The sequence below is a fragment of the Paenibacillus sepulcri genome, assembly GCF_042647105.1.
Lineage (GTDB): Bacteria > Bacillota > Bacilli > Paenibacillales > Paenibacillaceae > Paenibacillus_Z > Paenibacillus_Z sepulcri.
In genome coordinates, this window is the sequence record NZ_JBHRUP010000001.1 from 519,042 (window position 1) to 576,712 (window position 57,671).

Annotated in this window: 50 protein-coding genes and 1 other annotated feature (2 of these 51 cut by a window edge); of the genes, 9 read left to right on the forward strand and 41 right to left on the reverse strand. The window is 51.8% G+C overall.

Annotation, left to right across the window (positions count from 1 at the left end):
* The 4 genes in view from recG to ACFOLF_RS02295 are tightly spaced (at most 55 nt apart) and all read right to left on the reverse strand, a layout consistent with a single transcriptional unit that may run on beyond the window.
* Positions 1-146: the start of an ATP-dependent DNA helicase RecG gene (gene recG / locus ACFOLF_RS02280; protein WP_210047095.1), read on the reverse strand. Its footprint begins 1,903 nt before the window's first position; only the first 146 of its 2,049 coding nucleotides appear in the window; the start codon lies at positions 144-146; the stop codon falls past the left edge of the window.
* Between the two features lie 10 nt (positions 147-156).
* Positions 157-1,011 carry a DegV family protein gene (locus ACFOLF_RS02285; RefSeq protein WP_210047082.1) on the reverse strand — a complete coding sequence of 285 codons (855 nt, stop codon included), beginning with the start codon at positions 1,009-1,011 and terminating at the stop codon, positions 157-159.
* A gap of 15 nt (positions 1,012-1,026) precedes the next feature.
* Entirely contained in the window at positions 1,027-2,799 is a 1,773-nt protein-coding gene (locus ACFOLF_RS02290; protein ID WP_210047094.1) for a DAK2 domain-containing protein, read from the reverse strand.
* A 55-nt stretch (positions 2,800-2,854) separates the two neighbouring features.
* Entirely contained in the window at positions 2,855-3,214 is a 360-nt protein-coding gene (locus ACFOLF_RS02295; RefSeq protein WP_210047081.1) for an Asp23/Gls24 family envelope stress response protein, read from the reverse strand.
* A gap of 290 nt (positions 3,215-3,504) precedes the next feature.
* Here ACFOLF_RS02295 and rpmB point away from each other — a divergent pair, with 290 nt between their 5' ends.
* On the forward strand, positions 3,505-3,693 hold the full coding sequence (gene rpmB / locus ACFOLF_RS02300) for a 50S ribosomal protein L28 (RefSeq protein ID WP_210047080.1): 189 nt from the start codon (positions 3,505-3,507) through the stop codon (positions 3,691-3,693).
* 335 nt (positions 3,694-4,028) lie between these two features.
* Here the strand turns inward: rpmB and spoVM are convergent, their stop codons facing one another.
* The 19 genes from spoVM to ACFOLF_RS02395 all read right to left on the reverse strand — a co-directional run bounded on the left by spoVM (position 4,029) and on the right by ACFOLF_RS02395 (position 27,104).
* Entirely contained in the window at positions 4,029-4,109 is an 81-nt protein-coding gene (gene spoVM / locus ACFOLF_RS02305) for a stage V sporulation protein SpoVM (protein ID WP_010345573.1), read from the reverse strand.
* A 269-nt stretch (positions 4,110-4,378) separates the two neighbouring features.
* The gene (locus tag ACFOLF_RS02310; protein ID WP_210047079.1) at positions 4,379-4,645 is read right to left on the reverse strand and encodes a hypothetical protein; all 267 of its coding nucleotides are present in this window, start codon (positions 4,643-4,645) and stop codon (positions 4,379-4,381) included.
* 14 nt (positions 4,646-4,659) lie between these two features.
* Complete coding sequence (rpe, locus tag ACFOLF_RS02315; protein WP_210047078.1) at positions 4,660-5,304, reverse strand: ribulose-phosphate 3-epimerase; 645 nt, start codon at positions 5,302-5,304, stop codon at positions 4,660-4,662.
* Positions 5,305-5,306: 2 nt separating this feature from the next.
* Entirely contained in the window at positions 5,307-6,266 is a 960-nt protein-coding gene (gene rsgA / locus ACFOLF_RS02320; protein WP_210047077.1) for a ribosome small subunit-dependent GTPase A, read from the reverse strand.
* Positions 6,226-8,352, reverse strand: coding sequence for a Stk1 family PASTA domain-containing Ser/Thr kinase (gene pknB / locus ACFOLF_RS02325; RefSeq protein ID WP_210047076.1), 2,127 nt, complete (start codon positions 8,350-8,352; stop codon positions 6,226-6,228). Before pknB ends, rsgA begins: the two co-directional genes overlap by 41 nt.
* Before the next feature lie 5 nt (positions 8,353-8,357).
* A complete protein-coding gene (locus tag ACFOLF_RS02330; RefSeq protein ID WP_210047075.1) occupies positions 8,358-9,113 on the reverse strand; it encodes a Stp1/IreP family PP2C-type Ser/Thr phosphatase in 756 nt (251 codons plus the stop codon).
* A gap of 4 nt (positions 9,114-9,117) precedes the next feature.
* Positions 9,118-10,164 (reverse strand): 23S rRNA (adenine(2503)-C(2))-methyltransferase RlmN, encoded by a 1,047-nt coding sequence (rlmN, locus tag ACFOLF_RS02335; protein WP_210047093.1) that lies wholly within the window; start codon positions 10,162-10,164, stop codon positions 9,118-9,120.
* A 253-nt stretch (positions 10,165-10,417) separates the two neighbouring features.
* The gene (gene rsmB, locus ACFOLF_RS02340) at positions 10,418-11,863 is read right to left on the reverse strand and encodes a 16S rRNA (cytosine(967)-C(5))-methyltransferase RsmB (protein WP_210047092.1); all 1,446 of its coding nucleotides are present in this window, start codon (positions 11,861-11,863) and stop codon (positions 10,418-10,420) included.
* Positions 11,864-11,943: 80 nt separating this feature from the next.
* Positions 11,944-12,891: a methionyl-tRNA formyltransferase gene (gene fmt, locus ACFOLF_RS02345; RefSeq protein ID WP_210047074.1), complete on the reverse strand. Its 948-nt coding sequence runs from the start codon at positions 12,889-12,891 to the stop codon at positions 11,944-11,946.
* A 4-nt stretch (positions 12,892-12,895) separates the two neighbouring features.
* The gene (gene def / locus ACFOLF_RS02350; RefSeq protein WP_210047073.1) at positions 12,896-13,384 is read right to left on the reverse strand and encodes a peptide deformylase; all 489 of its coding nucleotides are present in this window, start codon (positions 13,382-13,384) and stop codon (positions 12,896-12,898) included.
* Positions 13,385-13,647: 263 nt separating this feature from the next.
* Positions 13,648-16,236, reverse strand: a complete 2,589-nt coding sequence (gene priA / locus ACFOLF_RS02355) for a primosomal protein N' (RefSeq protein ID WP_210047072.1) — start codon at positions 16,234-16,236, stop codon at positions 13,648-13,650.
* Complete coding sequence (gene coaBC / locus ACFOLF_RS02360) at positions 16,233-17,444, reverse strand: bifunctional phosphopantothenoylcysteine decarboxylase/phosphopantothenate--cysteine ligase CoaBC (protein WP_210047071.1); 1,212 nt, start codon at positions 17,442-17,444, stop codon at positions 16,233-16,235. Before coaBC ends, priA begins: the two co-directional genes overlap by 4 nt.
* A gap of 322 nt (positions 17,445-17,766) precedes the next feature.
* Positions 17,767-17,973: a DNA-directed RNA polymerase subunit omega gene (gene rpoZ / locus ACFOLF_RS02365; RefSeq protein ID WP_210047070.1), complete on the reverse strand. Its 207-nt coding sequence runs from the start codon at positions 17,971-17,973 to the stop codon at positions 17,767-17,769.
* Between the two features lie 19 nt (positions 17,974-17,992).
* Positions 17,993-18,610 (reverse strand): guanylate kinase, encoded by a 618-nt coding sequence (gene gmk, locus ACFOLF_RS02370; RefSeq protein WP_210047069.1) that lies wholly within the window; start codon positions 18,608-18,610, stop codon positions 17,993-17,995.
* Positions 18,611-18,624: 14 nt separating this feature from the next.
* Positions 18,625-18,885 carry an extracellular matrix/biofilm regulator RemA gene (gene remA, locus ACFOLF_RS02375; RefSeq protein ID WP_020615370.1) on the reverse strand — a complete coding sequence of 87 codons (261 nt, stop codon included), beginning with the start codon at positions 18,883-18,885 and terminating at the stop codon, positions 18,625-18,627.
* Positions 18,886-19,255: 370 nt separating this feature from the next.
* On the reverse strand, positions 19,256-21,136 hold the full coding sequence (locus ACFOLF_RS02380; RefSeq protein ID WP_210047068.1) for a bifunctional homocysteine S-methyltransferase/methylenetetrahydrofolate reductase: 1,881 nt from the start codon (positions 21,134-21,136) through the stop codon (positions 19,256-19,258).
* A 24-nt stretch (positions 21,137-21,160) separates the two neighbouring features.
* On the reverse strand, positions 21,161-21,991 hold the full coding sequence (gene dapF, locus ACFOLF_RS02385; RefSeq protein ID WP_210047067.1) for a diaminopimelate epimerase: 831 nt from the start codon (positions 21,989-21,991) through the stop codon (positions 21,161-21,163).
* Between the two features lie 991 nt (positions 21,992-22,982).
* Positions 22,983-24,122, reverse strand: coding sequence for a serine hydrolase domain-containing protein (locus ACFOLF_RS02390; RefSeq protein ID WP_210039988.1), 1,140 nt, complete (start codon positions 24,120-24,122; stop codon positions 22,983-22,985).
* 186 nt (positions 24,123-24,308) lie between these two features.
* Positions 24,309-27,104: a calcium-translocating P-type ATPase, SERCA-type gene (locus ACFOLF_RS02395; protein ID WP_210039987.1), complete on the reverse strand. Its 2,796-nt coding sequence runs from the start codon at positions 27,102-27,104 to the stop codon at positions 24,309-24,311.
* A 157-nt stretch (positions 27,105-27,261) separates the two neighbouring features.
* Here ACFOLF_RS02395 and ACFOLF_RS02400 point away from each other — a divergent pair, with 157 nt between their 5' ends.
* Complete coding sequence (locus ACFOLF_RS02400; RefSeq protein WP_210039986.1) at positions 27,262-29,070, forward strand: Rqc2 family fibronectin-binding protein; 1,809 nt, start codon at positions 27,262-27,264, stop codon at positions 29,068-29,070.
* Between the two features lie 64 nt (positions 29,071-29,134).
* On the opposite strand, the gene ACFOLF_RS02405 is transcribed toward ACFOLF_RS02400, so the two are convergent.
* From ACFOLF_RS02405 to ACFOLF_RS02450, 10 genes are all read right to left on the reverse strand, one after another.
* Positions 29,135-29,989 (reverse strand): PHP domain-containing protein, encoded by an 855-nt coding sequence (locus ACFOLF_RS02405; protein ID WP_210039985.1) that lies wholly within the window; start codon positions 29,987-29,989, stop codon positions 29,135-29,137.
* The gene (locus tag ACFOLF_RS02410; RefSeq protein WP_210039984.1) at positions 29,980-30,891 is read right to left on the reverse strand and encodes a selenium metabolism-associated LysR family transcriptional regulator; all 912 of its coding nucleotides are present in this window, start codon (positions 30,889-30,891) and stop codon (positions 29,980-29,982) included. Before ACFOLF_RS02410 ends, ACFOLF_RS02405 begins: the two co-directional genes overlap by 10 nt.
* Positions 30,892-31,042: 151 nt before the next feature.
* Positions 31,043-31,480, reverse strand: coding sequence for a hypothetical protein (locus ACFOLF_RS02415; protein WP_188992175.1), 438 nt, complete (start codon positions 31,478-31,480; stop codon positions 31,043-31,045).
* Positions 31,481-31,665: 185 nt separating this feature from the next.
* Positions 31,666-31,929, reverse strand: a complete 264-nt coding sequence (locus tag ACFOLF_RS02420) for a YlbG family protein (RefSeq protein WP_210039983.1) — start codon at positions 31,927-31,929, stop codon at positions 31,666-31,668.
* A gap of 24 nt (positions 31,930-31,953) precedes the next feature.
* Positions 31,954-32,415 (reverse strand): YlbF family regulator, encoded by a 462-nt coding sequence (locus tag ACFOLF_RS02425; protein WP_210040027.1) that lies wholly within the window; start codon positions 32,413-32,415, stop codon positions 31,954-31,956.
* A 161-nt stretch (positions 32,416-32,576) separates the two neighbouring features.
* Positions 32,577-34,337 carry a hypothetical protein gene (locus ACFOLF_RS02430; RefSeq protein WP_210039982.1) on the reverse strand — a complete coding sequence of 587 codons (1,761 nt, stop codon included), beginning with the start codon at positions 34,335-34,337 and terminating at the stop codon, positions 32,577-32,579.
* Positions 34,330-36,060 (reverse strand): DNA repair helicase XPB, encoded by a 1,731-nt coding sequence (locus ACFOLF_RS02435; RefSeq protein WP_379113365.1) that lies wholly within the window; start codon positions 36,058-36,060, stop codon positions 34,330-34,332. Before ACFOLF_RS02435 ends, ACFOLF_RS02430 begins: the two co-directional genes overlap by 8 nt.
* 105 nt (positions 36,061-36,165) lie before the next feature.
* Positions 36,166-37,986, reverse strand: a complete 1,821-nt coding sequence (locus ACFOLF_RS02440) for an FtsX-like permease family protein (RefSeq protein ID WP_210039980.1) — start codon at positions 37,984-37,986, stop codon at positions 36,166-36,168.
* Positions 37,987-38,001: 15 nt separating this feature from the next.
* Entirely contained in the window at positions 38,002-38,766 is a 765-nt protein-coding gene (locus ACFOLF_RS02445; protein ID WP_210040026.1) for an ABC transporter ATP-binding protein, read from the reverse strand.
* 162 nt (positions 38,767-38,928) lie between these two features.
* Positions 38,929-40,128 (reverse strand): M20 metallopeptidase family protein, encoded by a 1,200-nt coding sequence (locus ACFOLF_RS02450; protein WP_210039979.1) that lies wholly within the window; start codon positions 40,126-40,128, stop codon positions 38,929-38,931.
* A 232-nt stretch (positions 40,129-40,360) separates the two neighbouring features.
* Between ACFOLF_RS02450 and ACFOLF_RS02455 the strand changes: the two genes are divergently transcribed.
* Both ACFOLF_RS02455 and ftsW read left to right on the forward strand, forming a co-directional pair.
* A complete protein-coding gene (locus ACFOLF_RS02455) occupies positions 40,361-40,705 on the forward strand; it encodes a YugN family protein (protein ID WP_210039978.1) in 345 nt (114 codons plus the stop codon).
* Positions 40,706-40,721: 16 nt separating this feature from the next.
* On the forward strand, positions 40,722-41,891 hold the full coding sequence (gene ftsW, locus ACFOLF_RS02460) for a putative lipid II flippase FtsW (protein ID WP_210039977.1): 1,170 nt from the start codon (positions 40,722-40,724) through the stop codon (positions 41,889-41,891).
* A 155-nt stretch (positions 41,892-42,046) separates the two neighbouring features.
* Here the strand turns inward: ftsW and ACFOLF_RS02465 are convergent, their stop codons facing one another.
* The gene (locus ACFOLF_RS02465) at positions 42,047-42,430 is read right to left on the reverse strand and encodes an Asp23/Gls24 family envelope stress response protein (protein ID WP_210039976.1); all 384 of its coding nucleotides are present in this window, start codon (positions 42,428-42,430) and stop codon (positions 42,047-42,049) included.
* A gap of 176 nt (positions 42,431-42,606) precedes the next feature.
* Here ACFOLF_RS02465 and cax point away from each other — a divergent pair, with 176 nt between their 5' ends.
* A complete protein-coding gene (gene cax / locus ACFOLF_RS02470) occupies positions 42,607-43,668 on the forward strand; it encodes a calcium/proton exchanger (protein ID WP_379113349.1) in 1,062 nt (353 codons plus the stop codon).
* A gap of 145 nt (positions 43,669-43,813) precedes the next feature.
* Here cax and ACFOLF_RS02475 read toward each other — a convergent pair whose 3' ends face one another.
* The 5 genes from ACFOLF_RS02475 to ACFOLF_RS02495 all read right to left on the reverse strand — a co-directional run bounded on the left by ACFOLF_RS02475 (position 43,814) and on the right by ACFOLF_RS02495 (position 48,559).
* Positions 43,814-44,101, reverse strand: coding sequence for a YlaN family protein (locus tag ACFOLF_RS02475; protein ID WP_188992183.1), 288 nt, complete (start codon positions 44,099-44,101; stop codon positions 43,814-43,816).
* Positions 44,102-44,238: 137 nt separating this feature from the next.
* The gene (locus tag ACFOLF_RS02480) at positions 44,239-44,535 is read right to left on the reverse strand and encodes an HPr family phosphocarrier protein (protein ID WP_210040025.1); all 297 of its coding nucleotides are present in this window, start codon (positions 44,533-44,535) and stop codon (positions 44,239-44,241) included.
* Between the two features lie 34 nt (positions 44,536-44,569).
* Positions 44,570-45,685 (reverse strand): aminopeptidase, encoded by a 1,116-nt coding sequence (locus ACFOLF_RS02485; RefSeq protein WP_210039974.1) that lies wholly within the window; start codon positions 45,683-45,685, stop codon positions 44,570-44,572.
* Positions 45,686-45,753: 68 nt separating this feature from the next.
* Positions 45,754-46,488, reverse strand: a complete 735-nt coding sequence (locus tag ACFOLF_RS02490; RefSeq protein WP_210039973.1) for a hypothetical protein — start codon at positions 46,486-46,488, stop codon at positions 45,754-45,756.
* Positions 46,489-46,636: 148 nt separating this feature from the next.
* Positions 46,637-48,559, reverse strand: a complete 1,923-nt coding sequence (locus tag ACFOLF_RS02495) for a sensor domain-containing diguanylate cyclase (protein ID WP_210040024.1) — start codon at positions 48,557-48,559, stop codon at positions 46,637-46,639.
* 369 nt (positions 48,560-48,928) lie between these two features.
* Between ACFOLF_RS02495 and rpsD the strand changes: the two genes are divergently transcribed.
* Positions 48,929-49,528: a 30S ribosomal protein S4 gene (rpsD, locus tag ACFOLF_RS02500; RefSeq protein WP_210039972.1), complete on the forward strand. Its 600-nt coding sequence runs from the start codon at positions 48,929-48,931 to the stop codon at positions 49,526-49,528.
* 143 nt (positions 49,529-49,671) lie between these two features.
* On the opposite strand, the gene tyrS is transcribed toward rpsD, so the two are convergent.
* Positions 49,672-50,925, reverse strand: a complete 1,254-nt coding sequence (gene tyrS, locus ACFOLF_RS02505) for a tyrosine--tRNA ligase (RefSeq protein WP_210040023.1) — start codon at positions 50,923-50,925, stop codon at positions 49,672-49,674.
* A gap of 51 nt (positions 50,926-50,976) precedes the next feature.
* Positions 50,977-51,256 (reverse strand) — a binding site (T-box leader).
* 256 nt (positions 51,257-51,512) lie between these two features.
* Between tyrS and ACFOLF_RS02510 the strand changes: the two genes are divergently transcribed.
* A complete protein-coding gene (locus ACFOLF_RS02510; protein ID WP_210039971.1) occupies positions 51,513-54,656 on the forward strand; it encodes a transglycosylase domain-containing protein in 3,144 nt (1,047 codons plus the stop codon).
* A 177-nt stretch (positions 54,657-54,833) separates the two neighbouring features.
* Here ACFOLF_RS02510 and acsA read toward each other — a convergent pair whose 3' ends face one another.
* Complete coding sequence (acsA, locus tag ACFOLF_RS02515; protein ID WP_210039970.1) at positions 54,834-56,558, reverse strand: acetate--CoA ligase; 1,725 nt, start codon at positions 56,556-56,558, stop codon at positions 54,834-54,836.
* A 217-nt stretch (positions 56,559-56,775) separates the two neighbouring features.
* Here acsA and ACFOLF_RS02520 point away from each other — a divergent pair, with 217 nt between their 5' ends.
* Both ACFOLF_RS02520 and ACFOLF_RS02525 read left to right on the forward strand, forming a co-directional pair.
* The gene (locus tag ACFOLF_RS02520) at positions 56,776-57,408 is read left to right on the forward strand and encodes a GNAT family N-acetyltransferase (RefSeq protein WP_379113347.1); all 633 of its coding nucleotides are present in this window, start codon (positions 56,776-56,778) and stop codon (positions 57,406-57,408) included.
* Positions 57,409-57,433: 25 nt separating this feature from the next.
* Positions 57,434-57,671, forward strand: partial view of an acetoin utilization protein AcuC gene (locus ACFOLF_RS02525; RefSeq protein ID WP_210039969.1) — the start only. Its footprint extends 941 nt past the window's final position; the window shows 238 of its 1,179 coding nt (coding positions 1-238); it begins with the start codon at positions 57,434-57,436; its stop codon lies beyond the right edge, outside the window.

Here is a 57,671-nt window from a genome sequence, read left to right on the forward strand (position 1 = left end):
AGTCCTTTGATCCGGTAGTCCTCATACCGGAAAGGGAAATAATCCAACAAGTCGGCAATCGTATGGACGCCAAAGGCGTGAAGCTCCTGTTCCTTTTGAGCGCTCACGCCTTTGGCCTGCCGAACCGCTATCTGATCAAGCCTCATCATACTATTTTCACACCCGATTTATGAATAATGCGGCGGTACCAGGACCGACATGCGTTCCAATGACGGCGCCGATCTCCGTTTGCTTGATATTGCGCACATTCAATTGTGCCTGGGCAAGCGCTGCAAGCTCCAGTGCGTTATCGCTTTTGTAGGCCCAGGCGACCATGATTTCAATGGGATCATTACCGAAATCCTGTTTGAACAGATCGATGACCCGCTGCATCGCTTTTTTTTGTCCCCGGACCTTATCGATCGCAGTCACTTCACCGCTATCATCCAGAGACAGGATCGGCTTCACATTCAAGATCGACCCGAACAGCGCTGCCGCTTTACCGATTCTGCCGCCTCTTTTGAGATATTCCAGCGTATCCACCAGAAAATATAATCTCCGGTCTTTGGCCAGACGGTCAATTTCCGCCAGAATTTCTTCCTTGGAGCTCCCCGCCGCCGCCATTTCCGCCGCTTTTACGACAAGCATTCCAAATCCGTAGGAGGCTGACTTGGAGTCGATTACTGTGATATCGCCTTCCTCTTCGAGCAAGGAGGCCCCCAAAGAAGCGGATTGATAAGTTCCGCTGACCGCGGATGACAAATGAATGGAAATAACCGATACGCCAGGCGTCTGCTTGGTCAAGCGGCTGTAAACCTCCATAAACTCAACAGGCGAAGGCTGTGAAGTTGTGGGCAAGGACTGTGAAGCCGCCATTTTCTCATAAAATTCATTATTTCCGATCGAGACGGCATCCTGATAGGTCTGCTCTCCGAACATGACCTTCAGCGGCACCATATCGATGCCAAGCTGCTCCCGAACCCGCCTGGGAATATCCGACGTGCTGTCTGTCACAATTTTGACCGTGCCCATATCCAGTTCTACCCCCTACTCAACTGCAAATAGATAAGGATAAAGCGGTTGTCCGCCCTCATGCACCTCAAGCTCGGCATCCGGATAGGTTTCCCGCACCCAAGTTTCCAGTTCCGAAGTCTCTGCTTTGTCAGCCGGCTCTCCCGTCAATACCGTGATCAGCTCACCGCCGTTCTCCAGCATCAGCGTCAGAAGCTCCCTGCAGGTCAACTGCAGGCTGGGTGTGGCGCTGACAATCGCTTTTTCGAAAATACCCAAATAGTCTCCTTCGCGTATTTCGATGCCGTCAATGGTCGTATCCCTGATGGAATGCGTGACTTGTCCCGAGCGCACCTGAAGGGCGGCCTCCGCCATCGCTTCCCCGTTCACAGCGGCAGAATGCTCATCACGGAAAGCCAGCATAGCTGCAAGACCCTGCAGAATCGTTCTCGTCGGCACGACCGTCACATTTCTTCCGGATAGCTCCGCCGCCTGCTCCGCTGCCAGAATGACATTCCCGTTATTGGGCAGCAGATAAATTTGGTCTGCGGACAGCGACTCGATCGCTTTTACAAAATCCTCCGTCGAAGGATTCATGGTTTGTCCGCCTGACAACACGATATCGACATTGTTTTCGAGGAAAATCGAATTGATCCCTTCACCCATGGCAACGGCGATAATTCCGTACGGAGCCCATTCATGAGCCTGCTCAACAGGTACGGAATCAGCAGGCGCGCCGGTCAAGACCTCGGGAACGGCAAGTCCAAGCGCTGCATCCTCTACGCTTATGGACTCGCTCACCCCCGCTCTCTGCCAGGCCTCTTCATGAATCTCTGCGGTTTCACCGGCCTTCATCAGCTCCCGGTGCTGCTCGCGCATATTGAGAATATGAATATCCGTAAGCTCGCCGTAGGGTAGAGCATAATTGAGCACATCTCCGGGCCTGCGCGTGTGCACGTGGACCTTGATCACCTCGTCATCGGTGATGACCAGGAGAGAGTCGCCGTCCCGGGAAAGCAGTCGCTTGAACGCGGTCTCGTCGAATCGCCGCACACCAGGTCCGGCAAGCTTGCGGTTGATGAAAAATTCCATATCGTATAAGAATTCAATGGTTTCCGTTGATAGACGCGACTGGGCGCTTGCCGGCTGCTGCTTCTGCAATACCGGCGCCGCGGGCCGCTGTACTTCGTAATAATCAGACCGGATTCTTTGAAAATCATTATCCTTCGTTTGTTCAGCCAATGCATCCAAAAATCCTTCATAAATATAAACAAGTCCCTGTCCGCCCGAATCCACGACGCCTACCTGCTTTAGCACAGGCAGCTGATCCGGCGTACGCGACAGCGCCTCGTCAGCTTTGCTATGAAGCTCGCGGATCAGATCAATCATATCGTTTGAACGCCTGGCGTAGGCAACCGCATGCTTCGCCGCTTCTTTCGCAACGGTCAGGATCGTTCCTTCTACCGGCTTTGCCACAGCGCGATAGGCCATATCTACACCGCTTTGCAGAGCTGCGGCGAACTGCACGGTGTTCACCTCTTCAAGAGCCGATACGCTCTTCGCAAAACCACGAAACAACTGCGATAGAATAACGCCGGAATTGCCCCTGGCGCCCATAAGCAGCCCTTTGGAAAGCGCTTCCGCAACTTTGCCCACAGCCGGAGAAGGTTTATTTTGTAGTTCATTCGTTCCGGAGGTCATCGTTAAATTCATATTGGTGCCGGTATCTCCATCGGGTACCGGAAACACATTTAACGCGTTTACACGTTCCACGTTCCGCTGCAGAAATGCTGCTCCGCTGAGTACCATTCCCGAAAAGTCAGACCCGTTAATCAAGCGTTTATTCAAGTGCCCTAGCCCCTTCCTACCGAGATACACGTACGCCCTGGACAAAAATATGTACGTAGTCCACTTCCAGACCAACCACTTCGTTGAGCACATATTTTACTTTTGACTGGATGTTGTGTGCGACTTCCGAAATTTTTGTTCCGTAGCTCACAATGATGTATAAGTCGATATGTACGCGTTCGTTCTCCCGGCGGACTTCGACGCCGCGGGACAGATTATCCCTGCCGAGCAATTCGGTGATCCCATCCTTAAGCTGTTTGCGCGAAGCCATGCCAACCAGTCCATAACACTCCAACGCCGCCGAGCCGGCAAGCACAGAGATTACATGATCGGTTATGAAAACTTTCCCTACTTCCGAGTTAAGCTCAAGTGGCATGGAAAATCACTCCTTCTTTAACTATTATGGACTAAACAACATTGTACTATAAATAACGACGTTTTAGAAGTATAGACCCCATTTTACGTCAATTTTCTGCTAATTGCTCCGTCTCCCGAAAGAAAATCCCCTGGGCAGGTGCTTGATGGATACTGGAGGATATGCTATTATATTTAAGTGTGTTTATTTGCAAGGAGCTAATTAATTCTTCTTGTGAACAAAAGCTTAATTGTATTCTTTGAATTGTAATTCAAACAGGATCGCAAAAAATCCTGAGGAGGTGTATTTTCATGTCACGCAAATGTTTTATTACGGGCAAAAGCCCAGGAACGGGTAATCACGTTTCTCACGCCAATAATAAAAACCGCCGCACTTGGGGCGTCAACGTTCAAAAGGTTCGCATTCTTGTTGACGGCAAGCCAAAACGCGTTTATGTCAGCACTCGCGCTCTGAAAGCCGGTAAAGTAACCCGCGTATAATCGCCAAGAAGAAATAGGTGACGCCGTCCTCTGGCGGCGGAATCAGCTTTCTTCCCTCTGAAATATAAGCAAAGCGTGGAGTACGTTAACCTTTCTCATATTTCATGGAAAAGCACCCGAATCCGTTCAGGTGCTTTTTTTGTATTCCAACAGCTATGAACTTACGGTTGCTTCCAGAAGCTGCGCGACGCACAGCAAGTCGAGCCCCGGTATTCAATTCAATCCTGGTATCTCTACACAGAAAACAGCCGTCCGTGGCACGGCCGGCCTATGCTTCCTGCGCGCTACCCGCGCACGCAAGTCCTTGCAGCGCGCTCTGCATAAGACCAGCGGGGCTAGTTTTTCTGGAACGTATTTAAGATCGCTTTGACGAATCCACCTAAAAATTTCGGCAGCTTGATTGTGTAAAATTTCATGCTCCACCCCTCCTCCAAAGCTTACAACAACAATTGCGAGTTCCTGCTGCTGTGGAAACCTGACGCACATCGTGAACCGTCCTTATCCTAGAGAAAGCCGCAGTTAACCTGTTCTCGAAAAACAGCTCTCTTCGCCTTCCCATACGCTGGGACATTACGACATAAAAAAAAGGCTACAAGAACGTTCGTTCATGTAACCATCCTATGCAATTCCGGATTGTCCTATTCCAACTTGGGGCTCCTCATGTTGTGAGCTGCCCCTTCACCTGTTAAGGTTGAATAGGATTAGCTTTCATGTAGCTTACCATGGCAATGATGATGACAAACAAGAAGAAAAAGAACACCGCAAGCAGGATAAAAATAATGCGTGACCCGATTTTTGGGAATTTGCGAAAAAATAATACTCCGATCACCAGCGCAAGCAGAGAGAATACGATATTGATTCCCGACTTGAAGGTGGAAAATAAACCAAGCATCAGGCCTGCTCCCAGGCTGTATATAAAGATCAGCAGGCCGTTTTTTATCCGCTCTCCCATGGATCCTGGCCCTCCTAGCGCAACGCGGCTATGGCAGCCGCGCGGTCTTTCTGTGAGAACACGCTGCTTCCGGCTACCAGTACGTTGGCACCGGCTTCCTGGACGAGCGGCGATGTCTGTGCGTTTATTCCTCCGTCAACCTGCACATGAACGTCATGCAGGCCCCGGGCCAGCAGCATCGCTTGCAGCGCTCTGAGCTTGGTTACAGATTGCGGGATAAATGCCTGTCCGCCAAAACCGGGATTAACGGTCATAATCAGCACCAAATCCAGGTCTTCGAGCAGGTTCTCCAGCACATTAACGGGGGTAGAGGGGTTAAGTGCGACCCCGGCAGGCAAGCCCGCTTCTTTAATCATATGCACGACCCTGTGCAAATGAACACACGCCTCCGCATGAATCGTAATTCGATCAGCCCCTGCCTGTACAAAGTCGGAAATATATCTCTCCGGCTGTTCAATCATCAGATGGACATCAAACGGCAGCTTTGTATATGGACGCACAGCGCTTATGACAACCGGCCCGAATGTGAGATTCGGGACAAAATGTCCGTCCATCACATCAATATGAATCCAATCCGCGCCGGCCTGCTCCAGTTCTTTGATATCTTCTCCCAATGTCGCAAAGTTTGCCGACAGAATCGATGGTGCAATAAGCGACATGTTTAATACCTCCGCTTTCTCTCTTTCATTTCATTCATGAAATGCTCGTAATTTTTATGTCTGGAAGGGGCAATTTCGCCGGCCTCCAGCGCCTCCAGAACGGCGCAGTCAGGCTCATGAAGATGCGTGCAGCCGCGGAATTTGCAGGAAGGCGCAAGCTTGCGCATTTCCCGAAAGCAATCTCCCAGCTCATCAATGCCAAGCTCCGTAAAATCCAGCTGGCTAAACCCCGGTGTATCTGCCACATAACCTCTTCCTGTATGGATCAGCTCGACCTGGCGGGTTGTATGCTTGCCTCTTCCCAGCCTGGCGCTGATTGCATTGGTTTCAAGCGATAGGCCTGGAACCAGCGCGTTCAGCAAAGAGGATTTGCCGACACCGGATTGACCGGCGAATACGGCGATATGACCGTGCAGCCGTTCCATCATTTCAGAGGTTCCTTCGCCAAGCCTCGAACTTGTGGTGATTACATCATATCCGATCGGTTTGTATATTCGAAGCACCTCATCCATGGATTGACGCGCCTGCTCCGTTTCCTCGCCTTCCACGGTCAAATCCTGCTTGCTGAGGCAGAGCATGGCCTCAATTCCGGCATGCTCAATGTGGACAAGAAATTTATCGAGCAGCTGCAGATTAAGAGCTGGCTCTGTAACGGAAAAAACCAGGACAGCAAGATCGACATTTGCCACCGGAGGACGCGCAAGCTCCGAACTCCGGGGCAGGATCGTATCGACCGTTCCTTCGCCATTCTCCGTCCGCTCATAGAGCACCATGTCGCCGACAAGCGGCGATTCACCGCGCTTCTTGAAGATGCCGCGGGCACGACATTGAATCGGTTTTGTCCCCGCGGCATCCTCTTCAGGAAGTACATAATAATAGCCGCTAAGCGCTTTTACAATCCGACCGACATGTTCTTCCCGCTTACTGGGGCTGGTCTGTTGTGTTCGTGCTTTGGTTGCCATTTATGTCAGTCTCCTCGTTTTGGTCCGGTTGATCCACAGGCGGATCTTCCGGTGGCGGTGCCATTCCAGGTATGGTATCCGGCGTAGAATCCGCCCCCGCCTTCACTTCTTCATAGGTGCGGGCAAAAGTATCGGCAAACTGCCCGTCCCGAAATACCGAAACCATCGCTTCCGTATTCGGATCCAGTACAACTTTTACATTGAAGGTCTCAGTGTCATTAATGGTTTTCTTGCCCCACTCGATATTTTCCCCGCGCGCATCGGTATATGTAATGCGCACTTCACTAGGCTGTCCTGCAATTGCTGGCGAAACCGTAATATTGAATGTGTATTCGAGTGCATCCTCAGGGTATCCGGAGCTGATCGTCAGCGTGATTTCATCACCTTTGGATACAGGCGCATCCGGTTCAAACGGATACTGGGTGAGAACCGTTCCTTCTTCTTTATAGCTGCCCTCGCGGACGATATCCTTAGCTTTGACTACCAGACCTTTTGCTTCCAGCGCTGCTATTGCGTCTTTCTCGCTTTTGCCCACTACATCAATCATGGGGAAGGTCTCCTTGCCCTTGCTGACCTTGAAGGCAAAGGTAGCTTTCTTCGGATCGAACTGCTGGCCCGCTGCCGGCGTCTGTTCGGTGACCGTGCCGGTTGCCTGGTCGCTGAATACATCTTCTTTGCTGATCCGCTCCTCAGAAACACCCAGTGCGATGAGCGAATCCACCACCTCTGTATAGGTCTTTCCTGAGTAATCCTCTACGCCTTCAAGCTTAGGTCCCTTGCTCACATACAGCTTGATGAAGGAGCCTACCTTAACCCTCTGGTTGACTTTGGACTGTTCGTAGACCGTTCCTTCCGGGATATCCGCCTTTTCCATGTATACGGTGGGCTCTTCGACCTTCAGGCCAACCTGCTCGAGATTCTGGCGCGCTTCCGCCTCTGTCTTGCTGATCACATAAGGCACGTCCACTTCATCGATATCGAACCAGCTCAGCACCGTTCTCGCGCCCCAGAAAACAAGCGCAATGACAATCAACGTTACAAATACTGTAATGACAGGCTTGACCCATCTGCGCCTGCGTTTGCTTTCAACAAGTCCTGTGGAATCCCAGCGGTTCTCCTCCGTATCGGTCGATACCGCCTTGTCGCCACGCCCATTCCCTCCAGTCGACGCCAGCGTATCGATAATGCTGCCGCGAATAGCCGGCATCACGCGCGTTTCTTCAAAATCCGAACCGCTGACAAAAGTGATCTTAGGCTCCTTCAGACGCTCGGGCTGCAGACAGGTTTCCAGATCGCGCAGCATCTCGTCTGCCGAATTATAGCGTTCACTCGGATTTTTACGCATCGCCCGTAAAATCACATTCTCAACACTTTGCGGGATATACGGATTGACCACCCTCGGCTCTTCGAATGTCTCCTGCAGATGCTTGAGCGCGACGCTGATCGGGCTCTCGCCAAGAAATGGCAGCTTGCCGGTCAGCATCTGATACAGCACAATACCCAGTGAATACAGATCCGACTTTTCTCCGGTGCTTATGCCTTTGGCATGTTCGGGGGAGAAATAATGCACCGAGCCCAGCACCGAGCCCGTTTGTGTAATCGTGGAGGAAGTAACAGCACGGGCGATGCCGAAATCGGTAACTTTCACACGTCCGTTCTTGCCTATTAATATATTATGAGGCTTGATGTCCCGATGAATAATTTGGTTATGATGGGCATGCTCCAGCGCATCGCATATCTGAATGGCTATGCGAACCGCTTCTTCGGGCTGCAGCGGCGCCCGCTCCTGAATAATTTCGTTCAGGTTGTGACCTTCAACATATTCCATGACAATATAATGGGTTTCGTCCTCTTGCCCTACATCGTAAATGCTCACCACGTTGGGATGAGACAAGGCTCCTGCGGATTGGGCTTCCCGGCGGAACCGGCGGATAAACTCCTCGTCGTGCACAAACTGCTGCCTTAAAATTTTGACGGCAACTTTGCGGTTAAGCAAAATATCATGGGCTTTATATACGAGAGCCATTCCCCCGCCGCCAATGCGGGTAATGATCTCGTATCGACCGCCTAATTCATGTCCAATCATGTCGGTCACTCCTCTTGCTCTGTGTCTTCGGCATGATGCAGCAGGACGACCGTGATATTATCGTCCCCGCCGGCCAGCAGCGCCAGCTCAACGAGCTTGTCCGCTTTCCCTTCCAAGTCGAGCTCCTCCTGGAGAATCGTCTCGGCTATTTCCTGTTCGGTGACCATATTGGTAAGACCGTCGCTGCAAAGCAGAAGCAGATCGCCGGGCAGCCATGACAAGCCCTTTACATCAACCTCCACATCAGCGTCGGTGCCAAGAGCCCTGGTAAGCACATTGCGTCTGGGATGCCGGGCTGCTTCCTCCACGCTGATTTGTCCCGATTTAACAAGCTCATTGACCAGCGTATGATCTACGGTCAGTTGGGTTAGTACCCCGTCTCGCCATTTGTACGCCCGGCTATCCCCGATATGACCAATTACGCCATTGTCCGGCTGCAGCAGCGCCGCAACCACTGTCGTTCCCATATTATGGTATTGATCATTGCGGGAAGCCATATCAAATACAACCTCATTGGCCTGCAAAATCGCTTGGCGGATCAGCATCTTCCTCTCGTCCATCGACAGCTCCGCAGATGTTCCCTGCATGGCTTCGCGGAACGTCTCGACTGCAAGCTGGCTTGCTACATCGCCAGCCTGGTGACCGCCCATGCCGTCAGCTACAATGGCTACGGCAATGCCGGTTTCCGTCATTTCCGCATATCCCCGGTCCTCGTTCACGAGTCTTATCCGTCCGATATCACTGCGAAAAGCTATCTTCATATATTCACCCCACCGCTCCGTCCATATGTTTGGCGCGTAGTTGTCCGCAGGCTGCCGCAATATCATGACCTTGTTCTCTGCGGATCGTCACATTAATATTATTACGTTCCAGTACCCGGTGAAATTCAAAAATCTGCTCGCGCGGGGTTCTGACATAATCACGCTCTGGCACGTGATTGACCGGGATCAGGTTGACATGACAGAGCATGCCTTTGAGCACATCTGCCAATTCCTGGGCATGCTCACTCTGATCGTTCACACCGCCAATAAGGGCATATTCAAACGTAATGCGCCTTCCGGTTTTGGCGATATAATTGCGGCAGGCCTCGATGACATCCTCAAACGGAAAACGGCGGTTGACCGGCATCAGCTTGGAGCGCAGCTTGTCATTGGGGGCATGGATGGAGATGGCCAAGTTGATCTGGGTGTTCTCTTCGGCAAACTTGTACATGCTTGGCACAATACCGCTGGTTGACACCGTAATATGGCGCTGACCGATATTGAGGCCTTTCTCATGGATCATGACCCGCAGAAATGCCATGGTCGCATCATAATTCTCGAAAGGCTCTCCGGAGCCCATAATGACGATGCTGGACACGCGCTCGTTAGTTGCATCAAGCATCTGCTGCGCTTTCACCACTTGAGCCGTGATTTCACCGGCCGTCAGGTTCCGCTTCAGTCCCCCAAGCGTGGAGGCGCAGAAGGTACAGCCGATGCGGCAGCCTACCTGGGTCGTCACGCAAATACTGTTGCCGTAGCTGTGGCGCATAATAACCGTTTCTATCGCATGGTTGTCATGCAGGCCAAACAGGAACTTCACGGTTCCATCCTTGGATTCGAAACGCGTAATTTCGGAAAGCGTCACGAATTGAAACTGATCGTCAAGCTTCTGGCGCAGCCCCTTGGAGAGATTCGTCATATCCTCGAAGCTCATCACACGTTTGACATAAAGCCATTCAAAGAGCTGTGTGCCGCGAAAAGCGGGTTCTCCGTTTTCTTTCATCCAATCTTGCAATTGGTCAATCGTATAGTCGTAGATGAACGGTTTCATCATTTCACACCTGTTTCTTATATTATGGAATAGGCAGTCTTCTTGAATCATCAGAAAGGAAATTAACTAACCTGATATTATAGAGTGAAGAAACTTGACTTCGCCGCCAGAAGACGGTGGGAAGTGTTTCTTCTTACCTGCCATCGCTTATTTTACCACAAACGCCCATGACAGACCACAGAGGCCGCCTTGGGCGTCAATTTCACGCGTTTATGCACGATTTCACAGCTGTTCTGCTGGCTTGGATACGGCTTTAATTCGCTCGTTTGAACCGGGCTATAAAAAAGCCGTCGCTGCCAAAATGCTGCGGCAGCAATTGAACCGCACCACTAAAATCTACACCGATCACGCCTGCCTCACGAAGAGGCGCAAGGACCTGCTGCGGCCAGTCGGCATCGGGAACAAAGGAAGGGTGCCTCTGCATAAATGAAGCCATTTGCGCCTCATTTTCCTCTCTTTCGATTGTGCAGGTGCTGTATACGAATGTGCCTCCGGGCTTTACAAGCTTGACCGCCTCATCCAGAAGACGCTGCTGCAGCCGGGCAATCGATTCAATATCCTCAGGCGACTTCGTCCATTTGATTTCCGGCTTGCGCCGAATGACACCAAAACCCGAACATGGAGCATCAAGCAGTACAACATCAAAGTCAGCCCCGGGATATCGGCTCGCCAGATCGGACGCATCCCCGCTGACAGCCTCGACCACAGTGAGGCCAAGCCGCTCTGCCTGGTCTTCAATCAGCTTGCGCTTGTGAGGATGCAGGTCATTGGCGATGAGCCGCCCCGAGTTGTCCATAAGCTCAGCCAGATGAGTCGTCTTGCCGCCAGGAGCGGAGCAGCAATCCAGAACAGTCATACCCGGCTTTGGCGCGCACACCTGGGCAACAAGCATCGAGCTCTCATCCTGCAGGGACCAGAGACCCTCTCCATAAGCCGCAAGCTGTGTCAAATTGCCGGCATGGCCGCTCACAACCAGTCCGCCTGCCGCAAGCTTGGACGGTGACGCCTGAATTCCCTCTTTGGCAAGAAGCTCTGCTGCTTTCTCCTCAGAAAGCCGGAGCGAGTTCACACGCAAGCTGGCATGGGGAGATTCATTGCCTGCCCTGCATATCTCTTCCGCGACCGCTTCTCCATAGGACTCAATCCATCTTCTGACCATCCAGTCGGGATAGGAGTAGGTGAGGCCGATGCGCCTGACGGGATCAATCTCTTCGATCGGGAGCTTCATCTCGGCAAGCCTGCGAAGCATATTGCGCAGAACTCCGTTGACCATTCCGGAAATTCCGGAGTGACCCCGCTGCTTTGCGATCTGCACCGCCTCATTAACTGCTGCATGCGCGGGAATGCGGTCCAGATACAGAAGCTGATACGCACTCATGCGAAGCAGCTGATGAACCCATGGGGCCAGCTTGTCCAGCCCTTTGGCAACCAGCTTCTCCAGACGGTAATCAAGCGTACGCTGCTGCTGAATGCTCCCGTAGACCAGCTCAGTCGCAAGCGCTGCATCCTGGCGCGTCAGCTGTGCATCCTGCAGAGCGCGATTCAGCTGCAGATTGCTGTAGGCTCCGGCCTCGGCAACTTTGACAAGAGTTTGAAGCGCTATCTCCCGGGCGGTATGCTGCCTGGGCTTGCGCTGGTCCCCTCTGCTGGGGTGAGGTGATCCCGTCTTCTTTGACCCTGAAGCTTTAACAGCATTCACTGGGCCGCGGGATGATTTTTTTCCCTGCTGTGTTTTCCCGGCTTGTTGAACCTTTGCGGAATCGTTCTGATCCGGTTTATTCACAATTGGACGCCTCCAAAAACTGTACCTGCTTCAAGTCGCGCACCCTTCAGCCATTCGGATGCAGGCATGGCTTTCTTCCCTGACGGTTGAATGACAGTAAGCAGCAGCATGCCCTCACCCGTCTGCACCAATATGCCTTTTTCATCCGTCTTCATCACCGTTCCCGGCTGCCCGCCGGATGCTGCAGTCGGTGGGAGCGGCCGGCAGCCCCACACTTTGAAGGTTTCCCCATTTAGAAGCGTGAAAGCGCCAGCCATCGGCGATAGTCCGCGCACCTGATCATATAGACTTCCGGCTGACCGGGTCCAGTCAATCCGTTCATCTTCTCTGGTCAGATTCGGGGCATAGGTGGCATCGTCGTGATTCTGCGGCACCGCTACTGCCGTGCCATCGGCAATCGATGGCAGCGTGCGCATAAGCAGCTCCGCACCGGCCTTGCTGAGCTCTTCGAACAGCTCGCCGGACGTAATTACATCGTTAATTGGCACCTCTATACGGCTAATCATATCACCGGTATCGAGTCCTTCAGCCATATACATGATGGTGACTCCCGTAGTTTTCTCACCGTTCATGACGGCACGCTGTATCGGCGCACCTCCCCGGTATTTGGGCAGCAGGGAGCCATGCACGTTAATACAACCCAGACGCGGCGCATCAAGCACAGCCTTAGGCAAAATCTGTCCATAAGCTGCCGTCACAATGAGATCCGGTTTCAGTCCGGCAATGCGGGCAACCGTTTCAGAGGTTCTCAGCCGTTCAGGCTGCTCAACAGGCAGACCGCGCAGAAGCGCCGCATCCTTGACCGGAGGCGGCGTCAATGTTTTTTTGCGTCCTTTGGGACGGTCTGGTTGGGTGACAACGAGTACAATTTCATGCCCGGCGCCGATCAGCGCCTCTAGTGAAGGAACGGCAAATTCCGGCGTTCCCATAAATACAATACGCATAGCGTCACTCCTCGCGTGGTGGTCGCGGACGTGATGCCGCGTCATAAATCTCATCGGCAATGTCCGTAAACAGCACTCCATTCAGATGATCAATCTCGTGCAGAAACGCCCGTGCCAGAAAATCCGCCGCTTCCATTTCGAACGGTTCTCCGTTTCGGTCAAAGCCTTTTACCCGAATACGCTGGGCACGGCGGACATCTCCATTGAGATTCGGAATACTGAGGCAGCCTTCAGGACCGAACTGCTCCCCTTCGGCCTCCACAATCTCCGGATTGACCATTTCAATAAGCCCATGATCATCACCGATATCAACCACGATAACCCGCTTGGATATGCCGACCTGCGGAGCGGCAAGCCCCACTCCATCAGCATCATACATCGTTTCCGCCATATCTCTCAGCAATTTATGCAAATTCGAATTAAATTTGGTAACAACAATCGCCTTCTCCCTCAAAACAGGATCCGGATCCTTCACAATAAGACGTATTGCCACAACCGTTCCTCCTAAAAGTTATTGCGTGGTTATACCTGAATGCTCGGGGAAACCGAGCAATTCAAGCCATAACTCACTTCGTAAGCGATACTTAAGTTATTGCGTGGTTACACCTGAATGCTCGGGGGAACCCGAGCGATTCAAGCCATAACTCACTTCGTAAGCGAAACTTAAGTTATTGCGTGGTTATACCTGAATGCTCGAGGGAACCCGAGCGATTCAAGCCATAACTCACTTCGTAAGCGATACTATTTTGCAAATCGCTATAGGATCATTTGTGGATCAACATCCACACTGATGAGTACAGGCGGTTGACCCAGCTTCCCCGAAAGTCCGTGGATGGCCTGCTTCAGCATGCCGACTGCGTCAACGTTTCCCCGATATTTTATCATACATTGAAAACGATAGCGATCTTTCATTCTGGGGATAGGAGACGCTACGGGACCCAGAATATCAATAAAACTGCGGCTTTCACCGGCGGTTCCGGATAGCCCGCTGTCATTCGTCATCTCTCTGAGCCGGGTGGACAGCTTCTCTCCGACCGATATAAGCAGAGGCAGCTGCTCATGCGAGAGAGTTACGAGAATAAGCCGGCAAAAAGGAGGATAGGACATAAAACGCCTGTGCTCCAGCTCATGAGCAATAAATGCGGAATAATCATGCTGCTGTGCCGTAATAATCGCATAATGCTCAGGGTTATAGGTCTGGACAATAACTTCACCCGGCAGCTCATGTCTTCCCGCCCTGCCCGCAACCTGAGTAAGAAGCTGAAATGTTTTCTCCGCTGCGCGAAAATCAGGAAGATGCAGCGATGTATCCGCAGCGATAACACCCACTAAAGTAACATATGGAAAATCAAGGCCTTTGGCTACCATTTGCGTACCAAGCAAAACATCCGCTTTACGCTCGCCGAAAAGCGTCAGCCATTTCTCATGCGAGCCTTTCTCTGTCGTCGTATCGACATCCATTCGAATAACGCGAATGCCAGGAAAAAGCTTGGAGAGCTCTTCTTCAACCTTCTGGGTGCCGGTTCCAAAAAAACGGATATGCTCGCTTTCGCAGGTCGGGCATTTCGAGGGGGCAGCTTCAGCATGACCGCAGTAATGACACCGTAGCGCCCGTGATTTTTGATGATAGGTAAGCGAGATGTCGCAATGCGGGCAAAGTGCCGTATACCCGCAGGAGCGGCACATGACAAAGGTTGAGTAGCCCCGCCGGTTCAGCAGCAGCACCGATTGCTCGCCGCGATCCAGACGATTCTGCAGCTGCTCATGCAATTGACGGCTGAACATGGAGCGGTTGCCTTCGCGCAGTTCCTCCCTCATATCCACCAGCCGGACAGGCGGCATCGGTCTGCCCCCTACCCGGTCCGGCATCGGCAGGAGTCCCGAGATCCGCCCTGTGTCACGCTTATCCCGAAATGATTCAGAAGCATCTGATGCTTCGCTGTGATCTTCTTTGGCTGCGGCAGCGCTGAAATCCGCTGAGCTTGCGCTCGCCGTTCCAGGATGAGTGGCCGCGGCATAGCTTTCAAGTGAAGGTGTGGCTGACCCGAGGACAACCGTGGCATGATGCTGTCTTGCTCTTCGCACGGCAACATCGCGCGCATGATATTTCGGACTCTCTTCCTGCTTATAGGAGGATTCATGTTCCTCATCAATAATAATAAGTCCGATCCGCTCGAACGGAGCAAATATAGCCGAGCGGGCGCCAACTGCAACCTGTGCCCGCCGCTCGCGGATTTTACGCCATTCATCATAGCGCTCCCCGTTCGATAACCGGCTGTGAAGCACCGCCACGGCATTGCCGAAGCGGCCTTTAAAACGCTCCACCATCTGTGGAGTCAGTGAGATTTCCGGTACGAGCACAATCGCCTGCCGCCCCAGCTCCAAACAATGCTGGATCGCCTGCAGATATACCTCTGTCTTGCCGCTTCCAGTTACTCCATGGAGCAAGAACACGCGGGGGTCGCCAGCGTCGACTGACGCTTCGATTTTTTGATAAACAGCCCGCTGTCCCTCCGTGAGGGGCAGCGGGGATGTCCTTGTAAAATCGCGCCCCGCATAAGGATCGCGGTCATGCTCTACCTCGCCAAGCGTAATAAAGCCTTTGTCTGCCAGTGTCCGCACGGTACTTGCCGTCGTTGGAACTTCCTCCACCACGACCTGCATGGCAGCCGGTTCTCCCCGCTTCATCATATACTGGAGCACTTCCCGCTGCTTGACAGCACGGGACGGAATCAGGTTCAACGCTTCAAGAGCAGCCTCTCTGTCCACAGGCGGGAAGACGGTCAGAACCTTCCGTACAGCCATCCTGTCACGAATGGATACACGCGCAAGAAGCAGGCCGTCACGGATAGCAGCCTTTACGGAAGCCGCATCGGCGGGATACCGCTCCTGCAGACTCGTCATACGGACAGTTCCGCCGTTATGACGGATATAATCGACCCATCCTCCCGCAAGAGACAACAATGTATGCTCTGCTTTGACCGCATCCTCGGACAAAGTAACCGTCGTTTCCGCTTTCCCCTTGAGGGCGGCCGGAATCATCGCCTGCAGCGCGATCGTCAGCGGACAGCAATATTTATCGCTGATCCACTGGGCCAGCTCAATCAAGTCCGGAGATAATGGAGGCGTATGGTCAAGCAGCTCGGCAACCGCTTTAAGCTTGGACCGGTCTACATCTGCCCATTCCGCAAGGGAAACAACGAAGCCCTGAACAACCCTTCCTCCGAAGGGAACCCCGACTCTGCTGCCGACTTCGACCCAACCCGTCCACTCCTGGGGCACTTCATAATCAAAAGGCCGATCGGTCTGTCTGCTGGGGACGTCAACGATCACTTTAGCGATCATTCCCCGGCCCCCCGGGCTGACATCCGTTGAACAATAATTTCCAGGAGGCGGTCGGCAACCTGCCTTTTCTGCATCAGAGGAACCGTTTCGATAAGTCCCTCCTCACCGTAAATCGATACAATATTGGTATCGTGATTAAATCCGGCCCCCGCTTCGGCGACATTGTTGGCTACGACCAGATCGCAATGCTTGCGGTGCAGCTTGTCCATTGCATATTGCTCCATCTGCTCCGTCTCCGCAGCAAAGCCGACAAGATATTGCCCCTGCTTGCGTTCGCCGAGCGTCTGCAATATATCCGTTGTACGCTCGAGCTCAATCACCAGCCGCTCATCCGATTTCTTGATCTTCTTATCGGCTACTGCAACGGGGCGGTAATCGGCCACTGCCGCTGCTTTCACAACGATGTCCGCATCCTCATAGCGTTCCAGTACCGCCTGGAGCATTTGCTCTGCAGACTCGACTTTGACAAGCGTTACGCCGCCGATAGCTTCCGCCGTCGTTCTTGCCGCAATCAGGGTTACTTCAGCGCCGCGATTAGCCGCCGCTTCTGCAATGGAGAATCCCATTTTACCCGAGGAATCATTGGTCAAATAGCGGACCGGATCGAGCCGTTCCACTGTTCCTCCGGCGGTAACCAGGACCTTCTTTCCTCTTAGCGATTGGCTTTGTGCAAACCAGAGTCCAGCCGCATGAACAATATCCTCAGGCTCCGCGAGCCTGCCTTTGCCGACGTAACCGCAAGCCAGCTGGCCCGTACCGGGTTCAATAAACCGGACGCCGCGATCCGCAAGCAGCTGCATATTGCGCTCAACCGCAGGATGCGCGTACATATGGACGTTCATAGCCGGAGCGACCAGGACCTGTGCGGTTGTAGCCAGCAGCGTCGTACTGAGCATGTCATCCGCCAGCCCCCCCGCCATCTTCGCCAGAATATTGGCCGTAGCCGGAGCGACAATGAACAAATCCGCACTGTCTGCAATATCGATATGGGATACAACAGACGGATCATATTCATGGAAGGTGTCGATATGAACAGGATGACGCGATAAGGTTTGCAGGGTCAAGGGCGTTATGAACTTGGTTGCGGATTCCGTCATAATGACCCGCACTACAGCACCTGCCTGAACCAGCTTGCTGCACAGCGCTGCCGCTTTATAAGCGGCAATCCCCCCCGATATGCCAAGTACAATCGTCTTTCCTTTCAGCATGCTTCTCCTCCTCTCTTTCCATTCCATTCAAGTAACAGCAGCCTTTATGAGTAATAGCGGCCATGAAAAAACGGTCCTTGGGCATCCTCTGACGCCAAACACGTTTATTCCCCTGGACCTCGTAGAAATCTATAAAATTGAAACTGATAAATGCTATAAGGCTATAAGGCTAGAAGAAACGGCTGTCGCCGTCCTTTGGTGGCGCACCAAGTTTCTTCCTTCAGACCTTATAGAAATGGATAAATGTGAAACTTATACATGATATAAGGTTAAAAAAATAACAACCACAAGGGTTGTTATTTCGGGCATGAAATCATCTTGCTTAATCCTGCCTGTTTGTACTTTCTACAACCAGTATATCGTGATAAATTTCCTCCAGCGCAACACCCACATACTTATGGGATCTCGGATTGCGAAGTTCGGATTTGGCGCCGTCCCGGATCATTCTTGCCCGTCGTGATGCAGCAACAACTAATGAATACTTGCTGTCCACTTTCTTCATCATCTCATCGATTGATGGATACAACATATTTCTTCACCTCGCTCGCTTAGGCTTTCTCGGAAGCTTCCTGCATCGTTGCAAGCTCGGCAATGAACCGGTCCTTGCGGCAATGCTCGGCCGTGATGATGCTTTGTATTCGATGGCAAGCCGCATCTATTTGGTCGTTCACGACTGCGTAATCGTAATAGCTGATCAGATTCATTTCCTCCACGGCTACTGACATCCGATGGTCGATCACATCCGCATTCTCCGTACCGCGGCACGTAATACGATGCTTCAATTCGTCCAGAGAAGGAGGAACCAGGAAGATAAAAACGCCTTCAGAGAATTTCTCTTTCACTTTCAACGCGCCTTGAACTTCAATTTCCAGAATGATGTCTTTGCCCATAGCAAGCGTACGCTCCACAAAATCCCGCGGCGTGCCGTAATAATTTCCGACATACTCGGCATATTCCAGAAGCGCATCATGCGCAATCATATCCTGAAAATGTTCTCTTGTTTTAAAAAAATAATTAATACCGTCTACTTCACCCTGCCTGGGCAGCCGAGTCGTTGCCGACACGGAATATACAAGGTCGCTCTGCCTTCGCCGCAGCTCAGAGCATACCGTTCCTTTGCCGACGCCTGAGGGGCCGGATAAAACAATCAATAATCCTCTGCTCATAATACTCCCCGTCACTATTCGTCGTGATCGTCATCCTTGGTTGAAAGCCGATGAGCCACCGTTTCCGGTTGGACCGCCGATAAAATGACGTGATCGCTGTCCGTTATAATAACAGCGCGAGTCCTTCTGCCATAGGTCGCATCGATCAGCATGTGCCGGTCGCGCGCTTCCTGAATAATTCGTTTAATAGGTGCTGATTCCGGACTTACAATGGAAATAATCCGATTGGCAGAAACGATATTGCCGAATCCAATATTTATTAATTTGATAGCCACGCCAGGTTCCTCCTCCGACTCTCTCCTGTATGCAACAGCAATATATACATGATGTATAGATGAACGCAAGAACGAAAATGTATAATTTATCTGCCAAATGAAGGAAAAAGCAGAGCCATTGCACTATTCTTGACGAAAAAAGCCCGGAGCATACGTTTGCCCTCCTGGTTTAAAAGCTGCACAGATTCGGCCGGCATTGGCTTGTCTGTCTTTAAGTGAGCGCAATCAAGCCGGCATGGCAAGTGCATCCATTGCTCTATTCTAATTCATTTTCTTACAACGAACAAGTGTTAAGAGAGCTCGCAATAAAAAATAACTGCAGACTGTCAAACCGTCATCAGGAGCAAAGATAAAACAGACGGCAAAATATTTATCGGGCGACGCTTGTTTTTTGCCATACATACCGGGTCAGCTTGACCGTCATATCGTAAGACAGGAACGGGGTAATGAGATAGATCCCTTTAAAATGCGGAAGGGCCGCTTCCAGCAATTCCTCGGCAATCCGGACGCCTTCTTCCCGCCCCGCTTCGCCTTCCAGACCCGCCATCCGTTTGCGTACTTCATCCGAAAGCTGGATGCCGGGCACTTCATTGTGTAAATATTCAGCATTACGGCCGCTCGCAAGCGGCATTATACCGATGAAGATCGGAACGGATAAATGGCGGGTTGCCTCGGCGATCTGGATGATTAAATCCGGATTATAGACGGGCTGAGTCATAATATAATCAGCGCCATATTCAATTTTGCGCTCCAGTCGCTGCACGGCTTTGTCCAAATATTTTACATTGGGGTTAAAAGCGGCTCCTGTGATAAAATTCGCTTTTTGCTTGAGCGCCTTCCCCGAAAAGGATACTCCCTCATTCAGCTGTTTGATCATTCGGATCATCTCGAAGGAAGTCAAATCATAGACGGAGCTTGAATCCGGCAAATCCCCGAATCGCGCCGGATCTCCCGTAACCGCAAGCACATGGTCGATCCCCAGTGCATCCAGCCCCATCATATGCGACTGCGTGCCAATCAGATTGCGGTCACGGCAGGCAATATGCACCAGAGGCCGAAGGCCCACCTGCTGCTGCACGATGGAAGCCAGCGCCAGATTGCTCATGCGCGTGACAGCCAGTGAATTGTCCGCCATCGTTACCGCGTCGGCACCGGCTTCTTTCAGCGCGGCTGCGCCGGCCATGAATTTGCGGATGTCCAGATCGCGCGGCGGATCCAGCTCAACAATAACCGTATGGCGCTCCTTCACCAGATCAACAATGGAAGGTCCTGCGGCATTCACGCCCCCGCTGCCAGTAACCATGATTTCCGGTTGAGGAGCAATGACTACGGGACGCTCGGCGGTCATTACCGCTGTCCGCATTTCCGCGCTCACGGGCCTAAGCACATATCCGTCCAACGATGCGGATATTGCGGCTATATGCTCGGGTGTTGTCCCGCAGCAGCCGCCGATAATCCGTGCGCCGCGGTCAGCGAATTTGCGTGCGGATTCTGCGAAATATTCAGGCGTAGCGGTGTAGAGATATTTGCCGTCCACATAATCCGGAATACCCGCGTTGGGAAAAATGGACATCGGCAGAGAAACCTCTGCGCCAATGGCGTCTATTGCGCGAAGAATTCCATTCGGGCCGCTGCGGCAATTAAAGCCGACAACGTCCGCTCCTTCTTCTTTCAACCTCTCAAATGCAAAGGCCAGCGTATGACCATCCTGCGTCACCGCTTCCTTCTCTATGGCGAATTGGCAAAGCACGGGAACGGCCGATTGCTGGCGCACTAACTTGAGTACAAGCAGCGCTTCCTCCAGGTCATAAAACGTCTCCAGCAGCAGCCCGTCCACTTCCTCGCTCAAGAGTCCGTCAATTTGCTGCTGAAACGACTGCTTGAGATGATGGGAGCGGATGTTCTTCCTTTTGCCCGCACGGATTGAGCCGATGGCTCCTACCACATACGCATCGCTGCCGACAGCGGATCTGGCGATCTGTACGCCTGCCTTGTTGATTGCCGCGACATCCGAGTCCAGCCCGTACCGAATCAAGCTTTCCCGATTGGCCGAGAACGTGTTGGTTTCGATAATCCGAGCGCCGGCCTCATAATAGCGGCGATGCACATCTGCAATTACATTTGGTTTGAGAATATTAAATTCTTCATAAGAAACGCCGACCGGGAACCCCATTTGGTATAAAAAAGTTCCCATCGCGCCGTCGCCGGTCAAGATGCGCGATCCCAGCGCTTCCCGTAAATCCGGTTTCATGGTCAAAACTCCTTCTGTCATTCGTTACAGCTTTCCGTTGAATACTTCTGCTGCCGGTCCTGTCATATATACATGGTTATCCGCTTCATTCCACTCAATGAACAAATCCCCGCCTTTGAGCGAAACGGTCGCTGTACGGTCCGTGTATCCGTTCAGCACGGATGCCACGACGGTGGCGCATGCTCCTGTGCCGCAGGCAAGCGTTGGCCCTGCGCCGCGCTCCCATACGCGCATGTCCGTAAAATTTCTGGACCGCACGGTTACGAATTCGACATTGATTTTACGAGGGAATAACGGATGAACCTCCAATTTGGGACCCCAGAGAGCAAGATCGAAATTGACGGCATCATCCACATAAATGACACAGTGCGGATTGCCCATGGAAACGGCGGTAAATTGAAACTCCCGGCCATCTACTTCGATTGGATGATTAATCACCGGCTCGGCATCAATTGTCGTCGGCACCTGAAGACCGTTCAGAATCGGTGCCCCCATGTCGACGCGGACCGTTTGTACTTTGCCATCGCTCACCGTTAACTGCACCCGCTGGGCACCGGCTCCCAATGTTTCAATTGAAATGTCCTGTTTATCGGTCAGACCCTTGTCATATACATATTTGGCTACGCAGCGGATCGCATTGCCACACTGCTCGGCTTCCGATCCGTCTGAATTGATGATGCGCATCCGAAAATCCGCGATTTCCGATGGCAGAATATAGACCAATCCGTCCGCACCGATGCCAAAAAACCGGTTGCACAATTCCTCGGCAAGCTCTGCTGCGTTCGTTGGTAGACTTTCCTCGCCTGCGACAATGATAAAATCATTGCCCAGCCCATGCATTTTTGTAAAATTCATCAGCTTGCACTCCTTTATCCATAAGGGAAACAGTAGTTAAGATTTCTTATTAGCATAACGCAAAGCGTGTCTGATGGCTATTGATAATTTCACTCATTGTTTGCACATATCCCCCTAAGTCCCCCTTGGAATGGGGGATTCCTTCTGACTTTCCCTCCCTAAATCCCTCCTGAGGAGGGACCCCAAGGGCCCCGGCCCTCTGGACACCCGGATGGAATAACGTGGTTGGTAGAGAGATGCTCCCCAGTTAGGTATGAGCTTGCAGCGTTTACGTCCCTTACGGGACACACTTCCTTTCGATGTACCTTTGGTACCTGTTGCCCCGATAGGGCTTGAATAACGTTGGATGGACAGAGATGCTCCCCAGTTAGGTATGAGCATGCAGCGTTTACGTCCCTTGCGGGACACACTTCCTTTCGATGTACCTTTGGTACCTGTTGCCCCGATAGGGCTTGAATAACGTTGGATGGACAGAGATGCTCCTTAGTCAGGTATGAGCGTGCAGCGTTTACGTCCCTTGCGGGACACACTTCCATTCGATGTACCTTTGGTACCTGGTGCCCCGTTGGGGCTTGAATAACGTTGGATGGACAGAGATGCTCCCTAGTTAGGTATGAGCATGCAGCGTTTACGTCCCTTGCGGGACACACTTCCTTTCGATGTACCTTTGGTACCTGTTGCCCCGATAGGGCTTGAATAACGTTGGATGGACAGAGATGCTCCTTAGTCAGGTATGAGCGTGCAGCGTTTACGTCCCTTGCGGGACACACTTCCTTTCCATGTACCTTTGGTACCTGTTGCCCCGATAGGGCTTGAATAACGTTGGATGGACAGAGATGCTCCCCAGTTAGGTATGAGCGTGCAACGTTTACTTCCCTTGCGGGACACACTTCCTTTCCATGTACCTTTGGTACCTGTTGCCCCGTTGGGGCCCGAAACAAAACCCTGCTCCGGCTGTGCAACCGGGCAGGGTTTTGAGGGAGATGCCGTGTTAGATTGGGAGATTTAGTAATTGTCTGATTTTAGTGGTTAGAAATATATCCGTTTCCTGCTCGCCGCGGTTATAGGTCATTCGGTTTTTGAGGATCGCGATCGCGAGATTATGCTCGGGATCGGCGAATCCAATCATGCCCCCGTTGCCGGTGTGGCCAAATGCGGACTGTCTGGAACCCATTGCTGTCAGTCCCACTTTGATTCCCCCAAGCCAGTATCCGAGCGCCTTGGGGATGGGGAGGCCCAGGAAGATTTCATCCGGCTGCTCGGTCTGCAGCCCGGCAGCTGCCCAAGACTGGGCAGGTGTAAGCAGCCTTACACCATCAACGCCGTCTCCGATCAGGGAGGCATATATCCTCGCGAGCGCGTTTGCCGTCATGATGCCGTTGGATGCCGGCATGACGGTCTGATGGACGCGCGGTCCGTTCCAGGCCGACAAATTGTTGTTTGGCGAGACGGATGGCGGCAGCATTCTTTTCAGCAGCATTTCATCCGGCATATCGTCCCACGGCAGCGGCTCTCCGCTCAGCTTGGCAATCCGCGGCTCCGCCGCTTCCGGTGCACCGAAGTAAAGCTCCACCGATATGCCGAGCGGCTTGCAAATTTCCTCGCAGACAATTTGGGCAAACGGGCGGCCATCGGCCCGCTGCGCAATCTCGCCCAGAATCCAGCCGAAGGTAAAACCGTGATAACCCGTTTTGGTTCCAGGCTCCCAAACAGGCGTAAGCCGCTCCACTTCCCCGATTATTTCATCCCAATTGCAGATCATATCCAAGGTGCTGTTCTCGGGCATTTGGGGAATTCCCGCTTCATGTCTAAGTACATGCCGGATCGTAATATCCTGCTTGCCGTTCACTGCAAATGCGGGCCAATAGTCTGCAATGCGGTCATCGTAATCCAGTTTCCCTTGCTGGGCCAGCATATGAATAACCGTTGCGGTGATTCCCTTCGAGCAGGACATAGCAACAAAGAGCGTATTTTCGTCCACCGGTTGGCCCGTCTTTCGGTCGGCTGTTCCGGAACAGGCATTGACGATCAGCACACCATGATGATAGACGGCCACTTGAACACCGTCTTCCCTCCCGCTGCCAGTCAATTCATCCAGCAGGCTCTGCACTTGATTTTGAATAGCTTCCATAGCATCTCATCCTCTATAGTTTGGTTTTATTTAACATCTCACCACTTCTAGATAGAAGCATACACCCCGATTATGAACGGAATTTGAACGGAAACAAATCCCCCGCTCAAACCGAAAATATGCGCTTCTCCAAACAAAAAGAAACCGCACCCTCGCCGGGTGCGGCTTAATCAAAATAGTTCGGGATCATCTTGTCAGTGTGCGGGAGCCTTTAAGCGGCCAGTTGCTTTTGTTCTTCTTCTTCTCTGTGGTGCCGAGCACGCTGCCGATGCCCATGAGGAAGGTCGGAATGCCGGCTGCTACAAGCACCAGACACCAGTCGCGGAAGCCGAGCGGAACGGTTTTGAATATCGGCTGCAGCGCTTCGATATACAGTACTCCCAGCATAAGGAGCACGGACGACAGGACGGCAAGCAGCAGATATTTGTTTTGAAAAATATTGCGGTGAAAGATCGACCGCGAGCTGCGGCAGTCGAATACGTGGATCAGCTGAGCCATAACCAAGGTGGCAAAAGCAACCGTCTGAGCCTCCACTAAATTGGACGCGCTGCCTGGGTCCTTGTTCAAGGTAATCCAGAAGGCAGCCAGGGTGCATACGCCGATCAGAATACCGCGGCTGATGATTTTCCAGCCCATCCTTCTGGCAAATATATTCTCTTTGGCAGAGCGCGGCTTATGCTGCATCAGATCCTTCTCGGCCTGATCCACACCCAGCGCCATCGCCGGCAGGCCATCGGTAACCAGGTTCACCCATAGAATCTGGATGGGCACCAGCGGCAGCGGAAGACCGGCCATCATCGCCAGGAACATCGTGAGAATTTCGCCTACGTTCGAGGCAAGCAGGTAACGGATAAATTTACGGATATTCTCGTAGATCCCCCTGCCTTCTTCAATAGCTGCTACGATTGTGGAGAAGTTGTCGTCACTCAGCACAAGGGAAGCCGCTTCCTTCGACACATCCGTTCCCGTGATGCCCATCGCAATTCCGATATCCGCCGCTTTGATTGCCGGCGCGTCATTGACGCCGTCGCCGGTCATCGCGACGACATGGCCCTTGCGCTGAAGCGCTTTGACGATCCGCAGCTTATGCTCGGGGGATACACGCGCATAGACATAGATGTTATCGACGAGACGATCCATCTGTTCTTCGCTCATGGCTGCAAGCTGCTGGCCGCTGATGGACAAGCCGCCCCTTGGCATGATGCCCAGCTGGCCGGCAATCGCTTCTGCCGTAAGCTGGTGGTCTCCTGTAATCATCACCGTCTTGATTCCCGCTCTGCGGCAGGTTGCAATCGCCTCCCGCACCTCGCGCCGCGGGGGATCAATCATTCCGCTCAGACCGACAAAAATCAGCTGGCATTCAACGTCGTCTTCGACCTCCGTAGCGTCCTGCGGCCGCAAATCGCGGTAAGCGAACCCGAGGACCCGCATTGCGGACAGCGCCATCGCTTCACCTGCGTCCGTTACCTTCTGCTTCAGCGTTGAGGTGAACGGAACGACTTTGCCGTCCCACAGCACATAAGCGCAGCGATCCATCAGCATGTCCGGCGCGCCCTTCGTGCAGATCAACCGTCCTCCCTGATGGGTGACGAGCACGGACATGCGCTTGCGTTCGGAATCGAAGGGATATTCCTTAACCCGTTTATAAAGACCTTCCATTGATTTCATCGTGATGCCCAGCTTCGCGGCAAGTACGGTCAATGCCCCTTCGGTAGGATCACCCTTGAGCACCCATTCTTCATTGACAGCCGTATCTTTGCCTTTCTTGCGCTTGATATCCGAATCCACCTCGACCTGCGACAAAGCAGCATTGTTGCAAAGAGCGGCGATTTGCAACAGCCGGCGCAGCGACAGATCATGCTTCGTATCGAGTGCATTCCCGGATTCCATAATAGCGCCAACCGGTTCATAACCCTCGCCGGTTACCTGCATCTGACGTCCGCCAATCCATAAATTGGTGACCGTCATTTTGTTTTGTGTCAATGTACCGGTTTTGTCCGAGCAGATCACGGATGCGCAGCCCAAGGTCTCAACGGATGGCAGCTTGCGGACAATCGCCCTCCGTTTGATCATGCGCTGCACACCAAGGGCAAGCGCGATGGTCACGATGGCCGGCAGCCCCTCGGGAATTGCGGCGACAGCCAGACTGACTCCCGCGAGGAACATTTCGTAAGCAGGCTGCCCGTGCAGGATACCCGCAAGCACCACAATAACAGTCAAGCCAAGCGCGACAACGATCAAAATTTTGCCCAGCTGCTCCAGTCTATGCTGCAGCGGCGTCTCCATGGAATCCGTCTGCTGGATCAAATCCGCAATCTTGCCCATCTCGGTATCCATGCCGGTTCGAATGACCAAGCCTCTGGCTGTACCCCGCGTGACCATGGTTCCCATGAAGCCCATATTGCGCTGATCCCCCAGCGGCAGATCCGCTTCATTGATTGGCAGGCTGTGCTTCCCGACCGGAACCGATTCTCCGGTAAGAGCGGATTCCTCCGCGTAACAGCTGTTGGTTTCGATGAACCGGATATCCGCCGGAATCCGGTCCCCGCTCTCCACCAATACAATATCGCCTGGAACAAGCTCGCTTGCAGGCAGAACGATAACCGTGGATCCCCGCATGACCTTCGCAGCCGGCGCCGACAGCGCCTTTAAGGCGCGCAGCGATTTTTCCGCCCGGTATTCCTGTACAAATCCGAGAACCGCATTTATGACAATAATGGCTACAATCGTGATCGCATCCAAATATTCGCCAAGCAAGCCTGAGATCAGCGTTGCGCCTATGAGCACAAGCACCATGAAATCCTTGAATTGACCAAAAAACAGCTTCCAGGGTGAAGCTTTCTTTCCCTCCGTCAGCTCATTGCGCCCAAAACGGCTGAGTCTGTCTGCTGCCTCTTCCGGCGTAAGACCGGTCTCCAAGGATCCTTGAAACGACTGTGCCAGCTCATCTGTCCCCATCTGGTGCCACTTTCCTTGTTCCATGCCCTGTCTCCCTCCCGTTACTTGCCGCCCGGCGGACAGCCTATATTGCCTAAATGTATTCGGACAACCTGCAAAATATCCCAACGGGGGCTTAAGTTTTTGTCCCAACTATGGCATGATAGAGAGATGAACCATTACAAAGGAGATTTGAACACGCATGGCTTTAGACGGTATTGTCACCCGCGCGATCGTAAACGACCTGCAATCCTGCATCGGTTCGCGCATTCATAAAATACATCAGCCCACCGACCATGACCTGGTTTTTCAGATTAAAGGCAGGGGTTCAAACAGCAAGCTGCTGCTTTCTGCGAATCCCACTTATCCCCGGGTCCATTGGACGGAGCAATCCTTTCTTAATCCAACCCAGGCACCCATGTTCTGCATGCTGCTCCGCAAGCATTGCGAAAGCGGTCTGATCGAGGATGTCCGCCAGATCGACAATGAGCGCATTATTCATATTGACATACGCCAGCGGGATGAGCTCGGCGATATTTCCTTAAAAACCATCATCATCGAAATCATGGGCAGACACAGCAATATCATTCTGATCGATGCCGCTACCCGGATCATCCATGACGGCATTCATCATGTTACGCCGGCAATCAGCAGCTTCCGGATCGTGATGCCGGGTGCAGTGTACGCTGCGCCCCCGGAGCAGGATAAGCGTGATCCGATTACCGTTACAACGGAAAGCGGGTATGCCTCCATCATCGAAGCCCAGGCTGCCAAAGCGCTTCAGCGGCCGGAAGATACTGAATTCAGTGATAAGCCGCCTGCTCCCCCCGCTGTTCTGGCGCCGGACAAATGGCTGGTGGCAGCCTTCAGCGGAATCAGTCCGCTGCTGGCCAAAGAAATCGTTCACCGCAGCGGGATCCAGGCCAAGCTGAGCGATGATCCTATGGTCCTGTGGCCTGCTTTTGACCAAATGATGAACATGTTTCGCGACCAACAATACGATCCGCAAATCATTACAGATGAGACTACCGGAAAATCGGCATTCTCCGTGACTGCGCTTACTCATTTAACAGGCATATCTGAGAGCTACGATACAATCAGCTTCTGCCTGGAAGCCTTTTATGGAGATAAAGCAACCCGGGACACCGTGAAGCAGCGCGTGTCGGATCTGATTCGTTTTCTGCAAAATGAGTACAACAAGAACGTGAAGAAATTGGAGAAGCTGCAGGAGACGCTAAACGATGCTCAGGACGCAGACAAATTCCGCATTCTCGGCGAGCTTATCACCACCTATATGCATCAGATTCAGCGGGGCGATGAGTCGGTTGACGTTGTTGACTATTATGACGAGGAGCAGCGGACGGTCACTATCCCGCTTGATAAGCAGCTCACCCCGTCGCAAAATGCGCAGCGATATTTCAAAAGATATACCAAGCATAAGAACAGTCTGACGGTGGTAGGCGAGCAGATGGATCAGGCGCAGGAGGAAATGCGATATATCGCTTCCCTGCTGCAGCAGCTGGAGAGCGCTACGCTGTCGGATATTGATGAAATACGCGAGGAATTGGTCGAACAGGGGTATTTGAGGGACCGCAGCAAGCGGGGGACGAAGAAGCGCAAGCCGACCCGGCCCGCACTGCTGTGTTATACGTCCTCGGAAGGAATTCCGATTTATGTGGGCAAGAACAATACACAGAATGAATTTTTGACCAATAAAACAGCCTCTGCGAACGAGACCTGGCTGCATACCAAGGATATTCCGGGCTCTCATGTCGTTATCCGCGCAGCCGAATTTAACGAACAGACACTGGAGGAAGCGGCCATGCTGGCGGCTCACTACAGCCAGGCGCGGTCATCGAGCCAGATTCCGGTGGATTACACACTGATCCGGCATGTGAAGAAGCCCAGCGGAGCAAAGCCGGGATTTGTTATTTACGATCATCAAAAAACGCTCTTCATCACACCGGATGAACAACGCTTAAAGGCTCTGCCATCGCAGATCAAAACTTAGATTGCCGCCAATCGCGCCACGACTAGAGAGACAAGTCGCGGCGCTTTTGATATTCCGCAGCAATTTAGAGGCTGCCTCTCCTGGCCGGATCAAGCTGCTTCAGCACATCCACATGCACCGTGCGGTTCCCGATCGGCCCGTGGAAGACTTCTTCCTCACGCTTGCCGTGATAATCGGAGCCGCCTGTGATGATCAGCTTGTACTTCTCAGCTAATCTAATGTACCTGATTTCATCCTCGGGCCCGTGATCGGAGTGATAGACTTCAATTCCTTGTGCGCCATGGCGGATAATTTCTTCCACCAGCACATCATCGCCATACAATCCGGGATGGGCAATAACGCTTGTGCCCCCAGCCTCCCGAATCCAATCGATGGCCTCGAAGGGATGAAGCCGCGGCGGATTCGCGAAGGCTGCTCCGTCGGAGGCGAGATAACGGTCAAATGCCTCCTGGATCGAAGCGACAATCCCTTTGGCCACCAATAAGGAGGCCATATGGGGCCTTCCGATCGTTCCGCCCTCCTTGCCCTGCTTCCGGGCTTCCTCCACCACTTCTTCCAAGGTGATGGAAATCCCAAGATTGCGGAGCTTCTCGATAATCATCAGATTCCGGCGGTCCCTCGTCTGAAGCAGGCTGCCGAGCTTGAGGCGCCAGGACTCGCTCTGCCAATCCGTATAATAACCCAGAATATGAATATCACTGCCGTTTGCGGCTGTGCTGATTTCTACGCCCGGAACGACGATGACACCGAGCTCTTTACCCGCCTCGATCGCTTCCGCGATGCCATCGACCGTATCGTGATCTGTTATGGCGATTGCTGCAAGTCCGGCCTCCTTGGCCATGCGTACGTTCTCCCGGGGCTGCTGCAGTCCGTCGGAAGCGGTCGTATGGCTGTGGAGATCTGCGCGGTCTATAGCCATTGCTGAAGATCCCTTTCACGCAGAAAAGTAAGAAAAGTAACCGCGGAAATAGGCAGCAGCGCGGATTTGAGATAAATCGAATAGAATTGGCGTTTGAAGCTGGCGTCCGTAATCGGAATCGTATGAATAAGACCCAGTGCAACCTCATGCTTGACGGATGATCCGGATACGAAAGAAACGCCAAGACCTGCTTCGACGGCCGATTTCACGGCGCCGGTGCTTCCCAACTCCATCACGATCTTCAGATCAGCGGGATCGAATCCCTTGTTCCTCAGCTGTTCCTCCATTACAAGCCTTGTCCCCGAGCCCTGCTCCCTGAGCACAAATGGATACTCCAGCACATCGGCCAAAACCAGCTCCCGGGCACCGGCCAGCGGATGGGATTTGCCTACAATAAGCCTCAGTTCATCGCTCATGACCGCCTCCATATGCATGTCCGGATGATTGACAGGCGCTTCAATAAGACCGAAATTGAGCTGATGGTTCAAAATTTCCTCCATGATTTGTGCGGTATTCATTACCTTCATGCTGATTGAAATATGGGGAAATTCCTGGCCGAACGGTCCGAGCAGACGGGGCAGAATATATTCGCCGATGGTCAAACTGGCGCCGAGCTGCAACCGGCCCTTCAGCTGTTTCGTAAATTTCGACATCGAGGCATCCGTATCCCGGATCAAATCGATACTGCGCTGGGCAAACGGCATCAAGGCTCTGCCGGCTTCCGTCAACTCGATTCTCTTGGTGGAGCGCTGCAGCAGCTTGGTGCCAAAATAATCTTCCAGCGACTGGATTTGCATCGTTACAGCAGGCTGCGTCATATGAAGCGCTTGTGCAGCAGCCGAGAAGCTCCCCCGCTCCGCCACGGTATAAAATATATGGAGCTGGTGAAAATTAAGCGCCATCCCATTCATCCTCTCTCTCATTGAAATTCATTATACAACAAACCATGCAAAGAGTATCCAATGCCAAATCATGAAATTAAGGCGGTTCCACAGAAAAAAGCATACGCTCTTTGGAAGCGCATGCTTATTATTTAAACAAAATATGCGGCGATTATTTCCGTTTTCTGCTGTTTTTTATTAATGTCATTCGCCGGGAATGTCTCAGCCAGGAATAATACGATTTCAAATCGCGTAGTTCAATGGTCTCGGACATCCGCCCGAGGAACGTGACGACGATCATCTTGTGGAGCGGATTGCCGGCCAAATCGGTTTCTTTATCCAAAGTGGCGAATTCCGCTACAAATACCAGATCGTCATCGATCAAATAAACATCCTGCTCATTGCGATAATAAGGCTCAATACGTCCCTGCTTCAGACACTGCCACATGAAATCGGCGATATCCTCAAATCCGGTTTTTTCACTTTCGACGCGATCCGCCCAGCGAATTTTGGCATGGTTCGTGATGACGATATCCGCTACTTTCTTGTCCCCTAACACGACATGAAATGATTCGTAGGTGCTCCATCTCTCCGTCGTCTTGTCTTTCATCGCACGATCCACCCCTCCCCAGGAAGTAGGCCTTATTAACTATGTTTATAATTATATCCATTGTAGCATGCATGTCCAATAATACAAAATAAAAATAAAGCTGCACCAATACTGGTACATTATGGATATAGAAGTTAAAAAAAAACAGCTTCCGCTCCGTTGACCGGTATCGGAAGCTTGTGAGATCACAAACTGTAAAACCGTGTTTTGTCAGGAACATTGCGCTCATACTCGGTCTTGATTTCGTTCCGGTAAGAACGTTCCGTCTTCTTCACGAAAGGCAGCCGTTGAATGTTGCGGATAATCTCTTCCTCCCGATCGCTGTTCATGTACATCACGACATAATGCATTTTCCTTGAAATATAATGGATGTTGCCGTATTTCTCCAATGAACGGGCCGATTTGATATCATTGACCCAAATAATATAGCCGGTACGTTCTGAAAACATAGCTCGCGATCGTCCTCCTTTTCCTTATCCGCAGCCTCCGCCAGTGCTGCATCCGCAGGAGCCGCCTCCGCCGCAGCCTCCGCCGGAAGATTCGTTGCCTGGCACCTTGATCGTTTCGGACACGGAGCCGGCGATCTGTTTGGCAATGTCATGAAGCAGCTCATCCACCGCCTGCTCCGCGATTTTGTAGCGGGTCACGCATTCAATCGCCGCAAGCTCTTTCTCGATGGCTTTTACTTTATCCTTCGCCTCATGAAAGTTGGGATGGAACCGTCCAAACCGCTGGCATTCATCGAAGAGCTCCTTGGCTTTCTCGAACTTCCGGATCAGCGCCTTGACTTCCTGGCTCTGATCGACTGCTGTTTTCCAGTATGCATATTCGGCAACTTCCGCCGATTGATTAATCATGTCGCCTATTTCATAAGCGTTGATGAGCAATGCTGCCATATCGAGCGAGGGCGATGGATCGGGAACGAAATCAAGCATCGCACCGCTTCCCGCAAACTCGGCAGGCTCAGTCATTGGTATCGCTTGCACTGTACCCACCCCTTTGGTATGAAGGTTAGGCTTTCGCCTACTTGCTATCATACCATAATAGGTTTCAAGAAGAAACGGGGGCTTTTGCCGCCTGATCCAAGCCCTGGCCCTCAATCGCTTTCCAGCGGGATGACCAGCATCATTTCCCCCCACATATCCGGTTTCAGACGAAGCTCAGAACGCATATCCGCACCATCCCCATGAATATGGCCGATAACGGCCCACTGCCCGTCGTAATCCTGGATTTCATGGGGCACAAACAGCTGCAGGCCTTCCTCGCGCTGCAGCTTGACTGCCGTTCTCCAGCTGAGCGCTTTCTCCAGAAGTTCCCTGCGGGTTGAGACATGATAAGATCTTAACTGCTTCACCCACATGGAGGACACCTCCTCAAGCCCGCCAAACAAGGACCTGACTGAAGGCACTTCAGTAAGCAGCTCATAGGCATGAAGCGCACAGGGATCCTGAATATAAAGCTTGATCTCTGTCGGATGAACTCCATCAAGCGGCAGCCGGGCTCTTCTCTCCATATTCCCCGGGACGCTATCCTGCTGCATCCACCCTTCTATGGCAAAGCGGAGAGGCTCCGGCAGCGGCTGATCCGCCGCCCGCTCCAGCATGGCAATGACATCCGCGCAGGTAAACCTTCGTTCCATCGCTTTGAGGGCTGCTTTTTCGTTTACCCGATAGATCGTAATCACATCGACGACTTTGCGTTCCCATACCATCTCCAGTTCCCATCTGACTGCCGCGGGCACATAGGCGGATACGTAAATATCCCCGTCAGGAGAGACCGCAATCGGCTCTGCAAACTCCTTGGCACTCTGAGTCAGCACTAAATCAGGCGAAATAAGCCATCTGAAGAGTCCGTCGCCGCTCGCTGTTGCCATCAGCTCCATATAACCGCAGGCTTTCATCAGACCGACCCATCGCAGCACGGGCGTCAGACCTTCCTTGTCCCCCGTGAAGGCGTGCTGATCCACCTGCTTCTCCACATCGGAAATCCTATACCATTGCCCGCTTGCCAGAGCGGCTGTGACTGCAGCAGCGCCCGCAATGGAGCTGTCAAGAACCGCATATTGTTCGATCATGAGCTGCAGCAGCCCGGATTCCCTCTGCTCTCCTGTAAGCTCAAACCACTCCTGCAGACGGCCGGAATGCAATCTGAACGCATCTACATCCTCGCTTAGCCACCCTTTACGGGATGCAATCTCAAGAACAAATGCCAGCGGGAGCGGGTATTCGGCAAACGGAACTGATTTTAAACCTATCAGGGACAGGTCGCGTGGTTGTACGGCCATTTGGCTGCTGCATTTTTCAATTGTCCTTTTGGTCAGCATTCCTTTGACCGTCTTGTGCATACCCGACCGCACCAGCTCAGCCAATGCATGAAGCAGCTGAAGTCCCAGCTCCGGGATATAAACATCATTCTCTTCGAAAATAATATCCGCATCCCCGACAGCGCCTGCTGCCGGGGGAATAAAGGATCCAAACAGCGTATGGTGCCAGGGCAGAAAAGTATCGCGCGGCAGAAAATACAGCTTCTCGCCCCAACCTTTGCGTACCGCGAAAATAATGCCTGATTCGGCCAGCATAAGAAGCCCGATCCGATAATCCGCTCCTGCGATTCCCGGTTCGCTGAAGCCCAGCATCTGCTCCTCCTTGAAGGGCAATGCGCCAAACCTCCCAAGGATAATGTTGAGCGCCGCCGCAGCGGGCCGCGGCATAGACGACCAGGCGGCAGCCAGGCTCGGCTTGTCGCGCAGCGCTTCCGGCCAGGGCAGCGCAACTCCCGGCGAGGCCCACAAGGGAGCCGAGGCGTACCGCTGCAGCTCCGCTTCATTCAGACGGCTGGCAACCTGGCGGCTATTCATTGATTTTCCGCCTCTCATCCCACTGAACGTAGCTCTCACGCTTCCACTTGTTCTTATCCAGCCGCCAGTCGCTCACTTCATAATGATAGCCCTGTTCGAGCAGAAACAACTGGCGCTTATGCGCGAAATCCACTTCCTTGGTATCCTGGGAAACCAGCGTGTAGAACCAGGCATTGTTGTCGCCGGGCTTGGGCCGGAGAATACGGCCGATCCGCTGAGCCTCTTCCTGGCGGGACCCGTAGCTTCCGGATACTTGAATCGCCACCGCCGCATCCGGCAGATCGACTGCAAAATTCGCCACTTTGGAGACGACCAATACCGGAATGGCGCCTTCCTTGAACAAATCGTAAAGCTTCTCGCGCTCGGCATGGGGGAGCTCGCCTGTAAGCACAGGCGCCTGGAGGGCCTCTCCCATGGCATGGAGCTGCTGCAAATATTGGCCGATGACAAGCGCCGGCTTGCCTTCGTGCTTCGTCAGCAAGGTCCGGACCGCATCGATTTTCCTTCCATTCTCACCGGCAATGCGAAATTTGGATTTGGCCTCTGCCGCCTCATATTCCTGTTTTTCCGGCGCGGAGAGCGGAATGCGGATCTCAGCGCAGTGGACCGTGGCAATCCACTGACGGGACTCCAGCGTCTTCCAGGGCATGTCGAAACGCTTCGGACCGATAAGAGAAAACACATCCTTCTCCCGTCCATCCTCACGAACAAGCGTAGCCGTAAGCCCCAGACGCCGCGTGGCCTGCAGCTCGGCAGTCATCCGGAATACCGGAGCAGGCAGCAAATGGACTTCATCATAAATGATGAGTCCCCAGTTCCTCTCCTGAAACAGCTTCATATGCGTAAATTCGTCATCTTTCTGGCGGCGGGCGGTTAGAATTTGGTACGTCGCGATCGTAACCGGACGCACCTGCTTCGAAGAGGCTGCATACTCTCCGATATCGCTGTCATCCAGAGTTGTTTTATCAAGCAGCTCCGTTTTCCACTGCCTGACAGAGGTGACATTGGAGGTAAGGATTAAAGTATCACAGCCCAGGCTGGCCAATGCGGCAATGCCGATAACTGTTTTGCCCGCCCCGCATGGCAGAACGAGCACCCCGCTCCCGCCATCCTCTCTTCCTTCCCGGTAGAACAGATCCACAGCCAGCTTCTGATAGTCGCGCAGCTGGAAGCCGCGTCCTCCCAGCGTCTGTTGACGCAGCTGGACGGGCAGGGTCTCCCCGTGCCGGTAGCCTGCGAGATCTATGACCGGGTAACCCAGGCGGACCAGCTCCTGTTTCAGGCTCCCGCGGTTTTCCGGACTGGCATGACGCTGGCCCGTCTCCGCTCCTGCAGTCAGCAATGCGGAGATTGTGGCATCCTCCGCCAGGTTGCCAAGCAGCGTCTCGTCCCCGCACAATACGAGATCGCCTTCCTCGGACCGGTCAAGGGTCAGCTTGCCGTAGCGTTCCGTCAGCATGCGGATGCCGCTCGTTACTTTAACGGGCAGCTCGTACCGGCTGTGGGCGCCAAGAGCTTCGAGAATCTGATCGGCCCCCATCCCGGACGCTGCTGCATTCCACAGCGACAACGGCGTGATCCGATAGGTATGAATGTCTCCCGGACGCTTGGTCAAATCGGCAAAACAGGACAGCTGCTCACGCGCCTCCTCCGCGTCCGGATGCAGATCATGAAGGAGCACGGTGAAATCGCCCTGTACAATCAAAGGCCGGTCCTTGCGCATAAACAAGCTCATCATCTCCTAAAAACATCGCTTGCGCGGCCGCTTGGGTACTGCCGGCGGAACGCAAATCATCATGTTCTTATAGTTTGAGATATTTTGATCTTTTTATACTTGTTTTCCAGGAAGAACTGCCCGTTTGTACAAATAGACCGTGAGAAAATAATAAATCGTATAGATGACCATAAAGATTACAAGCGGAATCCATATCCGGTAATACGGATTCACCAGAATGAACGAGAACAAGTTCATGCCGACAAGCACATGAGACAATCCTACGACTCCGGGAATCAAAAACACCAGAAACAGCTCTTTATATATGGAAGCGGACAGCCTGCTCCGCCGCACACCGATCTTGTGAAGCATTCTGTAGCGATTGGCATCACGGCTCGCGCCGCTAAGAATCTTGAACATCAGACAGCTGGCCATCATCGCCAGGAAGGCGATTCCCAGGAAGAAGCCCATGAATACAGTCCCGCTGGCAAAGCCGAGCTTGCTTTGATAATATTCATTTTTACTCTGAGGATAATAACCGACATTTTCGTATTTCTTCGCTTCCATCTGGTCGAGCTGCTTCCATGTCCGTTTATTCGTGGTGAAACTCGCTGTCTTGCCGATCATGGCAACCCGACTGGCTGCTTCAATCTTATTGAACGCGCCGGAATCCACCAGCTGCATCTGCCCGATTTCTACGGCAGGAGGCTGCAGCTCATACAAGAAATTTATCCATTCTTGGGACAAAGAGCCGTCATCCATTGAACCAGCCGCTATTTTGTCGGCCAGTCTCGTATATTGCTCCCACTCCTTCTTCGTGGTTCCGGTATGTGTCAGCGGACGGCCCTTCACCATATCTTCAAGCAGAAAATATACCGTCTGGTCGTGCATCTTGTAATGATAGGCATGCTCTTCGGTGAACGTTATGCCGCTTAGAAGCTTTAGCTCTTCCGCTGTCGGGTTATGGATGGTGACATCATAGATTTTATAGCTTTCGGCAGCGATAAAAGCATTGTTCTGGAAAGCCATCCCGCCGGAAATCGCCCCTGCCGAGAGGGCAATAAGCATCGCAACTGTCGCCAGCATTTTGGTCAATCCATTGATCCGAAAGCTTAACTGCCCGAACGTGAAGGCATGAATTCCTTTATTCGCCTGACTCTTAACAGACTTCAAGCGGTTTATGAGGAGCGGCACCAGCGAGATAAAGATCAAATACGTCCCAAGAGTAGTCATGACGGTGGCCACCAGCAGCCCGATTTCCCTAAGCTGCTCCATAAACACCAGACATACATAACCGATCCCAAGCGCCAAGATACCTAACACGCTTATGAACCATTTTATCCGGCTCATGACCGGAATACGCTCCGGCTGCTTGTCCGCATGTATCAGCTGCAGAAGCCGCATGCGGGATAGCTTGGCATAATTCCACAAGGCGGACAGCAAAAACAACGCGATGAAGAAAATAATCGTAATGGCGATGGAGGGTCCGAATAACGGATGATAGCCTGCGAGATCCACATCAAGCTGCGACGCCATCAGCTGGCCGACCACAGCCGCAAGGCCGATTCCAAGAGCGATGCCAAGCAATAAAGAAATACCGCCCATGACCATATTTTCAATAAACAACAGCATGTTGATTTTTTTCTTCCTGGCTCCGAGCGTCATATACATGCCGAATTCCCTTTGACGCAGTGAGAAGAGAAACGAGCTGGCGTAAATAATATAAAAAAAGGTCACAACCGACAGCAGAAAGGAACCCATCAAATAAACCAGCTCTATATGATTGATTACCGAATTGCTTTTAATAAATTCCTTATTCCAGGCCAAAGTCTGGAACATATAGAAAATAGCTATCGCCATGATTAGTCCCGCCAATAAGACAACATAATTCTTGAACTTGCTTGTCATGCCGGTTAATGCGAGTTTGATTAACACTCGGGCACCTCCTTTTTATTCATCCTGGACCGTGCCCCATTCCGCCAGAACATCAAGAATTTGTCTGTAAAAGATTTCCCGAGTCGTTGTACGGCGTAATTCCTTGTACATCCGGCCATCCTGTATAAACAGAATCCGGCTGCAATAACTGGCGCTGAAAGCATCATGAGTTACCATCATAATGGAGATTCCCTGGTTCTCGTTCAGACTCTTCATGACCTTAAGCAGGCTCATCGCATTTTTGGAATCGAGGGATCCTGTGGGCTCATCGCCAAGAAGGAGCGCGGGCTCATGCACAACCGCTCTTGCGGCAGCAGTCCGCTGCTTCTGCCCGCCTGAAATCTCCGTAGGGTATTTGTCGGCAATTCCTTCAATGCCTAATGTGCCGAGCACCTTATTCACTCTGATCCCGATTTCTTTGGAAGGCATGTTCTGCAGCGAGAGCGGAAGCGCCACATTCTCATAAACGCTCAGGTTCTCCAGCAAGTTAAAATCCTGAAAAATAAAACCCAGCTCCCGGGAGCGAAAATCCGCAAGCTGATCCTCTTTCATTCCCGCAATATCGGTTCCGTTAATTTTGATGCTCCCCTGTGAAGTGGAATCCAGCGTCGAAATCACATTAAGCAGCGTTGTTTTCCCTGATCCGGAAGGACCCATAACCGCCACAAATTCTCCCTTCTGAATCAAAAACGAAATATTATCCAACGCCAGAAATGGATGTTCATTTTTTTTCCCATATACCTTCTTAACGTCTCTGACGTCCACTACCGGCAATACCATCATTGGCGCCTCCTTTTCTATAAGCGGTTTACTTGACTAGCCTGTTTATTATAGAAAATGATCCGTAAGGAGGTATTACGAAAAAATTAAGAATTATTAAGAGGTAAACGCAAAAAGACCCGGCGCACAACATCGCCGGATCACCTGGCTTGCTATAAGTGATTATTCTTGTTTTGAAACGTTAGCTGATGCATAATCCTCGGCCATCGCGATCATCAGTTTCGCCGAGACCAGCATCGACCGCTCGTCCAGGTCGAATTTGGGATGGTGATGCGGGTAGACAGCGCCGCACTCCTCATTGCCGGCCCCGACAAACATGAAGCAGCCGGGAATCTCCTTCAGATAATAGGAGAAATCCTCCCCTGCCATAATCAGCGTCGATTCCCTTACTGCCTCCTCGCCCATCCGGCGGCGGGCAACCTCGAAGAAACGCTCAGCCTCTTCGGAATCGTTTACTACCGTCGGATATCCGAAACGGTAGTCAAGCTCGGCTGTTGCGCCATGCATTTCTGCCGTTTGCTTGACAATCTGCTCAAGCCGCGCTTTAATCCGGCTTCTCGTTTCCTCATTGAAAGTGCGGACCGTCCCGGTCAGCCTGCAGCGCTCGGCAACCACATTTCCGGTTGATCCTGCATGAAAGGAGCCTATTGAGACCACAGCCGGCTCCAGAGGGTTTATATTGCGGCTTACTATCGTCTGCAGCGCCTGCACCATTGCCGAACCGACCAGCACCGCATCCACCGTCTCATGAGGCATTCCGCCGTGACCTCCGCGGCCTGTAATATCAATATAGATTTCATCGGGAGACGCCATCAGCGGCCCGCTGCGGGTCGCCACAACACCATAAGGCAGCGGTGTCCACAAATGCACGCCATATATGACATCCACATCCGCGAGCACACCGCTGCGGATCATGCCGAGTGCGCCTCCTGGCGTCAGTTCCTCGGCCGGTTGGAACAGCAGCCGCCGCTCCCCCTGGAGCAGCGCGCGATTGGCACTGTAATACCGCGCTATTCCTAGCATCGTCGCTGTATGCGCATCATGTCCGCATGCATGCATGACTCCGGGAACCGTCGATGCATATTCGCATGATTTCTCATCCTGAATCGGCAGGGCATCAATGTCAGCGCGGAGCGCGATGACCGGTCCCGGCCGTTCTCCTTTGATCGTCGCAACCACGCCGTAACCGCCTTCGGTTCTTGCCACTTCACAGCCAAAGTCAGCCAGCTGACCCGCGATCCATCCCGATGTTTCTTTTTCGTGAAAGGACAGCTCCGGATGCCGGTGCAGATATCGCCTCCACTGTACCATATCCGGATATCCGGTTTGCAGCATTGCGTCGATTTCTTCATTTGTTCCCATGCGCACAAACCTCCCTCGCTCACACCAGACTTATTCTCTACTTCTTATTGTACCAGAAGGATGGAAGGTGCTGAAAGTTGTTTCGCCGCTTTCGGCGATCATTTTTCGTAAAGCTGTCACTTTTGGCCTGCAGACAGCGCCAGAGTCAGGCTTGCACTAGTAAGTGAAAAATACTATCATGGATAAGAAGTGAGAACAGATACGTCCCTTACGTTTGAAGGAGGATCCATCCATGATTATTGAGAATACTGGCCTAAACGGCATGACAAGCGATCTTGCGCATCTCGATGAATCTGCGGACAAGCTCGGCTTCGTCCGTTGGCAGTGGGAATATTATCGCGCAACCTATGATTTGAAACTGGAAGACAGCGCCAACCGCGAAGACTACTTCTTGCGTTTTAATGTCCGCGCAATTGAGGGCAAGCTGGAGTCGCCGCACACCGTTCTGAAAGTGGAAGCCGTATACATAGGCAGGGCTACCTTTCCGCACGGGCTTGATTATGAATCAGCCATTCCGCAGCCGATCTTGAATGCGGCTACACAACGGCTGCAAGAATTAAAGAAACTACTCACCTAACAGGCTTGTTCCTCGGATGAAACAAAAGACGAACGGCCTGCGCGGCAGGCCGGATTTTTTACTTCTCGTCCTGACTCTTGTGCTTGTCGGTTTTGGTCTTGTGATGGTTTTTAGCGCCAGCTCCAACACCGCTGTCATATCCGAGAACTACAACTATGACGCGCTCTATTTCACCAAACGGCAGCTGATCTGGGCGGTGCTCGGGACCGGGATCATGTTTATCATCATGAACATTCCCTACACCGTTTTCAAGAAGGCCTACATTCTTTATTTTGTACCCGTTATCATAATGCTTATGATTGTTCCATTCGTCAGTGAAGAAATCAACGGGGCGCGCAGCTGGTTCAATATCGGACCGCTCGGCATACAGCCGACGGAGTTTGCCAAGCTTGGACTCATTCTTTACCTGGGCTCGCTGATCACCAAGAAAGGCGAGAAGTTCCGGGATTTCAAAAAAGGGCTTGTCCCTGTGTTTATTGTCATCGGCTTTATTTGCGGATTGATTATGCTGCAACCGGATTTGGGCTCTTGTATTGTTATAGCGGCATGCTCGATTATCATCATTGTAGCGGGCGGCGCCAACCTGAAGCAGCTCTTCCTTGCCGGCGTGGTCATTTCGCTGATTGTCGTTGCCGGGGCAAGCATCTCCATGATGAAGGATCCAGCAGGCTGGAACTACCGGATCGACCGCTTTACGGCTTTTACAAATCCTGAGGCCGATGAGCTTGGCAGTACCTATCAATTATCGCGATCTCTCCAAGCCTTGGGCCACGGCGGTTTCTCGGGCGCCGGCTTTGGCCACAGCGTGCAGAAGCTGAAGTATCTGCCCTATGCTTACAGCGATTTTATCTTCTCGGTCATAGCTGAGGAATTCGGCTTTATCGGAAGTGTGCTGTTTCTCCTGTTTTATCTGGTCTTCCTCTGGCGCGGGCTCATCATTGCCCTGCGGTGTCCTGACAGCTATGGAACCGTTGTAGGTGTAGGCATAGTGGGCCTGCTCGCCGTACAGACCATCATTAATATCGGCGGTGTCACCGGTGCCATGCCGCTTACCGGCGTTACTCTGCCGTTCATCAGTCATGGCGGCTCCTCCCTGCTTGTTTCTCTGGCCTGCATCGGTGTGCTGCTCAGCATATCCCGCGAGCATGATAAGCCGGAGAAGAGCAGCAACCGGTTCGCCAGCTAACCTGGTGAACCATTCTGCACCGGATTGGTTAAGATCCTCAAAAGCCGACAAGCGATGAGCCTTGTCGGCTTTTTTTTGTGCAGCCAGGAAAGCTCCGATCCTTCCTCCCACCAGCACAAAAAAAACCGCCCGGACATGGGACGGTTTCTCATGAATTATTTGATTCGGGTCATATTTTCTTCCGCTTCGTTGTCTTCCTTGAAGGCAACGCCCTCGACCTTTAAGTTAACCTCCACGACATTCAGGCCGGTCATGTTCTCTACAGCCTCGCGAACATTATCCTGCAGCCTGCGGCATACTTCTTGAATCGGAATGCCATACTGCACTATAACACGCAAATCGATAGCTGCTTCGAGCTGTCCAACTTCGACGGTTACACCCTTTTGAACATTTTTACCGCTCAGCCGTTTGGCAAGACCCTCTGATATTCCGCCCGACATAGCGGCAATCCCTGGAGTTTCAAGCGCAGCCAGCCCCGCGATGGTGGCGACTACATCATCTGCAATTCGAATAATGCCGGTAAGAACTTCATCGGACATGCCACACACTCCTCTTTTCCAATATGCTTCCATTGTAAATGAAGCGAACTGGCGAAGCAAGATTATAATGCGTCATGTTGATTAAGTTTAGATGTCAGTTTACATGTCCAGTATTTTCCGCTATAGTGTTATCAGATTTCCACTTACCCCATCCAAAGACGAGGTGTTCAGGAACGTTGAATCAGAAATTGTTTTTCACAGCATTGATTGGTTTGTTTGTACTTAGCGGCGTCGCTCATTACGCCCATTTCGGAACAATTGCCGAATTTATCATTTCCGCGATTGCCATCTTGTTCGTGGCTGGATTTCTCGGAAAAGCGACCGAAAGCGTGGCCCACTACGCCGGACAGCGATTAGGCGGATTTCTGAACGCTACCTTCGGAAACGCAGCAGAACTTATTATCGCGATCTTCCTGGTCAAGGAAGGATTATTCGATATGGTGAAAGCCAGCATCACCGGCTCCATCATCGGCAATTTGCTGCTTGTGCTGGGTGCAAGCGTCTTTCTCGGCGGATTGAAATTCAAGGAACAGCGATTCAATGTACAATTGGCCAGCCACAATTCATCGTTGATGATACTGGCTGTTATCGCTCTTGCCATCCCGGCTATCTTTATTTCAAGCGAGCATTTCTCCATCGAGCATAGCCGGACTCTCAGTCTTTCCATCGCCGGACTTCTGATTGTGGCCTATATCCTGTGGCTGGTGTTCTCAATGATCACCCATAAGGACGTACTGGCCGACGTGGAGGAAGCAACACCGGATCATGGGGAGCAACCCGCCTGGTCCAAGCGGACCTCTATTCTCTTCCTGGTGATCGCTACGGTTATGACCGCATTCGTCAGCGAGTGGCTGGTCCACACGCTGGACAGCCTTACCCATAAATTCGGCTTGTCGGAGCTGTTTGTCGGCGCCTTCGTCATCGCCATTGTCGGCAATGCCGCGGAACACAGCGCAGCCGTCATGCTGGCGATGAAGAACAAGATCGGCGCTGCAGTGGAAATTGCCGTGGGCAGCAGCCTGCAGATTGCCTTGTTCGTTGCTCCCGTGCTTATTTTCATCAGCTTGTTATTCGGCAATACGATGGATATCGTATTTACCCCCATTGAATTGGCTGCTATTGCCGTAGCCGTCTTTATTGCCAAATCAATAGCCCAGGACGGGCGGACGAACTGGTATGAAGGATCTCTGTTGATCATCGTATATGTCATACTCGGGTTTGCCTTTTATCTTGTTTAGCGCCAAATCCCTTTGCCGCACACAAGAAGACGCTCCGCAAGCTTGCGGAGCGTCTTCTTCGTGATCCGTTTAAACAAATGGCCTTGATAAGCGGAAAACCGCCGGCAGCTGGATTGAAAACAAAAAAAAACCGCGTTGCCCGCGGCTAAACCTTGTTATTCATAGCTTCATACAGCTGTGCCAAATTGCGCTCAAGCTTGCTGATAATCTCTTTGCCAATCACTTCGGCAACAAGCCCTGCCCGAATAGCAAAATCGATTTCTCTGGAGAAGCCATATATTTGCGTGTCCAATACCTCTTCGTAGAGGGGACATTTTCTCGTGGCCAAGTTTTCCATTTGCACTTCGATCAGCTTCTCAATTTTATAAGCATCTTCCTGAAGGAGATTGATCGCTTTTTGATGTAGATGAATGAGAACATCGGATGAAGACATCGTACTCCCCCTTGTGCGTCTAGCTATCGCCCTTGTTTATCTTTATATTAGACGAAAACGGGACAATGTACAAGGTCAAAACGACAAAAGCGCTCCGCCAATTATTCGGCGAAGCGCTTTCTTTTTGATTTGGTTGGCTATTCGGATAGAATCTTGATGTCCAGGCTGTGTTTTGCAAACACTTCTGCCATGGCTGCTTTGGCATCGTCCGCATCCGGACCGTGAACATGAAGTTCATAGGAATGTCCGCCAACCAACGTAGTGAATAGACCGAGAATGCTTTTAACGTCAATATATTTATTTTCGGCTTGTAGTACGATGGACGAACGGAATTTATTCGCCGTCTGTGAGATGTCAACGATTGCTGCATTGTTGGACATGTGAATCCCTCCATTTTTAGTTACATTTGCTATAATTGCTGTAGCTGCATTCATCATAACCCGATTTCGTATCGCAGACAAGGGGCTTTTATTTCAAATTTTCGGGATTCAGCGGTTCCAATTCAGGTACGACAAACCTTCCATCCTTGCGAATAAGACGGTCATCGAAGTATACTTCTCCCCCACCGTACTCCGGACGTTGAATGAGCACCAGGTCCCAATGAACCGCAGAACGGTTGCCATTGTCGGTCTCCTCGTATGCCTGTCCGGGTGTGAAATGAAGGCTTCCGGCAATTTTCTCATCAAACAACGTATCTTTCATCGGATGTAAAATGTAGGGATTAAAGCCCAGACTAAACTCCCCGATATATCTTGCTCCCTCGTCGGTGTCCAGAATTTCATTCAGCTTCACCGTGTCGCTGCTCGTTGCTTTCACAATCTTTCCCTTATCGAAAGTGAAGGATATGTTCTCGAAAGTCACTCCGGAATAAACGGATGGCGTGTTATATGTAATCGTTCCTTGCACCGAATCGCGCACGGGTGCCGAGTAGACTTCACCATCCGGAATATTGCGCAGACCTGCGCATTTTACAGCGCCGATTCCCTGAATGGAGAACGATAAATCCGTTCCAGGCGCCACCAGTCGGACATGGCTCGTCTCTGTCATCAGCTTCTCCAGCGGATCCATCGCCCTGTCCATTTTGGCATAATCCAGATTGCATACGTCAAAATAAAAATTCTCAAACGCTTCCGTGGGCATATTGGCAAGCTGCGCCATCGAAGCGTTCGGATAACGCAATACCACCCATTTGGTATGTTTTACACGTCGTTCAAGATGTATCGGATGGCGGTACAATTGATCGTACAGGAGCATATTGGCGCTTGGAACATCCGCTAGTTCATTTACATTTTCTCCGGCACGAACCGCGATATAACCATCCATCGCTTCCATGCGCTTCAGATCGAATGAAGCCCACAGCTCCATCTGCTCTTTGGTCGCATTTTTGAGCAGCGCACGCAGAACAGAACGGTCGCTTGTTTCGACAAAAGGACGTCCGCCCCGTTTGGCTACCTCTTCAATTAAACATATCGCGAGCTCGCGCTCCGAACCTATCATGTCGATCAGAATGTTCTCTCCTGGCTGAACATCGACGGAATAGCCGGCCAGATTGGCAGCCAGCGCTTGCAGACGCGGATCACGCATGTAAGTTACCTCCTGTTTCTTTTTCTATAATCCTACCACTTTTTTAGTGACTCTGCACGAGCAGTGGTTCATTTCTGTTTGGCATCGGACAATACCTGAAAGGTAATATCTGAAATTCTGGATTCCTGCCGCTGCTCGCCCTGCGTCTTATAGCGCAAAATCGTATGTTCCTGAAGCCGCAAAGGCAGCAAGCGTTTCTTATCCACAATCAATTTATAGGTGGAACTGACCTGCAGCGTAGACAGCATGTCTTCAAGCAGCCGGCCCGATCGGGTTATTTCGGCCTGCCATTCCTTTTGGAAACTGGCTTCGGTCTCCGCTTTCGTGCTTTGCTGCCGGATCCCGCTTCCCGCCGCAAGCGGCATACTGTTCTGCAGATCCTTGAATTCGCTGCGCAGCTTGGCAGTCCACTTCTCCGCAGCCGCCTTCTCCTCCGTCTTCACCAGCAGAACAGCAGTCGTGTTTCCCGATTCTGCCGGCACGAGTTCTGCAGCGCTTGCAGTGTCCTCAATCTGTTTCAGCAGCTCCAGGGGATGGATGACGTCCTCCGATGAGCCGATATCGCTCGATTTGACTTCCAGCCGTTCATGATCTTTCACTGTGCCTTGAAACGACAACGGTTTTATGACCATCCCGTCCCCTGTTGCAATATTCGTGGTGCCCTTGAACGTATAGTGATCGACGCCGGACAAACCCGATACCGTCAGAGCAAGCAGCTCCTTGGGCGATCTGTCCTCTACAGATGAAGCGCAGCCTGCTGTCACTGTCAAGCAGAGAACCATTATGGCAAAATATTGTTTCATCCTTTTCTCTCCTCATGCAACAAAGTCTTCTTCAAGAATATCCTCTGTTGATAACGCCCACTTTATGCGGCCTGCCGGCGAATAACGCAAAAAAGGGGCAGCTTCGGGCTCTTGCAGCCCTTGCTCACCCCTACGTTTCATCCTTTGCTCAAGCTCCGACAAACACCCGGTTGCGCCCATTGTTTTTGGCTTCATAAAGCGCCATATCCGCCCGGTAAAAAAGAGATTCCACACTGACCAGATCATCCTCAAAGACCCATTCTGAAAGCCCGCATGACACGGTTACGGAGGGGTCCGTGAGCATCTCCACCCGGCTGCGGATTCTCTCGGCGATTCGGTAAGCCTGCTCGGAACGGATTTGCGGCAGGTAGACCGCCAGTTCTTCGCCGCCCCATCTCGCTGCGATATCGCTTTCCCTGATGCAGGATCGGATCACTTCGCTGACACTGATCAGAATCCGGTCACCGATCTGATGCCCATAAGTGTCATTCACTTTTTTGAAATAATCGATATCGACCAGAACAAGGGATCCGCACTTGTCTTTGCGCTGCCTGGCCTGGATCTGTTCGTTCAAATAATGCCTTGCCCGCAAGCCTGTCAAATTATCGGTAATGACCATCCGCCGCACCTCCGCATGCAGCGAAGCGTTGGTAACAGCCAAGCCGATATGGATGGACAGCACCTGCAGCAATTTATAGTTGTCATATGAAAAGTAATTCGGACTTTTGTGAGTGACCATGATGACCCCGACCACTTCCGTATTGGCCATGATTGGAGCTGCAATCAGCGAGCGCGACCCCGTCCCGTCCATCAGCTTGGACGACACGACCGGCGTACTTTGGTAGTCGGAAATAATAAGCGGCTCCTTCGTCTCGTATACGATGCCGCAAAAACCATGTGATGTGGAATATATTTCGTTTGCAGCCGAAGGCAAATTGCTCGCCATCATTTTGAAAACGTTGGTTTCGTTATTCAACTGCAGCACATTGCAGTAGTCCGCTTTGAAAATATGCAAAAGCTCGCTCATTGCAAACTGAAAGATTTCTTTCAGATGCAGGGACTGATTGAGCCGCTTCGTCAGCTCATTGATAAGCTGAAGCTCCCCGATCAGCAGATTGGATTGCTCGAACAGTTTGGCATTCTCAAAAGCCGAGCCAGCCGTATCGCAAAGCATGACAAGCGCTCCAATATCGGAATCTTCCAAATATTTTTTCTTCATCGTCACACTTAAAACACCGTAGACAGCCTGCTTGCCGCTCATCGGTATCGCCAGCTTGAATAGAGCATCATCCTCATATTCCATGACAGGCTTGCCCTCCAGAAAAGCCTGTGCATAGAGATCGGCTGCGGAATGCCTGAGCATGAGCGGCTTTACGCGAGGGTCGCCATTAACATGATCCTGCGATAAGTACAGATCGACCTCGGCATGCGGGTACAGGTTCTCCACATCCACAAGAAGGACATTCAGCACCGAGGTGACTTCATTCTGGTCATGCAGCCGCTTGGCCGTCTGAAACAGCGTATCCCTTCGAAAAGCTTCCTTCTCGCTTGATTGCTGCCGGATCAATAAATTCTGCACAAACACCCTCTCGAGATGAGAGTAGAAAAGCACGCGAAAATGAAGTGCCGCCGTTTCGAGCAGCGCAGCAAAATTTTGGGCGGGGGAAAGATTGTTTGCGAGCAAAACAGCAAGGCAGTCCTCGTTCTTTTTTTTCAAAAGCGGCACAACCAGAATTCCGCCGCTGATCAGACTCTTTCTTTTTATAGAAGCCTCTTCGGCCAATTGCCGAAGATCATGGGAGATGAATTGATCTGGATTCGCTTGATCCGATGCTGCGATTATTTGTCCACGTGGATCAGTCAGTAAAAGGAAACCGTCCAGAAACGGAGAACCCGCAGATTCGTTTAACCAGTCCTGAAAGCTGCTCCGGAGCAGACCCGTCAGAAGCGTTTGGTCCTCTTCATAAATATCCTCGTTCGCAAACCAGAGGGACGGCAGCGGCAATGCTTGTTCATTCCCGGACAAGCGTTCATTTAGAATCGGGTTGTCTGCACGAACAAAGTTCTTCATCAAACAGCATCGCCTCTTCTCTATGTAGCAAGGATCACAACAGGATGGATATGATCTATCATACTTCAATCTCTGAAAATATGCACTACTTTAGTCATAAGGATATAGGACTTTAGATTCATATTCTGCCATGGTATGTAAGATTTGATTATTTCCTTGATTTTACTTGACTTTATCCCCTACATTTATATAATATCTATAGTTGAATATATGGGAACGGTTTTGTGTCACCCTCATTGAGGCTGTCTCTGGCAGGACTGCGGCTGAACATGCCTGTCAGGACTTGATCGATTGTCGTTTAAGCGCAGACAGTACTCGGCGAAACACCCATTTTCAAACATCCCATTTGAAGAAGGAGTTTTACGACACATGTCAAGATATACGGGCCCTAAGTTTAAATTAAGCCGCCGCCTCGGCATTTCCTTAAGCGGTACTGGTAAAGAATTAAAACGTGCATTTCCACCGGGACAACATGGTCCAGGCCAACGCAAAAAAATGAGCGGTTATGGCATTCAATTGCAAGAAAAACAAAAACTGCGCCATATGTATGGCATGAATGAAAAGCAGTTCCGCAACCTGTTTGATAAAGCTTCCAAAATGAAAGGTATTTCCGGGGAAAACTTTATGGCCCTTCTTGAGAGCCGTCTGGACAACCTCGTTTACCGTCTTGGATTTGCTAATTCCCGTTCCGGTTCCCGCCAGCTGGTATCACATGGCCACATCACGGTAAACGGCAAGAAAGTGGATATCGCATCTTTCACTGTTTCCATCGGAGATGTAATCGGTCTTCGTGAACGCAGCCGCGGTATCAAATCCGTTAAAGAAGCTTTGGAAGGACGCAATTTCCTTCCTAACTACCTGGAGTTCAATGATACTGCTGTAGAAGGCAAGTACCTTCGCCTTCCAGAACGTGCTGAGCTTCCACAAGAAATCGATGAGAAACAAATCGTCGAGTTCTACAGCCGTTAATCCCAATCAACATGAGAACGGTCCTTCCCGGGCCGTTCTTTTCTTTATGTTTATAAGCATGTATTCTTCCCCCTCAGAAATCTATACTTGCTTATGACTTTGAAAAAAAGCCTGCCCGGCGTTTACACCAGGTCAGGCCTCTGCTATTGAATCGTAATTCTGGCGAATCTGCGTTTGCCCACTTGAATAACATCACCTTCGGATACCAACACCTCTGCGCCCGGATCATCGATCTTCAGCTCGTTTATCCGGACTGCACCCTGTTGAACGCTGCGCTTGGCTTCACTGCCCGATGGCTGAAGGCCGAGCGTCGTCAGCAGCTTCACAATTCGGATGCGCCCTTCCTCAAGCTCAGCTGCCGGCAGAACGGCCGTTTCGATATCCTCCGGAAGAGCCCGCTGCTGGAATACCGTAACAAAATGCTGCTGAGCTGCCTCTGCGGCTTCTTCACCGTGATACATACGCACGAATGTGCGGGCTAGCTGCATCTTCACATCCCGCGGATGTCTGGACCCGTTCTCCAAACCAATGCGCAGCTCTGCAAGCTCCTCATTGCTCATATCTGTAGCAAGCTCATAGAACTTTACCATCCGCTCGTCCGGTATGGACATCGATTTGCCGTAAATTTCATTGGGCTCCTCATCGATTCCAATATAATTCCCGAGGCTTTTGCTCATTTTTTGTACGCCGTCCAGACCTTCCAGAAGCGGCATCATAATAGTAGCTTGCGTCGCTTTGCCATACTCCTTCTGCAGTGTGCGACCCATCAGAACATTGAATTTCTGATCGGTTCCGCCTAGCTCGACATCACTCTCAAGGGCAACGGAATCATAGCCCTGCATCAAAGGATAGAAAAATTCATGAATGCTGATCGGCTGGCCTGACTGGTAGCGCTTGGTAAAGTCGTCGCGTTCCAGCATGCGGGCTACCGTTAATTTCGCCGAGAGTGTGACCACCTCTGCAAAATTCATGGGACCCAGCCATTCCGAATTGTAATAGACCGTGGTGCGCTCAGGATCCAGCAGCTTGAAAATCTGCTTCTTGTAGGTTTCCGCGTTTCGCTTGACATCATCCTCGCTGAGCTGCTTGCGCGTCTCCGACTTGCCTGTAGGATCTCCGATCCGCCCCGTAAAATCGCCGATAATCAGCTGCACTTCATGCCCCAGCTGCTGGAATTGACGCAGCTTGTGAAGCACGACGGTGTGTCCGATATGAATATCAGGCGCGGAAGGATCAAGACCGAGCTTCACCTTCAGCGATTTTCCCGTTGCTACCGCATGAATCACTTTTGCTTTTAATTCATCCTCGGGTACAATTTCAACTACTCCCCGCCGGATCACGTCCATTTGTCGTTCCACTTCCTGCTTCTGCCCGTCTGTCAATTCATCCCATTTCACCATGCCGATTCACTCCTCAAAAAATTTTGAACACAAAAAAACCCTTTCGTCGCAAGGGACGAGAAGGATTTGCTCGCGGTACCACCCTCATTAGAGCTGCATGATCCGAAGTATTTAATCAGGATGCATGCTCAAACAGCTCTCACTTCATTTCATAACGGATATCATCCGGAAGCAGACTACTGAATGTCCCCCTTCATAAGGGAACGAAAGTTCGTCCGATCAGCTCGAGGTGGTAATTCACGCTGCGGCGCGTACCGGTTCACACCTGCCACCGGCTCTCTGGTTATCGTCAATTCGCAGCCCTACTGCAACCTGTCAATGCTGTTCTGATATGATCTTTTTTTAAAACCAGGGAATGTAACCAACCTTGCCGCCAAGAATGGCGAAAGCCGTTTCTTCTTGATTCCCGTTATATCATACACATTGACTATAGTCAACGGACGGCTTGTATCCTTACTCCTGTATACAAGGGGCCTTTCAACCTGAACTTGCTTGAGAGCTGACAAAATGCAGCTTTGTAACTGCACGCTGCTGGGGATTTATGCTATAATATTTCTGTTAATCGGAGGAGGAGTTATGTACATATGGATCAAGACCAAGGGCAGAACAAGAATGGACACAGCAAATGGCGGACATTCGGAATTGTGACCCTCATTACCGTCAAATGGTTGTTCATATTCGGCTTGTTGATCGGCTTGTTTGCAGGAGGCATCGCCTCCGGCTATGTCGCATCGTTCGTCAAAGACGAACCGATCCGTTCACGCGCCGAAATAGAAGAGAAAATCGACGAGAATGCTACTACGGGCTTCGTATACTTCAATGACGGCACACCTGTCGGTCAGCTTCGTACCGAAGAAGACCGTCGAATTGTAACCCGCGCGGAAATACCCGATCAGGTGGTTAATGCCGTATTGGCAACAGAGGATAATAATTTTTACAATCATATCGGTGTCGACGTCAACGGCTTGGGACGCGCCGTCAAGCAGAAGCTGCTTAATGAAGATACACAAACAGGCGGCAGTACATTGACACAGCAGCTGGCCCGTCAAGTCTTTCTTACACTGGATAAGACGGACAGCCGAAAAGCGAAAGAAATCTTTCTCTCCCTGCGGCTTGAGCGCTTTCTGACCAAGGACGAAATTTTAACCGCCTATTTGAATAAGGTTCAATTCGGCACTGGCAACAGCGGCTATAATCTTTATGGAATCCAGGCTGCGGCCAAGGGTATTTTTAATATTGTCGATTTGAAACAGCTGAATATCGCACAGTCGGCCTACCTGGCTGGATTGCCGCAGCGCCCCTCCGCATATGCGGCTTTCACAAGCAAAGGAAAATTCGACGAAGGCGGCTTCAAGCTTGCCGTGGAGCGCCAGCATAATGTGCTCAAATATATGCTGGAAACCGGACGCATCACCTCGGATGAATATAATGAAGCGTTGGCATTCGACTTGCGTTCATCCCTTGCCAAGCCAACAGAAAAGGCTTACTCCACGTTTCCTTATTTGATGCTTGAAGCGGAGCGCCAGGCTGCAGAGGTTCTGCTGATGCAGAAGGACCCGAGCCTGACACAGAGCGATGTCCGCAAGAAGGAAAATGCCCCGGCGCTGGAAGAGTCTCGAAGCCAGCTGCTCCGCGGGGGTTACCGCATTTATACGACGATTGACAAGCGTGTATATAATTTGATGCACCAAATCAGCAATGATCCCGATAACTTCACGCCGGACAGCAAAGAAAAAGGCATGGAGCAAATCGCCGCCGTCATGATCAATCATAAAACAGGGGCAATCACGAGCATGATCGAGGGCCGCGATTTCTATACGGAGCAGATGAATCATGCCACACAGATGACCCGCCAGCCCGGTTCCACCATGAAACCGATCTCTGCCTACTTGCCAGCTATTGAAAAAGGGCTGGTCCAGCCCGGCAGCATTATTGACGATGCGCCTATGGTGCTGAAGGATGGGCAGAAAGGCTTTCATATCCCGATGGACTCCAACAAGCGTTTTGCCGGTCTGGTTACAGCCAGGGAAGCCCTGAACCGCTCCATGAATCTGCCGGCGCTCAAGGTTTTCAATGAGATGGTGACGATTCCGGAGGCGTGGAAATTCACGCGCAAGCTGGGCATAACCTCCATTAAGCCTGAAGACGATTATGCGCAGACAGGAGTAATCGGCGGACTAAGCGTCGGCGTATCCGTAGAGGAATTGACGAATGCTTACGGCAGCATTCCGAATAACGGGGTGTTCAATGACGCTTACATGATCAGTAAAATTACCGATGACAAGGGCAATATTATTTATGAGCACAAGAATCAACCCACTCGCGTGTTCTCGGAGCAAACTGCATTTCTGATGACCGATATGCTGCGGACTGTTATCTCCGATCCCAGCGGTACGGGACATTCCGTTGCTTCCAATTTTACCGGCTATGGCAAAATTCCAGTTGCCGGCAAAACGGGCTCGACCCAGGATTACGGAGATGTCTGGTTTATGGGCTTCACGCCTGATGTCACGCTTGGCGTCTGGGCGGGATATGAGGAGCAGGTCCATACCCTGTCCAAGGATGGGCGGGCACGGGCCAGATCCATCTGGACCCTGATCATGAATTCGGTCACCAAGGACAGGCCTGACCTGTTCCCGACGGAGGCATTCAAGAAGCCATCCGGCATTGTTAAAGCGACCGTATCCAGCGTAAGCGGAAAGCTGCCTACCGATCTGACCAGACAGGCAGGAAAATTGGTCACCGACTATTTCAACCAAAAATATTTGCCAAAAGAATCGGATGATGCCCTTGTTAATATGGCCTATATCACATTCAATGGCGTTAACTATGTACCGCAGCCATCGACGCCTTCGGACATGGTCAGCGAACAGCTTGTCATCAAACGCCAGAAGCCGCTTGACGAGCTCATGTCTGAGATTTCAGCGGCGCAGGCGAAGCTGCCGGCAAGCAGCAGACGTTCCATGAGTTCTTATCTGCCGGCGGATGCGGGTAAAGATGCCCCATCCAAGGTGGATCCACGGGTTGAGGACGGCCGCGCGCCAACTCCGCCTGCTAATGTCCGGCTGCAGCCTATTCCGGGGAAAAGCTCCAATCAAATATCGTTCAGCAAATCGCCGGAAGCAGACGTCGTCGGCTATCGTCTGTACCGTTCTCTCAATGAAGAGCCTTATAAAATTGCAGGCGCGCCTGTGTTGGCCGGCGCAGACACCGAATTTACCAATTCGATTACGCCAAGTCTGTCTTACCGTTATTACATTACTGCTGTTGACGTAGGAGGACATGAATCGGCACCAAGTGCAATTGTGGGCTCCAATAATTCGATGATTCCGCCGATTCAACCACCGTCAATACCAGGCACTGGGGATGAGGGTGCAGGCACGCCTGTCAATCAATCTGAAGGAACATCACAGGGCGATGCCGTCACGATCGACCAAGGGAACACGGGCCAAAATCTAGTGGCGCCTCCATCCGCACCTGCCGGCATTAAAGGGGAAGTTACCGATATCGGCATCAAGCTGACATGGGAAACGAATACGGCTGCCGAGAACGTAACCTCGTACAATGTCTATTACAGCACCGACCAGAGCGGAAAGTTCACCAGACTCGGTTCAACGGCTGAAGCCAGGTTCGAATATCTGTCCACAATCACAAGCGGTTATTTCCGGGTTACTGCGGTCAATGAATCAGGCGAATCCGCATCTTCATACACCGTTCAGCTGAAATAACAATAGAAACCAGGCTTTGCCGTCCTCTGGCGGTGAAGCCTGGTTTCTTCACAACGCTGCCCCTGGTGAACGCTCAGCAAAAAGCCCGTCCCTCTGCATAAACGTCAGAGGGGCGGGCTTTTTGTGTAGAAGCATGAATACTATAAGGATAATGGCTTGCTGCTTACTAAATGTCGGTTAATCCTCGATGGTCGACAAATCGCCTGTCGGCAGATTTAATTCCCAGGCCTTCAGTACACGCCGCATGATTTTACCGCTGCGGGTCTTGGGCAGCTTATCTTTGAATTCGATTTCGCGCGGTGCAGCATGCGCAGAGAGCCCTTCCTTGACGAAGCGGGAGATATCCGCCTTCAGCTCTTCCGAAGGCTCATAGCCCTCACGGAGCGCCACAAACGCCTTGATTATCTCGCCGCGCATGGGATCAGGCTTGCCGATTACGCCGGCTTCGGCAACTGCCGGATGCTCAACCAGCTTGCTCTCCACCTCGAAGGGACCAACACGCTCTCCCGCCGTATTGATGACATCATCGATTCGGCCCTGGAACCAGAAGTACCCGTCCTCGTCCTTATAAGCGGAATCACCGGAAATATACCAGCCGGGAATTCGGAAGTATTCTTCGTACTTGGCCGGATTATTCCAGACCTTGCGCATCATGGATGGCCAAGGCGTGCGTATCGCAAGATTGCCCATCCGGTACGGCGGCAGCTCATTGCCGCTGTCGTCAATGATGGATGCCTGTACGCCTGGAAGCGGCCGCCCCATTGAGCCTGGCTTGATGTCCATGCTTGGATAATTGCAAATCAGCTGCGCCCCTGTCTCCGTCATCCACCATGTATCATGAATACGCTGATTATAGACCTTCAATCCCCAACGAACCACTTCAGGGTTCAAAGGCTCGCCCACGCTGAGCACATGTCTGAGGCTCGACAGATCGAATTCCTTCACGACATCGTCGCCTGCGCCCATGAGCATACGAAAAGCCGTTGGCGCACTGTACCACACCGTTACTTTATATTTCTCGATTGTTTTATACCAGTCCTGCGGGCTAAACCGTCCGCCGCGGATAACATTGGTTGCCCCGTTCAGCCATGGCGCGAATATCCCGTATGAGGTTCCGGTGACCCATCCCGGATCGGCAGTACACCAGTAAATGTCATCCGGCTGCAGATCCAGCACCACGCGTCCGGTGAAATAATGCTGTATCATTGCGTTTTGGGCATGAAATACGCCCTTCGGCTTGCCTGTGGAGCCTGACGTATAATGAATCAGAAGCCCGTCTTCCCGATCGAGCCATTCAATCTCCGCTGCGTCGGATGCCTTAGCCATTTCTTTCTTGTAATCAACAACGATCCCGCTTGCTTCCACGTCTTCGCCATATACGATAATATGCTTCAAATCCGGCAATTCTGCACGAGGAATCCGTGAGAGCAGCGCTGGTGTGGTGACGATAGCTGTCGCGCTGCTGTCCTGCAGCCGGTCCTTGACAGCGGTCTCCATGAAGGCTTCAAACAGCGGCCCAACAACAGCTCCTACCTTAAGCGAGCCGAGCAGGCTGAAGTACAGCTCCGGTGTGCGCGGCATGAAAATAAATAACCTCTCACCCTTCTGGATGCCCAAACTGCGAAGCACATTCGCAAAACGGTTCGACTGTTTGGACATTTGTTCAAAGGTGTAGGATTCGTCCCGAGCGTTATCGCTATAATAGAGGGCGGTTTTCCCGCCGAGACCTTGTTCAAGATGACGGTCAATCGCTTCAAATGCCATGTTCACTTTGCCGGTTTCATTCCAGGAAAACTGCTTTTCAATCTGATCGAAGCTGAACTGCTTTGCCATTTCGTCATAATTTGTCATGTTGGAGCCGGAAGCCGTTGCGGGTATCCGTTCTTGATGCATATCTAACATAATCATCATCCTCCTGCCCATTGTAAAACTATTCTGCCAAAAAGAAGCGGCTGACGCCATCCTGTTGCGGCTGAGTTAGGGTGAAAAACATACAAAAACCGCCTCGGAAGCAGAATACGCTTTCATATTATAACATAGGCTCCGATGGTTCAACCATCCTTTTCATCACACTGATTATTTGTTATAAGTAAAGGTGATCCCGAAAGGAGCATGACTGTTGGAACATCGCAAAATAATGCAGGTTCGGCGCCTGGCCTGCCAGGACCGGGAGCTTGTGATTGAAGGGCCGATCCCTGCAGATATTCTGTCAGGATATGTCCTCCACCCCGACTTGGATGCTTTTCGCAGGCCGATCGAGCAGCATAAGGCATTGGTCGAAATTGCCGAACTTACGGAAGGGCGGATTATCGCCGTCAGAGACGCGGAAACGATCGTTGGCTATGTCACCTTTCATTACCCGGACGAGCTGGAGCGCTGGTCGGAAGGAGGAATGGACGATCTGATCGAGCTCGGAGCGATTGAAGTGGCAAACAGCTATCGGGGCTTGGGCCTCGGGAAACGATTGATCGAGACAGCTTTTGCAGAAGAGCAGCTGGAGAACGCTATAGTCTATACAACTGAATATTATTGGCACTGGGATCTTGAAAACACGGGTCTGAACGTATGGGATTATCGTGCGATGATGGAAAGGCTGATGAAGTCCGTAGGGATGATCTGGTTTGCGACAGATGATCCGGAAATCTGTTCGCACCCCGCCAATTGCCTGATGGTTCGCATCGGCAGGGAAGTTCCCCTCTCCTCGGTCGAGCAATTTGACCGTGTCCGTTTTCGCCAGAGATTCATGTACTAGTCAGTCAGAAAGGAGATGAAGTCCGATGACGGCCAACGCCGTATTTATCCATCATCCGGGCGCGTCCCGGTATAAGTTCAATGAACAGCATCCCTTTAATCCTCAGCGGCTTGCTCTGGCTATCGATCTGCTGCAGGAAGTGAATGCGCTGCAGGCACAGGATATCGTCGCCGCATCGCCGGCATCGGAAGATATTCTCGCGCTCGTTCACCGCAGCGACTATATTGAAGCTGTGAAGCAGCTCAGCCTTGATCCGCCGCCGG

Coding starts and splice junctions, on each gene's coding strand:
- ACFOLF_RS02285 (WP_210047082.1), bottom strand. CDS start 1,011: ATGGGCACGGTCAAAATTGTGACAGACAGCACGTCGGATATTCCCAGG.
- ACFOLF_RS02290 (WP_210047094.1), bottom strand. CDS start 2,799: ATGGTACTCAGCGGAGCAGCATTTCTGCAGCGGAACGTGGAACGTGTA.
- ACFOLF_RS02295 (WP_210047081.1), bottom strand. CDS start 3,214: ATGCCACTTGAGCTTAACTCGGAAGTAGGGAAAGTTTTCATAACCGAT.
- rpmB (WP_210047080.1), top strand. CDS start 3,505: ATGTCACGCAAATGTTTTATTACGGGCAAAAGCCCAGGAACGGGTAAT.
- spoVM (WP_010345573.1), bottom strand. CDS start 4,109: ATGAAATTTTACACAATCAAGCTGCCGAAATTTTTAGGTGGATTCGTC.
- ACFOLF_RS02310 (WP_210047079.1), bottom strand. CDS start 4,645: ATGGGAGAGCGGATAAAAAACGGCCTGCTGATCTTTATATACAGCCTG.
- rpe (WP_210047078.1), bottom strand. CDS start 5,304: ATGTCGCTTATTGCACCATCGATTCTGTCGGCAAACTTTGCGACATTG.
- rsgA (WP_210047077.1), bottom strand. CDS start 6,266: ATGGCAACCAAAGCACGAACACAACAGACCAGCCCCAGTAAGCGGGAA.
- pknB (WP_210047076.1), bottom strand. CDS start 8,352: ATGATTGGACATGAATTAGGCGGTCGATACGAGATCATTACCCGCATT.
- ACFOLF_RS02330 (WP_210047075.1), bottom strand. CDS start 9,113: ATGAAGATAGCTTTTCGCAGTGATATCGGACGGATAAGACTCGTGAAC.
- rlmN (WP_210047093.1), bottom strand. CDS start 10,164: ATGAAACCGTTCATCTACGACTATACGATTGACCAATTGCAAGATTGG.
- fmt (WP_210047074.1), bottom strand. CDS start 12,891: ATGCGTATTGTATTTATGGGAACGCCGGAATTTGCCGTTCCTTCACTA.
- priA (WP_210047072.1), bottom strand. CDS start 16,236: ATGATCGCTAAAGTGATCGTTGACGTCCCCAGCAGACAGACCGATCGG.
- coaBC (WP_210047071.1), bottom strand. CDS start 17,444: ATGCTGAAAGGAAAGACGATTGTACTTGGCATATCGGGGGGGATTGCC.
- rpoZ (WP_210047070.1), bottom strand. CDS start 17,973: ATGTTGTATCCATCAATCGATGAGATGATGAAGAAAGTGGACAGCAAG.
- gmk (WP_210047069.1), bottom strand. CDS start 18,610: ATGAGCAGAGGATTATTGATTGTTTTATCCGGCCCCTCAGGCGTCGGC.
- ACFOLF_RS02380 (WP_210047068.1), bottom strand. CDS start 21,136: ATGAAACCGGATTTACGGGAAGCGCTGGGATCGCGCATCTTGACCGGC.
- dapF (WP_210047067.1), bottom strand. CDS start 21,991: ATGAATTTTACAAAAATGCATGGGCTGGGCAATGATTTTATCATTGTC.
- ACFOLF_RS02390 (WP_210039988.1), bottom strand. CDS start 24,122: ATGGAAGCTATTCAAAATCAAGTGCAGAGCCTGCTGGATGAATTGACT.
- ACFOLF_RS02395 (WP_210039987.1), bottom strand. CDS start 27,104: ATGGAACAAGGAAAGTGGCACCAGATGGGGACAGATGAGCTGGCACAG.
- ACFOLF_RS02400 (WP_210039986.1), top strand. CDS start 27,262: ATGGCTTTAGACGGTATTGTCACCCGCGCGATCGTAAACGACCTGCAA.
- ACFOLF_RS02405 (WP_210039985.1), bottom strand. CDS start 29,989: ATGGCTATAGACCGCGCAGATCTCCACAGCCATACGACCGCTTCCGAC.
- ACFOLF_RS02410 (WP_210039984.1), bottom strand. CDS start 30,891: ATGGCGCTTAATTTTCACCAGCTCCATATATTTTATACCGTGGCGGAG.
- ACFOLF_RS02415 (WP_188992175.1), bottom strand. CDS start 31,480: ATGAAAGACAAGACGACGGAGAGATGGAGCACCTACGAATCATTTCAT.
- ACFOLF_RS02420 (WP_210039983.1), bottom strand. CDS start 31,929: ATGTTTTCAGAACGTACCGGCTATATTATTTGGGTCAATGATATCAAA.
- ACFOLF_RS02425 (WP_210040027.1), bottom strand. CDS start 32,415: ATGCTTGATTTCGTTCCCGATCCATCGCCCTCGCTCGATATGGCAGCA.
- ACFOLF_RS02430 (WP_210039982.1), bottom strand. CDS start 34,337: ATGAATAGCCGCCAGGTTGCCAGCCGTCTGAATGAAGCGGAGCTGCAG.
- ACFOLF_RS02435 (WP_379113365.1), bottom strand. CDS start 36,060: ATGCGCAAGGACCGGCCTTTGATTGTACAGGGCGATTTCACCGTGCTC.
- ACFOLF_RS02445 (WP_210040026.1), bottom strand. CDS start 38,766: ATGGTATTGCCGGTAGTGGACGTCAGAGACGTTAAGAAGGTATATGGG.
- ACFOLF_RS02450 (WP_210039979.1), bottom strand. CDS start 40,128: ATGGGAACAAATGAAGAAATCGACGCAATGCTGCAAACCGGATATCCG.
- ACFOLF_RS02455 (WP_210039978.1), top strand. CDS start 40,361: ATGATTATTGAGAATACTGGCCTAAACGGCATGACAAGCGATCTTGCG.
- ftsW (WP_210039977.1), top strand. CDS start 40,722: ATGAAACAAAAGACGAACGGCCTGCGCGGCAGGCCGGATTTTTTACTT.
- ACFOLF_RS02465 (WP_210039976.1), bottom strand. CDS start 42,430: ATGTCCGATGAAGTTCTTACCGGCATTATTCGAATTGCAGATGATGTA.
- ACFOLF_RS02475 (WP_188992183.1), bottom strand. CDS start 44,101: ATGTCTTCATCCGATGTTCTCATTCATCTACATCAAAAAGCGATCAAT.
- ACFOLF_RS02480 (WP_210040025.1), bottom strand. CDS start 44,535: ATGAATGCAGCTACAGCAATTATAGCAAATGTAACTAAAAATGGAGGG.
- ACFOLF_RS02485 (WP_210039974.1), bottom strand. CDS start 45,685: ATGCGTGATCCGCGTCTGCAAGCGCTGGCTGCCAATCTGGCCGGCTAT.
- ACFOLF_RS02490 (WP_210039973.1), bottom strand. CDS start 46,488: ATGAAACAATATTTTGCCATAATGGTTCTCTGCTTGACAGTGACAGCA.
- ACFOLF_RS02495 (WP_210040024.1), bottom strand. CDS start 48,559: ATGAAGAACTTTGTTCGTGCAGACAACCCGATTCTAAATGAACGCTTG.
- rpsD (WP_210039972.1), top strand. CDS start 48,929: ATGTCAAGATATACGGGCCCTAAGTTTAAATTAAGCCGCCGCCTCGGC.
- ACFOLF_RS02510 (WP_210039971.1), top strand. CDS start 51,513: ATGGATCAAGACCAAGGGCAGAACAAGAATGGACACAGCAAATGGCGG.
- acsA (WP_210039970.1), bottom strand. CDS start 56,558: ATGTTAGATATGCATCAAGAACGGATACCCGCAACGGCTTCCGGCTCC.